Genomic DNA, 55496 nt, shown 5'->3' on the forward strand with positions numbered 1-55496 from the left:
GTTGTGCAGCGGCGCAAGCGGATTGAGGCGCTCGATGGCACGGGTGATCTCGTTGTCGATCAGCACCGGCTCGGCGAACCGCTCGCCGCCGTGGACCACACGGTGGCCCACCGCCGCCAGCTCGAGGTCCCCGAGCTCGGCATGGATCGCGGCATCTACCTGTACCAGCGCCTCGGCATGGTCCCGGGGGCCCTCGATTTCGCCGTCGCCATCACCGCCGTTCCCCATGCCGATCTTCTCGATCAGCCCCTCCGTCAGCACAATGCCGGCGGCCACGTCACGGACCTGGTACTTGAGCGAGGACGAGCCGGAATTAATGACAAGCACAAGCATGGGGCCTCCTGAAGCCTTGGTACCGCGTGCACAGCTGACGAGGTGGTGCTGGAGCCTGGCGCAGCGCCCCGGAATCCACTCTATAAGTTGCCCCTTGGATACTTCGATTGCAAATGATAATGATTCTCATTAGAGTGATCGGCATGCATATCACTGTCATCAGCTCCCTGGACGCCCTGTGCCGCCAGCAAGCCTGCCAAGACGCGGCTGCGGCCAATCCCGGCGCCGTGGTGGTCCTGCACGACCTGCTGGAGAACGGCGTGGTCATCCGCAGGATTTTCAGCCAGTCCAGGCTCCTGGTGAGCACCCAAACGCAGTTGGAACACGGTTGCTTAAGCTGCGCCGTGCGGCTGGACCTGGCGCCCACCATCCTCCTGGCGGGGGTGGACCTGTTTCCGGCCGACCCCGCCCTGAGGGTTCGCGGTGTGCAGCTTGTGCGGGAACGTCCGCTGCCCCCTGAGCGGTTCCGGCACGCCCTGGCATCCCTCGCGGAGGGCTGCTGCTGATTGCGGGGCCACCTGTGGATCGCCGCCGCACCGCAGTGCCGGATCGCCATCCAGGGCATCGGCCCGCGAGTCTGGCTCGAAAATACCGGACCGCGGCTGGCCGGTCTCACCGACCCTTTCCAGCTCGACCCCGCCCCGAACTGAACGGCCCGGCTACACGCTGCCCAACCGGTCAAATCGCCACCCACCAACCGCCACCAACAACAAGGAGCAAGCCCATGAAAGTCAGAAATTCCCTCCGCGCCCTGAAGGAGGTTCCCGGCGCCCAGATCGTCCGACGCCGGGGCCGGACCTTTGTGATCAACAAAAAGAACCCGCGGATGAAGGCCCGTCAGGGCTGAGGCTGCGGACCGGCTCACCCCGCTATTGCCGCTGCGCAGGCCACCCCGTTGCGCAAGCCGCGGCAGGCGCTTAGAGTCGGCGGACACGTTGCACTACGCAGAGAGGGACTTCCATGCCGAACGACACCACTCAGCCCGACAACACCGAACCCGACACCGCGGAATCTGACACGGCAGGCACCAAGGACCCCACCGGCGTCGAGGGTGCCAACCCGGCCCTCGACGACACCGGAAGCCCCAAAGCCGGCGAGGTGGGTGACGCTCCGGAGCAGCCCGAGGATCCGCAAAACCTGGACCTCACGCCCGAGGGCCTCTCCGATGAGCCGGCCAAGCAGGAAGACCCGGACAGCGTGGCCAAGCCGGAAAACAGCTAAGCCAGCGAGCTGGGACCGGCGACGGCGGCACCCAGCCCGGGTGCCGCCGTCGGGCGTTAACCCTGGGGCGTGGGCACCTGCGCCTGGATGGCCGTGATGGCCACTGTGTTCACGATGTCCTCCACGGTGCATCCGCGCGAGAGGTCGTTGACCGGCTTGCGCAGGCCCTGCAGGACGGGCCCGACGGCGACCGCCCCGGAGCTCTGTTGCACCGCCTTGTACGTGTTGTTGCCGGTGTTCAGATCCGGGAAGATGAACACGGTCGCCTGCCCTGCCACGGACGAGCCGGGCATCTTGGAGGCCGCGATGGAGGCGTCTACGGCGGCGTCGTATTGGATGGGGCCCTCGATGGCGAGATCCGGGCGGCGTGCACGCACCAGTTCGGTGGCCTGCCGGACTTCGTCCACGGCCTCGCCGGAGCCCGAGCCGCCGGTGGAATAGGACAGCATGGCCACCCGCGGCTCCACCCCGAACTGGACCGCCGTTTCGGCCGAGGCGAGGGCGATGTCCGCGAGCTGCTCCACGTTGGGAGCCGGGTTCACGGCACAGTCGCCGTAGACCAGTACCCGGTCCGGCATCAGCATCAGGAACACGGAGGACACGATCTTTACGCCGTCGCGCGTTTTCACGAACTCCAGCGCGGGGCGGATGGTGTGCGCCGTGGTGTGCGCGGCGCCGGATACCATGCCGTCCACCACGCCCAGCTGGACCATCATGGTGCCGAAGTAGCTGCCGTCCTGCATGATTTCCAGTGCCTTTGGCAGGTCCACGCCCTTGTGCGCGCGCAGCTCGGCGTACTTTTCCGCGAACCCCTGCCGCAGTTCCGAGGTGGCCGGGTCCACGATGTTGATCCCGGCGAGGTCGATGCCGTTGGCCGCCGCCAGCTCACGGACCTGCGAATCCGGTCCCAGCAGGGTGAGGTCGCAGACGTCGCGGCGGTGCAGGATTTCGGCGGCCTGCAGGATCCGGACGTCCGTTCCCTCCGGCAGCACCACGTGCCGGCGCTGCCCCCTGGCCCGTTCGATGAGGTCATGCAGGAACCGCAGCGGAGTCATCCGTTCCAGGCGCGGCAGGTGGAGGCGCTCCACGAGCTCAGCCTCATCCACCCGTCTGGACCACAGGCCCAGCGCGGAAGCCACCTTGCGGCGGTGCCCGGACCAGATCTCGCTGCGGACCTCGGAGACGCGCTTGGCCGTGGTGTAGGTGTCCTCGCTCGCCGCGAACACAGGGAACGGGGCCTGCGCCAGGAGCGGGTAGATGTTGGCGTCCGGGGACAGGCCGCCGGTCAGGATCAGCGCAGACGGCACCGGGAATTCCGGCGAGAACGACGACGCCAGGCAGGCCACCATCACGTCGGCGCGGTCGCCGGGAACGATCACCAGGGCGCCCTCGTCCAGCACGTTCAGGAAATTGCCCACGTTCATGGCGGCCACCTTGATGTCCCGGACGTCGCGTTCCATGTCCGCGAGGCCGGCAATCTGCCGCACGCCAAGGGCCGCCGCAACCTCGCCGGTGGTAGGCCGGGCGATCTCCTCCAGCTCCGGCAGGACGTACACGGGCCGGCTGGATGCACCGGGCTTGATCTCCGCGGCGATCTCCGCCACCAATTCAGGGTCCGCGCGGTTCACCATGATGGCCAGCAGCGTGCACTTTTCGGCCGCCAACTCCTTGCGGGCAACCTCGACGGCGGCCGCGGCCTCCGCGACGCTGAGCCCCTTGGCGCCCACCACGGCAACCACGGGCGCGGCCAGGTTGTTGGCCAGCCGGGCGTTGAGGTCAAACTCGACGGCGGCGTCCTGGCCGGTGAGGTCCGTCCCCTCCACGATCACTACGTCGCAATGCCTGGCGATCTCGGCGAAGATCTCCACGCAGCGCGCATCGATGTCGGCGCGTTTTCCGCCGGCCAGGAGGGCCCGCACCTCGGCAGACGTCAGCCCGCCCCGGCACCGATCGTCGTCAAGCGCGAAGCGTGATTTCATCAGGGCAACCATGGGGTCCTCGGCGGCATCCGGGCCGTGGACCACCGGTTTGAAGAACCCGATCCGGTCCGCGTGCCGGTGGAGTGTGTCCGCGAGGCCCAGAGCCACGAGCGATTTGCCCGATCCCGGGGTGGTCGCGCTGACGTAGATGCCTTTGGCCATGGTCCGCCCTTTGCTGTGCGTGGTGCCGGTATCTCCATCCTTGCACTTTCCGGGCCCGCCACAGGGCACCTGAAACCGCCGCGCCCTTGACATCGGACCTGCATCTGGGATTACCTAATGAACATTCGGTAAATAAAGCTGGAGGCAATGACGCATGGCTGAAGCAGCACTCTCTGGGGCCACCCACCCCATCTTGGAAAACGACTATGCCTCCGAATGGATGGGCATTGAAGTCCTCGCCGTCAGCGACGGGCACGCCACTATCCGCATGACACTCCGGCAGGAAATGCTCAACGGCTTCGGCATGGCGCACGGCGGAATGATCTTCGCCTTCGCCGATTCCGCCTTCGCCTTGGCCTGCAATCCGGTTAACCCGACGCCGGGAGAGATCAACAACATCACCGTTGCCGCCGGCGTGGACATCAACTTCCTGAAGCCCGCCTACCGCGGCCAGGTGATCACCGCCGTCGCGGACCGCCGGTCCAGCTCGGGCCGCAGCGGCCTGTACGACATCCAGATTTTCGCGGCCGACGGCGGTGCCCAGCCCGATTCGCTACCCAGTTCCGGCACGCCCGGGGAACTCATTGCCGAGTTCCGCGGACGCAGCCGCACCATCCCCAAGAAGTAGGAAAACCATGACCCTCCACGCCCCCGAAACTCCCGTACCGCAGGCACCTGCCAATGCCATCCTGGACCGCGAGGAAACCATCTCCCGCGATGAGCTCGAGGCCCTCCAGCTCACCCGCCTGCAGCACACGGTCGCCTACGCCTACAGCCGGGTGCCGCTGTACAAGCGCAAGTACGACGCCGCCGGCATTCACCCTACGGACCTGCGCGAACTGAGCGACCTCGGCAACTTCCCGTTCACCACGAAAGAAGACCTGCGCGCTGAGTACCCCTTCGGCATGTTCGCCGTCCCCCAGAGCGAAGTAGCCCGCGTGCACGCGAGCTCCGGCACCACGGGCCGGCCCACCGTCGTCGGCTACACCAAACAGGACCTGGCCGACTGGGCCAAACTCGTGGCCCGCTGCCTCCGGGCGTCCGGCGTCCGGCCCGGCATGAAGGTCCACAACGCCTACGGCTACGGCCTGTTCACCGGCGGACTGGGCGCGCACGCCGGCGCGGAAGCGCTGGGCTGCACCGTGATCCCGATGTCCGGCGGGCAGACCGAACGCCAGATCCAGCTCATCCAGGACTTCGCGCCGGACGCCATCCTGGCCACGCCCACCTACCTGCTCACCATCGCCGACGCGATGGCACACACGGGCATCGACCCGACGTCCACCTCCCTCAAGTACGCGGTCCTGGGCGCCGAGCCGTGGACGCAGGAGATGCGGCACGAACTCGAAGTGACCATGAACATCAAGGCGTGCGACATCTACGGTCTGTCCGAGGTGATGGGCCCGGGCGTCGCCGGGGAAGCTGTGGAAACCCAGGACGGCAGCCACATCTGGGAGGACCACTTCCGCCCCGAAATCATTGACGCGTTCAACCCCACGGTGGGCAAGGAAAACGTGCTGCGCGATGGCGAACACGGCGAACTGGTATTCACCTCGCTCACCAAGGAAGCCCTGCCGATCATCCGCTACCGCACCAAGGACCTCACCCGCCTCCTGCCCGGCACGGCCCGCCCCGCGCACCGCCGGATGGGCCGCATCACCGGCCGCAGCGATGACATGATTATCCTGCGCGGCGTGAACCTCTTCCCGTCCCAGATCGAGGAGATCGCGCTGCGCATCCCCGAACTCAGCCCGCACTTCCAGCTCGAACTCACCCGCCCCGAAGGCCAGCGGATGGACCAGCTCACAGTCAGGATCGAACGCCGGGACGCCGTCACCCCCGAGCAGAGCACGACGGCGGCGCGCGCCCTGCAGGAACAGATCAAGATCCATGTGGGTTCTTCGTGCGCCGTTGACGTGGTGGACCCCGGCTCGCTGGAGCGGTCAAACGGGAAGTTGCGCCGGATCTACGACCTCCGGCCCAAGGCATAGGGCCCGCCACCTTCCCGCGCGAGGGGGTCGCTTGGGGTCCCGGCCTGCGGGTCTGCTGCGCCGCTGCGGGAATTACCGAACGTTCATGGGAAAATAGCAGGTATGCCCACTACAGCAGCCCCCAACAAGCGCGGCCGTCCCGGTTACGACCAACAGTCGGTGCTGCTCATCGCCGTCGACGTCTTTAACCGGCACGGCTATGACGCCACGTCCATGGGAATCCTCGCCGAGAACCTGGGCATCTCGAAATCAGCCATTTACCACCACGTGCCGTCCAAGGGCGACCTCCTGAAGCTCGCGCTCGACCATGCGCTGGGCGGCCTGGAATCAATCCTCGAACAGCCCGGCGCGCAAAGCGGCGCGGCGGATGCGCGGCTGGAATTTGTCCTGCGGCAGACCGTGGCGGTACTCGTAGAGCGGCTGCCGTTCGTCACGCTGCTCCTGCGGTTGCGGGGCAATACTGACATTGAGCGCGACGCCCTGGAACGGCGTCGCGCGTTTGATCACGAGGTGGCCGCCCTCATTTCCGCAGCCCGCGACGAAGGATCGCTGCGCCAGGACATCGATCCGCGCACCGTCACGCGCCTGCTGTTCGGGACCATCAACTCAATTGTCGAATGGTACAAACCGGGCGGCTCCCTCACACCGGAGAAACTGGCCGACGACGTCATCACCATCGCGTTCGACGGGCTCCACGCGCAGCACTAGGGTTTCGACAAGCTCAACCACCGGGCGGTCAGAGCTGGTATTCGGCCTGCATACCCAACGTCTCGTGAACGCAGAGGATGTTGTGCTCCGTGTCCATGAACCAGGCGCATTTCTCGGAGTCCGTGGTGCAGATGTGGTTCTCGGTCTTGAGGTTGGGCAGGTCGTAGTCCTGGAACCGGACGCCCTTGGCCTCCATGTCCTGCACGATCCGCTCAATGTTTCGCACCTCGAAACTGAGGGCGGTGTGCTCGGAGTGCTTCCCGTCCGAGACCGGCAACAACTGCAGCATCGGGCCGCCGTCGCTACCGAGTAATTCGCTTCCATTGTCCGTCATTCCGCGGTGCGGGAGGCCCAGTTTTTCGGTGTAGAAACTGCGGGCGCGCGCTGCGTCATCGACGGGCAGGATGGTTGTGGCTGTGCTCATGGCTAGGTTCATTTCGCCACCTCCTACGGTGGAAAGTTTACGCCGCGGCAACCCGGAAAGATCCAAACGGGGGCTACTTTTCGACCAGGGTGAGGACGTCGTAGGTGGCTACAATCTCGTCGTTCTGGTTGGTCAGGAGCGCGTCCCAGGCCACCTCGCCGTATTCGTCCGTTTCGCGCGGCGTGATCTTCTTTGCCGTCAGGGTGACCCGGATGGAATCCCCGGCAGCCACGGGTGTGATGAAGCGGAGGTTCTCCAGGCCGTAGTTGGCTAGGACCGGGCCCGGCGCCGGTTCCACGAACAGTCCGGCGGCCCAGCTCAGCAGCAGGTATCCGTGCGCCACGATGCCCGGGAAGAACGGGTTGGCTTCGGCCGCTTCCTGGTTGGTGTGGGCATAGAAGGTGTCTCCGGTGGAGTTGGCGAACGCCGTAATGTCCGCCAGGGACACTTCACGCAGGCCGGACCGGACGGCGTCGCCGATCCGCAACGAAGCCAGCGGCTTCCGGAACGGGTGCGTCCCCTCGGTCTCCATAGTGAAGTTCCGGTCCGCCCCGGTGTGCCAGAGGCCGGTGACGGCGGTGAGCATGTTGGGCGAGCCTTGGATAGCGGTGCGCTGCATATGATGCATGACCGAGCGGATGCCGCCCAGTTCCTCGCCGCCGCCGGCGCGGCCGGGGCCGCCGTGGACCAGATGCGGGACAGGGGACCCGTGGCCGGTGGAGCTGCGGGCATCTTCACGGTTGAGCATCAGGACACGGCCGTGGTGCGCGGCGATCCCGGTGACCAGTTCGCGTGCTACGGCCGGATCGTTGGTGCACACCGATGCCACGAGGGAGCCGCCGCCCCGGGTGGCGAGCCAGACGGCGTCGGGCAGGTCCTTGTATCCGATCACGGAGGCTACCGGGCCGAACGCCTCCAGCGAGTGGATCGCGTCGGTCTCTGCGTCAGCCCAGCTCAGCACCACCGGCGACATAAAGGCACCGGCATCCACTACACCCGTGGTACCGCCGGCAGAGGTGACCGACGGCGAATCGAGCGTTCCGTACGCAAGCTCACCGCCGGCGTCGAGCATTGACTGCACCGCGGCGCGGACGTCGGCGAGCTGCTCAAGCGACGCCAAAGCGCCCATGGTGACACCGTCGGCGCGGGGATCCCCCAGCACTACACGCTCGTCCACCCGTTTTCCAATGGCGGTGATCACCGCCGGCACCAGCTCCTGCGGGACGATGGCGCGGCGGATGGACGTGCACTTCTGGCCCGCCTTGACCGTCATTTCGGTGACCACGGACTTAATAAAGGCATCGAATTCCGGCGTGCCCTCCACCGCGTCGGGCCCAAGGATGGCGGCGTTGAGGGAGTCCGTTTCGGACGTGAACCGGACGCCGCCCTGCACCACGTTGGGATGCGATTTCAGGGACAGCGCGGTGTACGCGGAGCCGGTGAAGGCCACCAGGTCGCGGTAGTCCAGCACGTCCAGGAGGCCGCGGACGGAACCGGAAATGAGCTGCAGCGAGCCCTTGGGCAGGATGTTGGATTCGATGATCGCCTTCACCACGGCCGCCGCCACGTACCCGGTGGGGGTGGCCGGCTTGACGATGGTGGGGACCCCTGCGAGGAAGGCCGGCGCGAGTTTCTCCAGCATGCCCCAGACCGGGAAGTTGAACGCGTTGATCTGCACCGCAACACCGGGAATGCGCGTGTAGATGTGCTCGGCCACGAATGAACCGTCCTTGGACAACACCTCCATGGGACCGTCCACCACCACGTGCGAATTTGGCAGCTCGCGCCGGCCCTTGGAGCCGAACGTGAAAAGGACGCCGATGCCGCCGTCAATATCGATCATCGAGTCGATCTTGGTGGCACCGGTCTGGGCCGAAAACGTGTAGAAATGCTCGCGCCGGGCATTCAGGTACTGCGCCAGCTCCTTAAGCTTGAGCGCGCGCTGGTGGAAGGTCAGCTTGCCCAGTTCAGCCTGTCCCGTGGTGCGGCCGTAATCCACGACGGCGGCAAGGTCCAGGCCGTCGGTGCTCACCTTGGCCAGGACTTCCCCGGTGCTCGCATCCCGTACGGGGACAGCCGAAGCTGCCGAACCGGGGTCGGGAGTCCACCAGGAATCCTGGACAAAACTGGGAACGGTCTGGGCTGTGTCGACTGTGGCTTCGGCAGTGGTGGTCATCGTTGACGGGTCCTTCCAACACGGGGACAAACGGGGCCACGGCTTTACTGACCGTCCGTTCGGTAATATGTCTACAGTACATGACTGTGCCGTACTGCACACTGGAAGTTCAGCCTCGACAAAGGAGACCCATGAGCGCCCTATCCCCCGACGCCGGTGCGCCGGACGCCACCGCCCATGGTGCTGCCCCGTGGAAGATCGTCCTCGGCGAACTCGACGAGAAGATGGGTGTGAAGATCCTGGAGGAATCGGTCCAGCGCGTGGTGGCCACGATGCCGGTGGAGGGCAACAGGCAGTCGTTCGGGTTGCTCCACGGCGGCGCGTCCTTGGCGGTGGGCGAGGCTGTGGGCTCCTGGGCGGCCGTGATCCACGCCAGTACGTTGGGAAAAACTGCCGTGGGCGTGGACGTCTCAGCGACGCATCACCTCTCGGCGCGCGAGGGGCAGATCACTATCACCGCGACGCCCATCCACCTCGGCGGCACCCTGACCACGCACGAGGTCCTGATCACCAACGACGCCGGTCAGCGCCTCTGCACGCTGCGCATCACCAACCTGCTGATGAAGCCAAAGGAATAACCCTCCCACCCCCGGTTGCCGTATCACTTAACGTCGCCATCTGACGCTGATGACGACGCTAAGTGATAGGTCAACTGCGGGTGGGGCGCTGCCGCTTCCGCCGCTTCACCAAGACCAGGAACACACCGCCGACGGCAAGCGCACCGGCCGCGAGCCCGGCGAACAGAACCAGCCCGGACGCTCCAGTATTGGCCAAGCTAGCCGCCCGGCTGTCACCCAGCGGACGTACGACGCCGGCGCTGTCACCTGCCGGGGGCGCCGCACCGTTCGCGGCTGGTACCTCGGCCGGCCCGGCGGCAGCAGGGACTACTACGGGGGTCGGGGCCGGCGGGGAGAGCTGGCTGACCGGGGTGAAGTCGAAGGCCACGGCTCCGGAGGTGCTGAATCCGTTGACCGTTTCGGCCGTGAAACGCAGCGGTCCGGCCACAGCAGGGGCAGTAAACGACCACGCACCGCCGGCATCCACGGGCACTTCAACAGGCGCCCGTCCACTGACGGTGATCCTGATCTTCGTACCGGCCGCGACAGTCGATGCCGGAGCCGCGGCCACCACTCCTGTGACGGTCTGGCCGGCGTCGAACGTTGCCCCCGGCGCGGGCGACGTCACCGTTGGCTTGTTGAGGAAAAGTTCCAGCTGGTAGCCGGGGAGCACGGCCATCGCGTCGTCGAGCGTGGCGGCGATGGCGAAGTTCTTGACGAAGCGGCCATTCTCATCGGGGGTATCCCCGGCCGAGTGTGTGCCCACTGCGTAGTTCCCGCTGACCCAGGGCCCGCCGGAATCTCCGCCGCTGGATTGGACGTCGAAGGACAGGAAACCGTTGAAGGCCCGCAGGTCTGCGGGGGCCGACGTGATGCCCCGGACCACGTAGATCCCCACCTCGTCGATGGTTCCGCAGGACCATGCTGACGTGCGGCCGGAGCGGCAGACCGGCTGGCCAACAACAGGGGCAGCCGTTCCGATGATCTTGACGTCCGGGCCCGGCTCTGACGGATCGCCCCACGTACTGGCGGCGGGCAATGGGTCCAGGTCCGCGCGGAGTTCCTCAATGACGGCGATATCCGTTCCGACGTTGCCGGGGTTGGCTGGGTCCAGCGGATGCAGGACGGTGGAGTTTCCAGGTCCGCCGAACTGGCTGAAGCCAAACTTTCCGAGTAACCCGGCAGGCACCCCTTGGAATTGGAGCGTGGCCGTCTCCGCATCGCCGTCAGCGCTGCAGTGGCCGGCCGTGAGGACTGCGGGGAGGCCAGCGGAGTCGAAGGCCGAGAAACCTGTGGAACAGATAATGCCGTTGTCAGCGGCGTAACCCAATCCTCCGGGGACGTCTGCCTCGGGCGCGAGCGGCGCGCCGGCGTCGAGCTCCACGTTGGCGTAGCGGGCCACGAACTCGGCGGCCGAGATCTTGCCGTCCGCGATGGGGCTGGTGCGGTTGGGGCCGGTAAGACTCGGATTTCCGGCGGCCACATCAGGAACCGTGGCCTCGGACCCGTTGATGCCGCCCGTACGGACTACGAACCTGCTGCCGGTGAACGCCACGGCCTGCAACCCCACCGCGCCCACGTCGCGGAGGTACGCCTGGTACAGGTCCTGGGTGCTCCGGGCCAGTTCGGTACCGGCTGCGGGAGAAGCAGCGTTCGACGGCGGCGCGGCGGACGGTGCGTCAAGGGCAACGGCCGGGATAGCCGCGCTGAGCCTGGCCACCTCAGCCTCCAGCTCGGCTCCGGAGCCGGCAACCAGAATGCTGCCCTCGCGGATCCGTGTTCCGAGGTAGCCGGGGATGTCCCGCAGGGCCCCGGCAACGTCCGCGGCCTGCTTGCCCAGCTGGCCCGCAGCAGCAAACTCCTCGGGGGTCAGGCCAAGATCGCGGAGGGCGGCTTTGTGAAGGCCGGCATCGCTGGGCTTCGCGTCGCTCGGCTGCACGGCACTCGACTGAACGTCACTGACCCCGGAACCACCCGCCGTCGGGCTTTCCGAAACCGCAGACGGCTCAACCGCCGGCTGCTCTACAGCCCAGGCCGGCACGGCCCCGAGCCCCACGGAAAGTGCCACTCCGGCAGCCGCTGCTGCTGCAAATACACGTTTCAAACTGGGTGCCGTCACTTTCGTTCTATTCATCTGTATCGCTCCGCCGTGCCATGTACGCGGCGACCACCGCGGCCAGGCACAAAACTGCCCCGCCCACCATGAGGACGATCTGGCCCGGGAGCCACTCGCCGCCGACCGTTCCGTCGCCGAGCCCGAAGTTCTCTTCCGTGGTCCCGAAATCTGACGCGAGGACGGCCCAGAACGGCCCGGGCACAAGCATCACCACTCCCGCCACTGCGAGCGACGCTGCCACATACGTCTCGGAATTCATGGCGCCACCCGGCTGCCGAGCAGGTTCAGGACGGCGCCGAGTTCGGCCTCGGACAGGCCGTTGCGCAGCAGGAAGGTTCGCGTGTCCAGCTCTCGGACAAACTCCACCGCGGCCCGGCCGCGCCGCTCAAGCAGGGGTGTCAGTTCAGCGTCGTCGATGTAGCGTTCGCCGGCATGGGGCGGGCCGTGGGTCCGGAAGCGTTCGTTGATGCCGCGGGCGGCTTTGGCGTAACCGTCGGCGATGCGGTCATCCGGGTCGCCGGCAAGGTCCTGCAGCATGGCTGCGACCATTCCGCTGCGGTCCCGGCCCGCCGCGCAATGAACGACGACGGCGCCGGCCTCGGCTGCCCCGATGGCGCGGAATATGTCCACGAACTTTGCCGGGTAGAGCCGGACATTGTGCAGATAGTGGGCGGGGTCGTTGAGGTACGGCCCGCAGACGGCGGTGAACCGCGGATCATCGGGTTCTTCTGTGGGTGCCGAGACGATCCTGATGCCAGACCAGGCCGATTCGGGCACGTCAGGGTCGGTGTCCCGGCGCCGCGCTTCACGGGAGTTACGGAGATCAATCACGGTGCGGACGCCGTCGTCGTACGCCTGCCGCCAACCTGCCGCGGTGAGCCATTCACGGCGGCCTATCCGGTAAACGCGGCCGGCAACGTGCCAGGCATTCACGGCTCCGTCCCAGCCCACGGCTCCCCCTGTCGTCTCCACCCGGACAGCTAACCACAAAGCCGTTGCCGCATGCACGCGCGGGGCAGTTACCGGGCAGGTACCGGGCGCGGAAAAGACGGGTACTCCGACCCGACGACGGACCTTTGCGCGAGGCGTACGTTGGCTGTTACACGCCCTGTGTCACTTGTCCAATTGATAGTCAAAAGGGGAAATTCGATGGCAACTTCAGCAGTACGACGGCGGCGCTCGGCTTTTGGGGCCGGCCTCGCCACCATGGCAATGGCTTTGGGCTTCGCAGCCATCCCGGCACAAGCGGCCCCGCCGCCCCAGGCGGACTATGTGGCGCTGGGCGATTCCTACGCCGCCGGGCAGGGCGCGGCACCGTACACGGACCCGACCTGCTACGTGAGCCGCAAGGGGTACCCGGCCATTGCGGACAACCTTAAGGACATACAGCTGAACATAAATGCCGGCTGCTCCGGGTATACAACCGGAGCGGTCGCCGCCAATCTCCCGGCCAGCGTCAGTGGCGCAGAGGTCATCACCATCACGGTCGGCGCGAACGACATCGGCACCACTGGCATACTCCTGGCCTGCCTGCCAGCCCCATCGTCAGCAGCGTGCGGAGGCGCCCTGGGTGCCGCGCAGGAAAAACTGACGGACGGGACGCTGGCCACTGCCCTGGCAACAACGGTCGGCGCCATCCGGTACCAAGCCCCCACCGCCAAGATCGTCCTGACGGGCTATCCGCGCCTCTTCGCTCCTAACCACCCGTTCGCCGCGGTGGCCAACCCCATGGTGGACGGGCTCAACGCTGTCATCGCAGGTGTCGCCGGCGTTACGGGCTCCTCGTTCGTCGACGTTACGGGTGCCTTTGCGGACCACGGCGTGGGTTCCGCGGCGCCATGGATCAACTTCAACGCCACCAACATCCTGGACCCCGCCAACTTCCATCCCACCGGGAAGGGCTACCGCCTTGGCTACTATGCAAGTCTGGTCAGCCAGGGCGCCTTCGTTCTGAACTAGCCCCTCCCGTCGGGGCGTTTCGGCGGTTGGGGCGCTAAGCGTGCCTGGCGAGCCTGTGTTCAAGCCCGTTCCGGACCATGGGCCATTCGTGCTCCAGGATCGAGAACACCACAGTGTCCCGCAGCACACCATCCGCGGTCCGGGAGTGGTTGCGCAGCACGCCGTCCTGCTTCGCACCAAGCCTGGAAATTGCTTCGCGTGACTGGTGGTTCAGCCAGTGCGTCCGGAACTCCACCGCCGGGCAGCCAAGGGTCTCGAACGCGTGGCGCAGGAGCAGCAGCTTGGAGTCCGGGTTGGTGCCGGTGCCCTGTACTGACGCGGCATTCCAGGTGGAGCCGATCTCCACGCGTGGAGTGCCGGCGTCGATATTCATGTACGTGGTCATTCCGATGATCCGGCCCGGGCCGCCCGTTGCCGGGTCGATGAGGCGCGTGGTGAACGGCAGCATGGACCCCGCCTCCTGCAGGGCCAGCCGGCGCTCGATCTCCGCGGCCATCCCCTCCGGCGCGGGAACAGAGGTGTACCAGAGCTGCCACAGCTCGCCATCCTGCGTGGCCGTCACCAGGCCATCATGGTGATCGCGGCGCAGCGGCTCGAGGATGACGTGCTTGCCGGTCAGGGTGAGGGGTTCAAAGAGGATCACCCGGAAATCCTACTCAGCCCAGTCGAAGAATCCCTTGCCGGTCTTCCGTCCAAGCTCTCCGCGGGCCACCTTGTCCTTGAGGATCTGCGGCGGGGCGAAGCGCTCCCCCAGCGTGGACTGCAGGTACTCGGCAATGCCGAGCCGCACGTCCAGGCCCACAATGTCAGTGGTCCGCAGCGGGCCGGTGGGGTGTTTGTAGCCCAGGACCATGGCGTTGTCGATGTCCGCCGGCGATGCCACGCCCTCCTCCACCATCCGCATGGCCTCCAGCGCGATCGCCACGCCCAGCCTCGAGGAGGCAAAGCCCGGTGCGTCATTGACGACGACGGCGGTCTTGCCGAGTGCGTCGACCCACCTTTTCGCCGCTGCAGCCAGGTCCGGGGACGTCCGCTCGCCAAGAACCACTTCAATAAGGGTGGAAGCGGGGACAGGGTTGAAGAAGTGCAGGCCGAGGAAGTTCTGCGGGCGCTTGAGCTCACGGGCCAGGCCATTCACGGACAGGGACGAGGTGTTGGACGCCAGGAACGCGTCAATGCTCAGTCGCTCCTCAATGCCGCGGAGCGAGGTGATCTTCAGGTCCCAGTCTTCGGGGACGGCTTCGACCACCAGCCGGCGGTCCTTGAAGTCGTCGTAATCCACGGTGACATTGAGCCGGGAGACCATCTCATCCAGGTTGCCGTCAACTGCTCCACGCTCGATGCTCCTGGCCGCCGCGGCTTCCACGCGTTCACGGGCGGCCTCGGCGGACGCTTCATCGCGCTCCACCACCAGGACGTTGGCCCCTTTGATCAGGAACGCGTGGGCGATTCCCGCGCCCATGCGGCCGCCGCCCAGGACGCCGACTGTGGAGGGAAGGTTCGGGTTCGTCATGATTGTTTCTTCTCTGATTTCTTGTCGAGGAACGCCTGCATGCGGTCAAACTTGGCCTGGGATTCAAAGAGGATCCCCTGCGCCAGCTGGTCGATCAGCGGGTGGGCCTCGGCCGGGGCGTGAAACACCGACTTGGTGATCCGGACGGCCAGCGGGTCCTGGCGGCCGATCCTGTCCGCCAGGCTGTGCGCGGCATCCAGCAGGTCCGGTGCCTCGTGGATTTCGGTGATGAGGCCGGCAGCCAGGGCCTCCTCAGCCCTGAGCACCAGGCCCGCGAGCAGAATCTGCTTGGCCAGAGGCTCCCCCACGAGCTCCTTCAACCGCCAACTGGCCCCGGCCGCGGCCAGGATCCCCAGCCCTGTTTCTGGGTTGCCGATCCGGACACTGGGCGTTCCGATCCGGAAATCCGCAGCATAGGCGAGCTCGGCGCCGCCGCCCAGGCAGTACCCGTCCAGGGCGGCAATGACCGGCATGGGCAGCTTCGCGATCCGCACAAAGATCGTGGAGTTAATGCCCTGCAGGGCATCATCGCGGCGCCGCTCGCGCAGCTGGGCGATGTCCGCACCCGAGGCAAAGACGCCGTCCACCCCTGAGATGATCAGGACTTTGGGATTCTGCTCCAGCGCAGCGCAGATCACGTGCAGTTCGTCCACCATTTGCTGGTCGATGGCATTCCGGACTTCCGGGCGGTTGAGGAGGACCACCACCCGGTCTTCCCGCTCCTCGACCAAGAGGGTGCCGAAGTCAACGGTGCTCAAGGGTCCGTTCGCGCTGTCTGGGGAGGGGCTCAAGTGCCCGTTCGCGCCTTCCGGGGCGGGCATCAGACACGCTCCAGCAGCATCGCGGTGCCCTGGCCCACGCCGACGCACATCGTGGCCAGACCAATCCTGGCATCCTCGCGTTCCATCCGGCCCAGCAGGGTGATGGCGAGCCGTGAACCGCTTGAACCGAGCGGATGCCCCAGACTGATGGCGCCGCCGTCGTTATTCACAATCTCCGGGTCCAGCCCGAGCCGGCGCATGCTCGCGAGCGACTGCGTGGCGAACGCTTCGTTAAGCTCGACGGCGCCCAGGTCACCAACGCTCAGGCCGCTCCGGGCGAGCACTTTCTGCGTCGCCGGGACCGGGCCGATGCCCATGATCTCGGGTTCGCAGCCGGCGGAGGCGCCGTCGATGATCCGGGCCCGCGGCGTCAGGCCAAGACGAGCGATGGCGGCCTCGGACGCGACGATGATGGCCGAAGCGCCGTCATTCAGCGTGGACGAGTTCCCGGCCGTGACCACGGAACCGCCCGGAACCACCGGGCGCAGCCCGGCAAGGACCTCCAGGGTGGTGCCGGCACGGGGGCCTTCATCGGTGTCCACCACCGTTTCGGACTTGCGGGACTTGACCGTCACCGGGACGATCTCTTCCCTGAACCGGCCCGCGGCGATGGCGGCGAGGGACCGCTCGTGGGAGCGGACCGCGAAGGCGTCGGCGTCCTCGCGGGTGATGCCGTCCACGCGGGCCACTTCTTCGGCGGTTTCCGGCATGGAGTAAGTCATCTTGCCGTCCCGCGCCAGGCCGCCCTTCTGGAAGAGGGGGTTGACGAAGCGCCAGCCGATGGAGGTATCGAAGATCTGGCCCGGCTTGGCGAACGCCGCGGCCGGCTTCTCCTGGGCCCACGGCGCACGGCTCATGGACTCCACGCCGCCGGCAATCACCACATCCGCGGCGCCGGACTTGATCATGTGGCTGGCCTGGATAATGGCGCTCAGCCCCGACGCGCACAGCCGGTTGACCGTGATGCCGGGGATGTGGACGGGAAGCCCGGCCAGCAGGGTGGCCATCCGGGCGACGTTGCGGTTTTCCTCACCCGCACCGTTGGCATTGCCCAGGATGACTTCCTCAACACTGTCCGGATCCAGGCCCGCTCGGGACACGGCCTCGCGGATCACCAGTGCAGCCAGATCATCCGGGCGGACCGCCGACAACGCACCGCCGTACCTGCCCACGGGAGTGCGGACACCGCCAACAAGAAAAGCCTCGACCATCAGAACATCCTTTACGCCAGGGAGCCGGAATATTCGGGACCGTCCAGTGACCGCCCTATTTACCGACCGTTCGTTCTATAAAGAGTACACTCACAGAACCACGAGGCCGAGATGCCCGGCCAGAAGCGGCGCCAGCAGGCTCAGCTGATAATGGTCGATCACCACACCAGCCAGGTTCCCGAGGCCGCTGATGGTGCGGAAATCCGTGCCACGAAGGTCAAAGTCCTTCAGCCGGGCGCCGGTGAGATCCAGGGTTCCGATGGTGCAGTTCTTCAGCGCCACACGCGTCCCGGAGGCGGAGCCGAGGTCCAGTTCGTTGATGATGCAGTCGCTGATGACGACGTCGGTCAGCTTGGACCCGCGCAAATTGAGGAAGTCCAGCTTGCCACCGTCGATCCGGACAGACTGCCAGCCGGTCTCATACAGTTCAGCCGATCCCAGCCGCGGATTGTTCAGCTGCACGTCCCGCCAGGTGGAGCGGGCGGCCCGGAACACCGGCGCGTACACCTCGGACAGAATGCAATCCCGGAAAGTGGCCCCGCGGAGCTGGGTGTCATTGAAGGAGACGCCCTGGAACTCACACTCGGCGAAATCCGTGCCGCTCAGCTCCAGACCGTCGGCCGCCGCACGGCTGTACCGGACGCCGTCGTACCTTTCACCACGCTGGAAGTGCGGGGCGGGATTATCCGTGACATCCTCCAGGCTGACCGGCGAGAGCCGGGGAGCCGTTACCTTGGGGGCCTTTGCCGCCACTAGAGCGACTCGGCTTTGGCCGCGATTTCCGCCAGGTCCTTGGCAAGCGCCTTGCGCGTCATGCTCATGCCCAGCTTCCCGAAGAGTGCCATGGTCACCTTGCTGACGAACGTGGGTTTGACCACGTCGGCGCCGAAGGTCAGCGTCAGGGCCGTCCCGCCGTCACGCTCGGCCAGGCTGAAGCGGGACGTGTAATCGGCCCCGCCCTGGAGCGCCTTGACCACGGTGCTGCGGGGAGGATCGGCCTGCGCCACCCACACCTCCACAGTCTCCGCACGGCCCATCATTGTGCGCGTTTCCTTCCAGCGCGTCCCTTCGCCGTAGGGCCCGTCACTGAGCATCTGCACAGCGTCGATGCCGGACAGGGTGGCTGCGGAGCCCGGGATGTCCGAGATGACCGCCCAAACCTTTTCCGGCGTGGCATGGATGTGCTGGGTCAGGCTTGTGCTGTGTACCATGCTTCGAGCCTAGCCGGGGGCACTGACATCCGTCAGGCAACCCGTCTTCGGATCCCTTGAAATAGTAAGCATGCTTTGTGTTATTCTGAAAAGGCATTGTCAGTTCAACGGGAAACGAAAGGCGGCCAGACACATGGGCCTCGGAGACAAGATCGGTAACGAAGCAGAGCACCTGGGCGGCAAGGCCAAGGAAGCGACCGGCAACGCCACGGATAACGACAAACTCAAAGCCGAAGGCCAGGCGGACCAGGTCAAGGCTGACGCCAAGAAGGTCGGCGAAAACGTCAAGGACACCTTCAAGGACTAGTCCTCGACATTCGAACGGCGGCGGATTCCCATCGGGATCCGCCGCCGTTCCTGTCTCTGCCCATCCCGTCGATGAAGATCGGCGGCTACCCTTGGCCCATGACGTACGTAGACCTGAGTACCCAGGGTGCCGCCGCCGGCGGTTCACCTTCCCTCGGCGGATATCTCGCCACACCTGCCGGACCCGGACCTTTTCCCGCGGTCCTGATGATCCACGAGGCTTTCGGCCTGAACGACCTGGTCCGCGGGCATGCCGACCGGATGGCCCGCGCCGGATACCTGACACTCGCGGTGGACCTGTTCAGCGACGGCGGCCCGCGCCGCTGCCTGGTCAGCACCATGAGGAGCATGGTCACGAGAAGCGGCCGGGCGTTCACCGACCTTGCCACCGCCCGCACCTGGCTGGCCAGTTCGCCGCTGTCCACCGGCAAAACCGGGGTGATCGGTTTCTGCATGGGCGGCGGATTCGCGCTGCTGGTGGCCCGCGACGGCTTCGACGCGGCCTCGGTCAACTACGGCCGCCTGCCCGGCAATCTCGAGGAATCCCTCCGGGGCGCCTGCCCCATCGTGGCCAACTTCGGCGGACGGGACCGCACTCTCAAAGGCGCGGCTGACAAGCTCCAGACCGCCCTGGACAACCTCGGCATCGAAAACAGCGTCAAGGAATTCCCCACCGCCGGGCACGCGTTCCTCAACGAAACCGACCTGGGCCCGGCAGTTTTCCGGCCGCTGATGCGGGTTATGGGCATCGGCCCGGACCCGGAATCCGCCCCCGAAGCCTGGCAGCGGATCGAAGACCACTTCGCCCGGCACCTCACGAGCACGGACGACGACGGCGGGCCGCCCCCGAAAGGGTGACCCGCCGTCGTCGGACTTCTTAGCGTCCGTCCGCTAAGCGGGCGGCTGCAGAGCGGCCGGCCGCAGAGGCGAACGTCCTAGCAGAACAGCTCGCTCTTGGGCTCGTTGTTCCGGACCTTCTGCCAGCCGAGCCACAGGACCAGGGCGAAGAACGGGATGGTGGCCAGGGTCCAGAGGCCAAGGTGGAAGACCTCGCCGGACTTGCTGGTCATGGTGTCAAAGCCGATGAGCACCGTGATGGCCAGCAGGGCAATCAGGCCGGCCCAGCTGCTCCAGGTTCCGCCGGGTGCGGGCAGGGAGGAAACCTTGCCCTTCTTCTTGCGCAACGCGATCTGGCTGGCGAAGATGGCTCCCCAGGTGAAGATCACGCCGATCGAAGCGGAGTTGAGCGCCAGGTCAAAGGCGTGTGAGCCGCCGAGCCAGATGTTGAGCAAAATGCCTACGAGGTACACGGCGCCGATGGCCAGGATGGCGGCATACGGCACGTGGCTCTTGGACATCTTGGTCAGCCACTCCGGAGCGTGTCCGTTGTTGGCCATGGTGCGGAAGATCCGGCCGATCGAGTACAGGCCAGAGTTGCAGGAGGACAGTGCGGCCGTGATGACGATCATGTTCATCACGTCGCCCATCCAGCCGAGGCCCATCTGCCCGAACACGGTGACGAACGGCGAGGTACCCGCCACGTACTGGTCCGAGGGCAACAGCATGGCCAGGAGGGTCACGGAACCGACATAGAACACCACGATGCGGAAGACGACGGCGCGGATGGCCTTGGGAACTTCCTTGGCGGGGTCCTGCATTTCACCGGCAGTGATGCCGACGAGCTCAATGCCGTTGTAGGCGAAGATCACGGCGTTCAGGACCAGGATCATCACCAGGGCGCCCTTGGGGAACATCCCGCCTTCGGCCGCGAAGAGGTTGTTCACGGAAGCGTTCCCGTCGCCCACCCGGGCGTTGGTGACCACCATGAAGGTGCCCACGGCAAGGAAGATCAAGATGGCGCCGACCTTGAGGCAGGAGGCCCAGAATTCGAATTCTCCGAACGCCTTGACGCTCAGGAGGTTGACGCCCACGAGCAGCAGCAGCGCTGCGATGGCGGACAGTTCAACAGGCACGTTGGGGAAGAAGAACTGGAAGTACAGTCCGATCGCAATGAGTTCGGCGATGCCGGTCATGGCCCAGTTGATGAAGTACATCCAGCCGGACAGGTACGCGCCCTTCTTGCCGAACATTTCACCGGCGTAGCTGACGAAGGAACCCGACGTCTGGCGGTACATGATCAGCTCGCCCAGGGCCCGCATCAGCAGGTAGGCGATGACGCCGGCAATGGCGTAGGAGAAGATGAGGGCGGGGCCCGTGGAGGCCAGGCGTCCGCCGGCACCCATAAAGAGGCCGACGCCGATGGCGCCACCCATGGCAATCATGGTCACCTGGCGGCCGCTCAGGGATTTTTTGTAGCCCTCGGCGCTGAGGGTGGAGTCGACAACGGCGGATTGCGCCGTGGGGCTCTCGAGTTCTGTGGGGGTACTTTGAGGCACAACAATTCCTTGTGGGTAGGGGATTGGCCGGAACCGGAAACCTCGAGTTTTTGTCCAGATAATTCGGGATAATCCCGCATCTGGGGTATTTATATGGACAAAAACTCTAAGGCGTCGAAGGTTCGCACGGCCTGTCCATCCTACAAGATCCGAACCGCAACAAGTGACGCGGGCTACACCCGAGCCCGGTTAAGGCAAACTTTTGCCACGTATATGGTGGCTTTGCAGAACAATGTTCTGTTCGGCATCCTCCTGGACGCTGAACGTGCGCAGAGGTTCGGCGCCGGTGCTGGAGCAGCCCGTTTCCAGACTGAACGCGTGCTGGTGCAGCGGGCATATCACCACCTGCAGGTCGATGGTTCCGTCCGCAATGGGACCGCCGCGGTGCGGACAGACGGCGGACAGTGCGCGCAGGGACCCATCCCTCAGCCGGAAGACCGCCACCTGCTCGCCGTCAACCCCGAAGGCGCGCCCTTCGCCAAACGGGATCTGGTCCACGGGCCCAAGGCTGTGGCTGTTGGTGCTGACGGGCACGGTGCTCATTGGACCGGCACCTGGGGCAGGACGGTGAGCGGAAGCGCCGTCCGGAACTGGCCAGGCGTAAGCGGATCGTCGCGTTCGCTCCACGGGTCCACGTAGCTGTCCACGGCGGCCTGCATCGCGGCGTCCAGTTGCGCGGCGATGCCTTCGGAATCGTCCACGATCACCGCACGGAGGTGTTCGATGCCCACCCGCGGCACGAAGGCGTAGGTCCGTTCCAGCCAGTTGGCCTGTTCCCGGTAGTACTGCATAAAGCGGCCGGTGAGGAGCTTGACCTTCCCCGGATCGTCCACGGTGGCCAACAGGTCGCCCTTGCGGATGTGCGCCCCCGCCGCTCCCCCGACGTAGAGTTCCCAGCGGCCGCCCTCCACAGCCACCACACCCACATCCTTGACCAGCGATTCCGCGCAGTTCCGCGGGCAGCCGGACACAGCCAGCTTCAGCTTGGCCGGCGACTCGATCCCCTGGAACCGGGACTCGATCTCGATGCCCAGCTTGGTGGAATCGCCGGTGCCGTAACGGCAGAAGTCCTTCCCCACGCAGGTCTTCACCGTGCGGAAGCTCTTGCCGTAGGCGTACCCGGAGGGCATGTCCAGGTCCGCCCACACCTGCGGCAGGGCTTCCTTGGGGATTCCCAGCAGGTCGATCCGCTGCCCGCCGGTCAGCTTGATCAGGGGTACCTTGTGCTTTTCGGCGACGTCGGCGATCCGGCGCAGCTGCTGCACGGACGTCACTCCGCCCTTCATCTGCGGGACCACGGAGAACGTGCCGTCGCGCTGGATGTTGGCGTGCACCCTGTCGTTGATGAAGCGGGCGTCGCGTTCGTCGATGTACCGGTCCGCGAGCATCATCTTCAGCAGTGAGGCCAGTCCCATTTTGGACTTCGCGTCCTCGGCCCTGCCGGGAGCCAGGGCCGTGAATACCTGGGACACGGAGCGCAGGCCCTGCTTGCGGATGGCGGCCATCAGGGCCGGCTTGTCCAGCGGGATCCCGGGAACGTAGTAGCTTGCGGCCGGGTCATCTTCAACTGCGCCGTCCGCCGCCCACTCCACCACTTGCTTGACCAGGAGTTTGCAGGAACCGCAGCCTTTGCCCGCCCGGGTGGCGTCCATAGCGCCGGAAACCGAGGTGCAGCCGCCCTTCACGGCGTCCACCAGGGCCTTCTTGCTGACGCCGCTGCAGTTGCAGACCTGGGCGCCGTCGTCGAGCTCGGCCACGCCCACGTCCTCCCCCGGCCCGCCGACGTCGAACATCAGGGCGATCCGCTCCTGCGGCAGGGGCAACCCGCGGTCGTAGGCCTGCGTCAGGTAGGCCACCTTCCGGCTGTCGCCCAGGAGCGTGGCGCCCACCATTTTGTTGTCGCGGACCACGATGGACTTGAACACCCCGCGGCTGGGCTCCGAGAAGACAATGTGTTCGTCGGTGTCGAGTTCGGGACCGTGCAGTCCCATGGATGCGACGTCGACGCCGGCCACCTTGAGCTTGGTGGCGGTCCGCGAGCCGAGGTAGGCCGCGGAGGTGTCGGCGCCGGTCACGTGGTTGGCGAGCACTACTGCCTGTTCCCACAGCGGCGCCACCAGGCCGTAGACCTCGCCGCGGTGCTGGACGCACTCCCCCACGGCGTAGATCTCGTCTTCGTCCTGGACCCGGAGCCGGTCATCCACCACGATGGCCCGCTCCACCGGCAGCCCGCTCAGTACCGCCATGTCCACGTTCGGACGGATCCCCGCAGCCACCACCACCATGTCGCAGGCGATGTCGTCCCGGTCCCTGAGGCTGACGCCGGTCACCCGGTCCGAACCGAGGACAGCAGCGGTACGGCTGGACGTGTGCACCCGGATACCGAAGGCCTCCACGCTCCTGCGCAGCACCGCGCCGCCGTCGGGCCCCATCTGAGCGTTCATGAGGTGCCCGCCGGAGTGGACCACCTCCACCTCGATCCCGTGGCTTTTCAGGCCGTAGGCCGCCTCGAGACCGAGCAGGCCGCCGCCGATCACCACCGCCCGTAGGTGCTGCTCCTGCTGCGCGTGCTGGACCATCCTCCGGGTGTCGTCGATGGTGCGGAACCCGAAGACACCGTTCTTCACGGACCCGCCAGGTGTGTAGAGCCCGTCCATCGGAGGCATGTGGGAGCGGCTGCCGGTGGCGATAATGAGGGTGTCGTAGGGGGTCACCCGGCCGTCGTTGGAGAAGACATGCTTGGTGAATTTGTCGATCCGGTCAACACGGACGCCGGCATGAAGGGTGATGCTGTTCTCGCGGTACCAGGACAGGGCGTTCAGGAAGATGTCGGCGTCGTTTTCCTCGCCGGAGAGGACGTGGCTGAGCATGATCCGGTTGTAGTTTCCGTAGGGCTCGTCGCCGAACATGGTGATGGTGAACTGGTCCGCGCCGCCGCGGGCCAGGATCTCCTCCATAGCCCGGGCACCGGCCATCCCGTTGCCCACCACCACCAGCCGACGGCGCGGCGCGGCGCCTGAGTGCCTGCCCTGCGGCCGGTCCAGCACGCTGGTCATCAGTGCTCCACCATGCCCAGGTCCACCACCACGGATCCCCCAACACCATCCGGGGCGGCGAGATAGAGCTCCACCACCGAGCCGCCGTCGATGTCCTCCACCACCCGCAGCGGCACATGGACTTCGCTCTTGGCGCCGATGGGGAAGTAACGCATGGGCACGCCGTTGCGCAACAGCACCACCGTGATGAGTTCGCTGCTCGAATTTCCGCCCCGGAAATACAGCGTCTGGTTGATGACACCGTCCGGAACGTAGTGCGACAGTTCACTGTGGATGGGTACGGGTTTTTCCAGCCCGGTACCCACAAACGGGAAAATGCCCTGCAGGAAAAGGTTCTTGGTGATCACGGACAGATCCTTTCGGCCGGCGGGAAGACTGGCATAGGCCTATCTTCCGCCGCCGATGTTTCCGCCGGCCGGTCTGTGCGTAACTTTTCCTTTGCGGAAACCTCACCGTTTTCCGGCCGCGCCGTGGCGGCGTCAGGCCGGGGCCAGGACGCCCTTGTCCATCGAATACCGGATCCAGCGCCCGGATTCGTCCGTGCGCGAGGTGTCGCTCCTTTTCGCGCAGCGGGCAAACCAGTCCCGGAGGGCGCGGTCGTGGCTGACCATAACCAGGGTCCCGGCGAAGCCGGCGAGAGCCTCTTCGAGCTGCTCCACGAGAACCGGCGCCAGGTGGTTGGTGGGTTCATCCACAATCAGCGTGCCGTAGCCGCCCAGCAGCAGCCTGGCCAGGGCGAGCCTGCGCTGCTGGCCCGCGGACAGGCTGCCCACCGGGACGTGGAACTCGCTGGTGCGGAACAGCCCCAGCCGCAGGAGAGCCTCGGCGTGCTCATCAATGTTTCCGCCGAGGCCGGCCGCGAATGCCGGCAGCAGGCGGAGCGCGGGCCGTTGCGGCAATTCGAGTTCCTGCTGCAGGTAGCCGATCCGGGCAGGCCTCTGAACGAGCCCTTCAACGGGCTCCAAGGTTCCTGCCAGCACGGAGAGCAGGGTGGATTTGCCGGCGCCGTTGGGGCCGGTGATGAGGATCTTCTCGCCGGCGCGGGCCGCGAAATCAGTGACGCCCAGGCGGCCCGGAACGGCGACGCCGCGGGCCACGAGGACCGCCGACGCCGGCAAGAGGGAGTCCCCGGCCAGGTCAGCTGCCCCGGACCTCACCGGTGCAACAGGCGCCGCAGAGAGAGCCTCCGGATCCACAGCCAGTTCCGCCGCAAGCCGCAACGGCACCGGCGGCCGGTCAATGGGGCTCGCTTCCAGCCGCCGGAGCCGTTCCTGCGCGTTGCGGACCTTGCTGCTCGCCGCCTTCTGCCAGGTGCCGGCCTTGAAATCGAAGCCCACTTTGTCATTGTCGCGCTGACGGGCGTAGCCCATCTTCCCGGTCACTGTTTCCGCCTGCCGCTGCTCGGCATCCATCGCATCGATCCACTCGTGGTACTGCTGGACCCAGCGCTGGCGTTCGGCGGCCTTCTCACGGAGGTAGCCGTCGTAGCCGTTGCCGTAACGGGTCACGGCCAGGCGCTCGGCATCGACCTCAATCACGGTGCTGGCCACTTTGCGGAGCAGGACACGGTCGTGGGACACCACCACCACCGTCCCGCGATGGGCGGCCAGCCGGTCCTCCAGCCAGGCGGTTCCGCGCGCATCGAGGTGGTTGGTGGGCTCGTCCAGGAGCAGGATGTCCGCCGGGTCGGCCAGGACACAGGCCAGCGCCACGCGTTCCTGCTCGCCGCCGGAGAGCGATCCCAGCGTCCGTTTCCGGTCCAGGCCACCCAGACCCAGCCTGTCCAGCGCAGCCTCAACACGAGATTCCGCGGCATAGCCCTCGCGCAGCTGATACTCGGTCTGCAGCCGGCCGTACGTTTCCAGCTCGTCGTCCTCGGCATCGGCGAGGCCGGCCTCCAGCCGGTCAAGCTCGGCTTCGAGGGCGCGCAGCGAGGCCAGGGAAGAGTCGACGGCGGCCCCCACGGTGAAGGATTCCGGCAGGCCATGCGTCTGGGCGAGGTAGCCCACGCGGCCGTGGCTGACAGCAGTTCCCTCGTCGGGCGCTTCCAGCCCGGCCAGGATCCGGAGCAGCGTGGATTTGCCGGCGCCGTTTTCGCCGACGATGGCAACATGCTCCCCGGCCGTAATGACCAGGCCGATTCCGTCCAGCAACTGCCGGTCGCCATAGCCATGGGAGATGCCGGAAAGGTTCAGGTGTTCAGTCAAGACAAGTCCTCGCAAGATTCCGCAGTGTGGCCGCCGGAACTGGTGCTCGACGGCGGCCCTGGATTCGGGAAAACAACCCGGCGTGGCCGGACTGCTGCTCAGGACTTCATCGCTCCAGCTTCCCCGCCGGAAGCCGCAGCGTCAAGCCAGGACACCACCGGCGCCACCATAATCTGCCAGCAACGCGGGGTCACTTAACGCCCATGTTTCCCCTCGGGATGGGCCGTAAGTGACCCCGCGTTGGCACACGCCCCGCGGAACCCCGAAATAAATGTTTTCGGCTTGCCTAAATTAGGCTATCTTGGTGGTATCAGTTTGCCCCCGACGATGAGGACCATGATGGCCATTCCCACACTCCAGGCGCGGCCAGCAACGGGGCGGCGGTGGTCACGTCTACTGCTGATGGGGCCCGCGTTCGTTGCGGCCATTGCCTACGTGGATCCCGGAAACGTTGCCGCTAACCTGACGGCCGGTGCCAGCTACGGGTACTTGCTGGTCTGGGTTCTGGTGGCCGCGAACGCCATGGCCGTTCTGGTGCAGTATCAGTCTGCGAAGCTAGGTTTGGCAACGGGTCTGAGCCTTCCCGAGATTATGGGTAAGCGCCTAGGCAACGGGCGCCGGCGGTTGTATTGGGCCCAGGCTGAAGTTGTGGCAGTGGCAACGGACATGGCCGAAGTTATCGGCGGTGCAGTGGCGCTGAACCTGCTGTTCGGACTGCCGTTGTTGGCCGGTGGCATCATCATCGGTCTTGCGTCGATGCTGCTGCTGGCTCTGCAGTCCGCTCGCGGCCAAAAGTCTTTCGAGTACGCGATACTTGTCCTTCTGGGGGTGATCGCTGTGGGCTTTGTGTCGGGGCTTTTCGTGAACCCACCGGATGCCGGAAGTGCCTTAGATGGCCTGATTCCCCGCTTTGAGGGTACGGATACGGTCCTCTTGGCGGCCAGCATGCTCGGGGCAACAGTGATGCCGCACGCCATCTACCTGCATTCAGCGCTGGCCAGGGACAGGCATGGCTTCTCGGAGGATCCTGCCGTCCGGACACGACTCATAAGGGCTACCCGATTTGACGTTGCCGGGGCCCTGATGCTGGCCGGCGTAGTCAATATCGCGATGCTCCTACTGGCCGCGTCAAGCCTTCGGGGCATCGAAGGAACAGATACCATTGCCGGTGCCCACGCCGCTGTCAGTTCTGCCCTCGGTCCGGTGATTGGTGTGGTATTCGCAATCGGGCTGCTGGCTTCCGGCCTTGCCTCAACCTCTGTCGGCTGCTACGCAGGTGCCACCATCATGGGCGGGCTACTGAAGGTCCGGGTGCCGCTGTTGACCCGCCGGGTGATCACCCTGATCCCGGCCCTGGTGGTTCTCGGCGCCGGGATCGAGCCGACGCTGGCCCTGGTTCTGAGCCAGGTCCTGCTCAGCTTCGGTATCCCATTCGCCCTGATCCCGCTGATTCGACTCACCGGTAGGCGCGACGTAATGGGCATCCACGCGGACTCAATGCCGCTGAAGATTGCAGGCTGGACCAGCGCGGCGTTGATCGTTGTCCTGAACTGTGTCCTGATCGCCCTCACCATCACGGGCCAAGCCTGACGGAACCCGCACACGGGGGCCTACGGGCCGCCCGCCCCCGTTGAAACGGGGAGCTAGGCTGAAGACATGGCCACCACACACCGGAAACCACCCGCGCCGCAGCCCGACCTGTACCGGTTTTCCAGCCTTGATCTCCCCACCGTCGGCCTCTACGTGGCCGTGGCCGGACTCTTCGCCATCGCCGGGGAACTGCTGGCCCCGTTCATCCGCCAGCTTGCCCCCAGTCCGGCCGCGGCATCGTACGCCGTGAACCTCATCTTTTATGGCACCATCGGGATCCTGGCCCTGGCAGCCGCGCGCCGGGTAGTAGCCCGGGACCTGCGCGTGCTGGCCACCCGTCCGTGGTTCACCGTACTGATGGTGCCCGCCGCGGTGGTGGCCATGATGATCCTCACGGCCGTTGTGGTGGCGGCCGGCGGCGGAGTGGAGACCTCGGCAAACCAAGCCGGGCTGCATGCACTGATGCAGCAGGTGCCCGCCTGGCTTATAGTGCCTGTCCTGGTGGTGGTGGGCCCGTTTGTGGAGGAGTACATCTTCAGGCACCTTCTGATCGGCAAGCTCAGCCGCCGGCTCAACATCTGGTTCTGCTGCGCCCCGTCTATGGTCCTCTTCGCCGGCATCCACATCGCGGGCCAGGAAACCATCACCCTCAGTGCATTGCTCCCCTATCTGGCCATGGGCGCCACACTGGTCTTTGTCTACGTGTGGACCGGGAAGAACGTGATGTTCTCCTACTTTGTGCACGCGGCCAAGAACCTGCTGGCGGTCATCTTCATCTACGCCATCCCGCCCGAACTCTTTGAGCAGCTACAGCAGGTCCAGCCCTAACCCAACCAACGCGGGGTCAGATACAGCCGGTGCCTGGCCGCCAGATGGGCCGTATCTGACCCCGCGTTGCAATGCCGGGGGGAGCATCGCCCAGCCGCCCCCTACCCAGCAGCCACCCGCCGTCGTATTTTGGTGGGATGGGACTGAACATCCAGATCGTCGTGGACAGCAAGAACCCGCATAAGCTCGCCGACTGGTGGGCGGAAACCTTGGACTGGGCCGTTGAGCCACAGGACGAGGGCTTCATCCGTTCCATGATCAGCCAGGGCTACGCCACGGACGCCGAGACGTTGGTCCATAGGGGCAAACTCGTGTGGAGGACAGGACAGGCCATCCGCCCGGTCGAAGAACTCAAGGCCAAGGCACCTGCCCGCCGCATCCTGTTCCAGACGGTGCCGGAAGGAAAGACCGTCAAGAACCGCGTCCACTGGGACGTGCGCCTGGATGGCCGGGACAAGGATGACGTCCGGAAGGAACTCGAAGCCCGCGGCGCCAGCTTCCTGTGGACGGCTGGCCAGGGCCCGCTCGAATGGCACACCATGGCCGATCCGGAGGGCAACGAGTTCTGCATCAGCTGAGCCGATTACTAGACTTGTCCGGTGAGCAACCAACTTCCCGCCAAGGTGTCCGATGTCTTTGACCCCACCCGCTGGCGCACCGTGTCCGGTTTCGACGGCTTCCAGGACATGACGTACCACCGGCAGGTAGAACGCTCCGAAGACGGCACCGTCATCCGAGACCTGCCCACCGTCCGGATCGCCTTCAACCGCCCGGAAGTCCGCAACGCCTTCCGCCCCGGCACCGTGGACGAGCTCTACCGCGCCATGGACCACGCCCGGATGAGCCCGGACGTCGCCACCGTGCTACTCACCGGCAACGGCCCCTCCCCCAAGGACAGCGGGCACAGCTTCTGCTCCGGCGGGGACCAGCGCATCCGTGGCCGCGACGGGTACAGGTATGCCGACGGCGAGACGCAGGAAACCATCGACCCCGCCCGCGCCGGCCGCCTCCACATCCTCGAGGTCCAGCGGCTGATGCGGACCATGCCCAAGGTGGTCATCGCCGTGGTGAACGGCTGGGCTGCCGGCGGCGGGCACTCCCTGCATGTGGTCTCGGACCTCACCATCGCCTCCCGCGAGCACGGCAAGTTCAAGCAGACGGACGCCACCGTGGGAAGCTTCGACGCCGGGTACGGCTCTGCCCTGCTGGCCCGCCAGATCGGCCAGAAGTCTGCCCGCGAAATCTTCTTCCTGGCCCGAGAGTACTCGGCGGATGACATGGTCCGGATGGGCGCCGTCAACGAGGCCGTGGACCACGAGCGCCTCGAAGAGGTGGCCCTGGAATACGCCGCGGACATCGCACGCCAGTCACCCCAGGCCATCCGTATGCTGAAATTCGCGTTCAACCTTGCCGACGACGGCCTGGCCGGCCAGCAGGTCTTTGCCGGCGAAGCCACCCGCCTGGCCTACATGACGGACGAGGCCGTGGAAGGAAAGGAAGCCTTCCTGGAAAAACGGGATCCGGACTGGTCCCGCTTCCCGCACTACTTCTAGGCACCTTCGAGGCACCTCCTCGGTACAAAACTTCCAAGCCGGCCGGCCTCCAGGCTTCCGGCTGACTTCACAAGGCAGGACGGCACATGAATCTCGGAACCCAGACCATCGGTCCCACGGACATCGACCCGGTGCTTAAAGCCCTGGCCGCCGCCCTCCACGGTGAGGGACCCGCCGTCGAACTTTCCGTGAGCCCCAACGGCGAACTGGTAGTGGGACACACCGAGACGCCCGGCTGCGATGACGCCGTGGCGGTGGTCCGCACGTCCGGCTCGACGGGCGCGCCGAAGGCCACGATCCTCACGGTCGAGGCGCTGGCGGCCTCATCCATGGCCACCGCCCTGGCGCTCAAGGGCGAGGGCCAGTGGCTCCTGGCGCTGCCGGTGCAGTACGTGGCCGGCGTGCAGGTGCTGGTGCGCTCGCTGTTCGCCGGCACCCGGCCGTGGGTCATGGACATGTCCGGCGGCTTCACCCCCGAGGCCTTCACGGCAGGCGCCCTGGAACTGACCGACAAGCTCCGCTTCACCTCGCTGGTGCCCACTCAGCTCCAACGCCTCCTGGAGGCGCCGTCGCCGGAGACCCTGGCCGTGCTGCGCCGCTTCAACGGCATCCTGCTGGGCGGCGCACCGGCGTCGGCCGGACTGCTGGACGCAGCCCGCGAGGCCGGCGTCAGGGTGGTCACCACATATGGGTCCGCGGAAACCTGCGGCGGCTGCGTGTACGACGGCGTGCCGCTGGAAGGCGTCCAGGTTCGGGTGGCCGAGGACGGCCGCATCCTGCTCGGCGGCGACACAGTGGCCGCCGGGTACATGGATGCGCCCGAAGCGACGGACACGTTCTTCGAGGAGGACGGCGTCCGCTGGTACCGCACCAATGACCTCGGCACGCTGGACGCGGACGGCCGGCTCACCGTGCTGGGCCGCGCCGACGACGTCATCATCAGCGGCGGGGTCAAGGTCTCTGCCGCGCATGTGCAGGAAGAGCTGGAAAAGTTCGACGGCGTCGCGGCGGCTTTTGTGGCCGGCGTCCCGTCCACGGAATGGGGCCAGGCCGTGGCCGCCTTTGTTGCCCTCGATGGAAGTAACTCTGGCGCCGGTGCCACGGGCACCCCTACCGGGGATCACGCCGTCGTACTCAAAGAGGAATGGCACCGGCGGCTGGGCCGCCTGGCACCGAAAACCGTGCTGGCCGGCCCGGAGCTGCTGATGCTTCCCAACGGCAAGCCGGACCGCCTGGCGATGATCGACCGGCTCAACGCGCTGCATCAGGGAAAGTAGAGTAGAGCTGCACCGGCGGCCCGTTCGCGGCCGCCACCACCGTTTCACCGTTCTCCCGACCCAACACGAGGTACTGACCGTGGCCACAGCCGCACAATGGATCCAAGGCGCCCGCCTCCGCACGTTGCCGGCCGCCATCGCCCCGGTACTGATCGGCACCGCCGCGGCCTACGAGCTGGATTCTTTCCGCCCCGTTAATGCCGTGCTGGCCGCCCTGGTGGCACTGCTGCTGCAGATCGGCGTGAACTACGCCAATGATTATTCGGACGGAATCCGCGGCACCGACGAGGACAGGGTGGGGCCGCTGCGGCTGGTCGGATCCGGGACGGCCCGCCCGGAGCACGTCAAATATGTGGCCTTCGGAACGTTCGCGCTGGCCATGATGTTGGGCCTGGTTCTGGTAATCATCACCCAGAGCTGGTGGCTGATCCTGGTGGGTATCGGCTGCGTCATGGCCGCCTGGGGCTATACCGGCGGCAAGAACCCCTATGGCTACATGGGCCTGGGCGACGTTTTCGTGTTTGTCTTCTTCGGCCTGGTGGCAACCCTCGGCACCACCTACACCCAGGCCGGCCAGGTCAGTCTGCCATCCGTGGTCGGTGCGATCGGCACCGGGCTGATCGCCTCGGCCCTGCTGATGGCCAACAACGTCCGCGACATCCCCACCGACATCCAGGCCGGCAAAAAGACCCTGGCCGTGCGTCTGGGTGACAAGCACGCCCGCGAAAGCTATGTGCTGATGCTGGCCGTGGCCATCCTCCTGGTGGTCATCCTGGCTCCCGGACGTCCGTGGATGCTGATTGTGCTGCTGCTCATCCCGGCCTGCTTGATGCCCGCCTGGCTGATGATCAACGGCCGCAAGCGCAAGAGCCTCATCCCCGTACTCAAGCAGACCGGCCTGATTAACCTGGGCTACAGCCTGCTGTTCTCACTGGGGCTGGTGCTCAGCCACGGATTCTAAGCCGGCTCCAGGCCGGCTAGGCCTCGGGGGACTTTGTTTCGGGCGCCTTCGGGCCGCTGTTCCGGATGGTGATGTCCGGGTTGGCGTCCAGGAGGCTGTCTTCGGCTTCGGCATCGGCCACCTCGCCTTCGCTGCGCAGCGGCTTGGCCTTGCCGGAGAGCCGGCCGTGAATGGCGGCAGCGGCGTCGTCGCGCTGTTTCTGGAAGAAAAGGTAGCTGACCGCAAACGCGATCAGCGCTGCGCAGATGACTGACAGCACCGCCCCCAGCTTCAGGAACATAAAGAGCACAAAGAGCGGCGCAAACAGCGCCAGCCGGATCAGGGAGTATTTTAGAAAAGCCACGGTGCAAGTTTAGCCGCCCTGCCTGAACGCCCCCGGCCTGCGGACGATAGACTTAATGGCATGCTCTTCCGTGTGGTTCTCGCCGTCGCCGTTCTCGTCATCTTTGTGTATGGCCTGGTGGACGTGATCCGCACTGACGGCCGCCTCACCCGCGGGATTTCCAAGCCGGCCTGGATCGTGGTGATGATTGTCCTTCCGGTGCTCGGCGCCATCCTGTGGCTGCTGATCGGCCGTCCCCGCGACTCAGCTCCGGTCCGCCAACCACGCAGCCACCCCACCGCGCCGGATGATGATCCCGATTTCCTCCGCAACCTGGAAATGCGCCGCCGGAACCAGGCTGAGGCCGCCCGCCTCAAGAAACTCAAAGATGACCTTGAGGCGAAGGCCAAATCCGACGGCGGTCCGGCGGGCACCGGGCAGGACAGCACCGGCAAACGGGGCAACGGTGGGATCGGCCACGACGAAGCCGACGATGCCAGCACGGGAGACGCGGACAGCCACGATACCGGCGACATAAAGTAGGAAAATATGGCGCAGCACCCCGACGGAGAATCCCAACAGCCTCTTGCACCCGCCGCGGCCGCCAGCCCGCCGCCGCCGCGGCCCGGGCTGTCCTACGCCGCTCCTGCGCCCATCGTGGTCATTCCGCCGACACCGCGGAGTGTCCGCTTGGGGGGGGCATTCTGGCTGTTCAGCTTCGTGGCAGGCGTGGCCGTGCTTATCGGTTCGTTCCTGACCCGCGACTCACACCTGGAGCGGCTCCGCACTGTGGTGGACCAGATGTCCCCCGGCGGCGGACCTGACGCTGTGACCACATCCGCGACCATTGTTTTCTGGGGCAGCCTGGGCGCCCTGCTGCTGGTGATCCTGCTCGAAGCGGCGGCGCTGGCAATTTTCTCAGCGCGCCGCGGCTGGTCCCGCTGGCTCATGATCCCGCTGCTGGCCGGGCAGGTGGTGTGCATGGTGGTGGCCTCAGCTTTCCTCGTCCCCGACGGCGACGCCGGCAGCTACGTTGTGATGCTCTGGGGAGCCCAGCTACTCCTTGCGTTCCTCGGCCTGGTGGCGGTTTTCGTGCCCTCGGCCGGCGGGTGGCTCAAGGCAGCGCGGATCCAGTCGGCGCAGTTCAGGCCGGCGCGGACGCGGCAATAAGGGCTGAGCTCAGGCGGACTGCGCGTGCAGCTGCAGCGCCGAGCATTCAGCCACGACACCCTCACAGCTGCGCATCACCACCCGGCAGGCCTCCACGGCTGAGCGGTCCGTCAACGGGTTTTCCGATACTGTCCGCCAGCGGTCCACGCAGCGGCGGGCTTCGGCCAGGACTTCGTCCGGTCCGGCATCCGGCGCCAGCCCCATCCTCAGGGCAGACGCCGCTCCCCAGCCGCCGACCAGCCTTTCGGCTTCCGCCGCCAACTCATCGTTGAGGGATACACCGGTGGTACGGATCGTGGCGAGCAAGCGGAGCTCACGGAACTCATGGGCGTTGGCCTGAAGGCGTTCCAGGGCAGCGGCCAGGTGGCCGGCACCCTCCCGGGGCACAGTGCGCAGCAGGCCTTCCACTCCCACCAAGGCAGTGCGGGCTTTGAGGGCATCCCCGCGGGCCTGGAACTGTCGCGCCACAAGATGCAGCAACGGGTCCAGGCCGCTGCGCCGGGCCAGTTCATGCGCCAGTGGCGTGGGCTCGGTGAAGCCGCTCCGGATCAGCACCACGCCCAACCGAATCCCGAACAGGCCGAACCGCTCCAGGAGCGAGGCACGGGCTTCAGCGCCCAGGCCTTCCGGGACAGAGGCCCTGATGAACCTGTCCGCCGAGAGCAGCATCCGCTCCCGGGCGGACCGCTCCATGCCGGCCAGGACCTGCAGGGACTCGAAGTCCGACTGGCGCATGCTGCGTGCGCTCTGCGCCAGCAGCCCGGCCACCGGGACCACCCCCAACGCCAGCTTGCGCAGGCTGTGGTCCCGGCGGTACCGGTCAGCGATGTCACCCGCGGAGAGCAACGAATCAATGCGGCCCGCACCGATCTCATCGGCCCGGGACAGCACGGCAAGGGCGTTCACGGTTCCCGACCTACCCGCCTCGGTATCCCTGAAGGATTCGAGGAACCGCAGGTCCGAGGCGTGCATGTGGCGCATCAGGTAAATGATGGCATCAGCCTCGGAGGGCGCGTCCACGGGGATGAGGAAATCGGTGGACCGGGCAGAGACGTTTTCGGACAACGAGGCAATTCCCGGGGTGTCTATCAGCGTGAGCTCGCGCAGGGCCGGCGAGGGCCACTCCACCACCAGCCGTTCCATGTCCTCGGCGCGGGCGTTGCCCAGGACAAACACCAGGCGGCCGTCCACGCGCTTCAGCGGCAGGATGTGCGGTTCACCGGCAATGGGGTAGGCCGTAATCCGGGGTGTGTGCCCGTAGCGGTACCAGGTCACAATCTTTGTGCATTCCCCGGTGTCGGTCGGGGCGATCTCCTCGCCGATAATGGCGTTCAGCAGCGTGGATTTTCCCGCCTTGGCCATGCCTGCCACAGCGATCCTGAGGGGCTCGGACAGCCGCCTGGCGAAGGCTTCCAAGGCCGCAGCCGCAGCGGGGTCGTCCGCATACAGAAGCAGGGCGTCCTGGATCAGGTCCCCCACTCCCGTGCTGATGGACTCCTTCATCTGGCCTCCGCAACCACCGGCGCCGTGCCCACCGACGGCCCGCCCGCCGTCGGGCTTCCCGGCGCCGGGGATTGCGACACTTCGGCGGCCAGCAGGGAAGCCGCATGGTGCAGGGCGTCCACCTTCTTGAGCTCGGCCTTGATCTCGCGGATGCGGATGTCCTTTTCCAGCGTGTACGTGGTGGCTGCCTTCTGGGCTGCGGATACCGAGTCCGCCAGGGAGCGGTGGTGTTCGTCGGCGATTTCCGTGAAGTGGTCCCGGGTGGAGCGCTGCACCAGGCGGAGGCGGTCCTTGAGCTGCTTGCCCACCTGGAAGGTGACATCGTCCAGCTGGCGGCGGACCAGCGCTTTCGCTTCGGCCTGCCGGCGCTTCAGCCGGGCTTCCTTGTCCTCCCGGTACGCCTTGCGGCCCAGCAGCAGGCCCGCGCCCACGGACAGGGGATTGATCAGGGCCATACCGAAAATTCCGGTCAGGAGCCCGAACATCAGCACGCCGCCGTAGGATCCGCGCATGCCGATCAGGACCTTCTGCAGGGGGTTCACGTGCCCGTCGTCGAGGGTTGGCATATTGTCCACGGGGTCCAGGGCATCGCCGGTGTCCGAGACGTGCAGCACGGGCAGGGCCACTTCGTCCTCCGAAAAATGCTCCGCCACCTGTGCGGCCAGCCACTGCGCGCGTTCGCTGGTCCAGACAAACGTGTCCGAGATCGCGGCGGCGGCGCACTCCTCGAGCCACGCGGAAAACTGGGTCCAGGTGGGGCCGGGGTCGCCCTGGTCAATAGCGGCCTCGGCTTCGCGCTGTATGCGCCGCAGCCGGTCGCGCAAGTCGTACTCCATGTCCGCGATCAGGTCCCCGATGCCGTCGTTGAGCGTGATTTGCCACCTGGCAGACCGTTTGCGGAGCTCATCGGCCTGCGACTTCGCCTCCTCCAGCCCGGCAATCATCTGCGGCGTCCCCTCAGGATCCTCAAGAGCTCCCAACTCGGACCGCAAGGACAGGCGCAGGTTCTCGGTCACGGAGAGCAGATCCTGGCTGACGGAGCGCCGTTGCAGGCGTTCCGCTTTCCCCACAATTTCATTGCGGAGATGGCCTATCAGCCCGGGGAAACCTGACTCCACATTGAGCTCGCTGTCCTGCAGGCGGGCGGCCTCCAGCCGGAGGTCTGAGGAAACCGCGAACAATGGGATGTCCGGCGCCACCTGCGCGAGCTGGGCCCGGTCCATGGCCTCCACACGCCGCCAGTCCGGATACAGGTCCGTTTTGGACAGGATGCCCGCAACGCTCGGGGTAATCCGCATGGCCTGGCGCAGGAACCGCATTTCGGGCTCGGTGTACTCCTGGGAGGCATCTGACACGAGCAGCATGGCGTCCGCGGTGGGCAAGGCCGTCAGGGTGGTCAAGGTGTGCGAGGAGCCCAGTCCTCCCACACCCGGGGAATCGATGACTGTGAGTCCACCGCCCAGGACCTTACGGGGCAGGAACACCTCGGCCGCTACCAGCTTCTTGACGTTCCCGGGGTTGCCCCGCTCGGAAACGTAAGCCGCCAGGTCGGCTATGTTGATGGGCTGCCGCTCCAGTCCGGCTTCGTCGCCGGGCTCTGTGCCGGCTGTGGGCAGCAGGATGGCGGCGGACGCGGGGTCCCCGTGGCGCACCAGGGTGGGCACCGAGGTGGCGATGTCGTCGTCGACCGGGCACACGGGGGCGTTCACCAGGGCGTTGATAAGTTTGCTTTTGCCTTGCTTAAATTCCCCCACCACGATCACGCGGATACTGGGATCCTTCAGTCGGCGCAGGGTATGGTCCAGGCGTTTGTGCAGGTCCGCGCGGTCCCCGGTCCCCACCAGTTCGATGCCCTGCTCCACCAGCGACGCCAGCTGGCCGGAGTTCATCGGAACCGACGTCCGTCCAGGGACTCCCGGTCGTTGCGATTCAGCCATAATTTGTCCTTTGCAGCTGGGGTGCGGGTGGGACGGGGGATAATCCGCGAAGAGCCCGGCAGGAGGCTGGTGGCCTCTGCCGGGCGCTCCCGGTACCCGGAACTGATGCCTAGAGAACGATCGTCGAATCCTCGACTGCGACGTCTGTTTCGACGTCCAGATCGGTGTTGGTGGAGTTGTCCGAGTTGTCCTGGAAAGAGTCCTCGACCTCAACCGGGTTGAAGGAATCAACAACCTCCACCTCGGTGGTCTCGGTCTGCGAGTTGTCGTTGAAGGAGTCCGCCAGGTCCACGGCCACGTCGGTGTTGGTGGAGCTGTCCACGGAGGAGTTGTCCTGGAAGGAATCCTCGATCTCGACGGCAACATCTGTGTTGGTGGAGTTATCCGAGTTATCGGAGTTGTCCTGGAAGGAATCCTCGATCTGCACCGAGTTGTCCATGGAGTTGTCGGAGTTGTCGTTGAACGAATCAGCGACATCAACGTCAACGTCGGTGTTGAACGAATCGTCCACATCCAGCTGGCTGTTGCCGATGTTGACATTGCCGCCGGCGGTGATCGAGTTGTCCGTGGAGTTATCCGTGGTGTTGTCCGTGTTGTAGGAGTCACTGGTGTTGTAGGAATCCCGGACGTTGTTGTCGTCCCCGGCAGCCAGGGCCTGGTCGCCGGAAGCGATGACAGCCTCGTTGTCGAACCACTGGTTCACATCGCCGTCGGCCCAGATGTTCTGGTTGACGGACTGGTCCGTGACCGTGTCGCGATCATCCACCGTTGACGTGTAGGAGTAGTTGTTCACTACGTGGTTCAGCTGCTGGACGGCGTGGGCGTGGTCGTCGTGATCGTGGTGACCGCCGCCGGCAGGAGGCGGGGTGTGACCCGCACCGCCGCCTCCAGGAGGCGGGGTGTGGCCGGCGCCGCCGTTGCCGCCGGTCCACGAGGTGTTCCCGCCGGTGTTGTACTCCCGGTCGAAGGAAGAAGCGTTAACACTGATGGGTGCGTAGTCCAGGACAACCGGCATGGCGGCGTCAACGTCCGCGGAGCAGACTTCGCGCAGGCCGGCATCCTCGAGCGATCGCTCCGGATCGTTCAGGAACTCCTCGGCAGCGGCGGGGTTGTTGAACAGGCCCATCAGGAACTGGACGAGCTGGTTTGCGAGTGTAGGCATTGGATGGGCCTCAAATCTTCTCGGAGTTGTGGATCGCCGGGCCTCGGTGCCGGGCTTAAATCAAACCTAAGGTCCTTCGTAGGGGCCGGGCATCGGGTTGTGTCCCCGTACCCGGATGCCCCGCATTAGGGGTTTGCCTGTTTCGTGGCTAGGGGCAGCACGGCTCAGTCCGGGCCCGGATGATCTGCCCTTAGCGCCAGCCTCAGGCGCACCAGCAGATCGGAGCGGTTTTCGGCCCCAAGCCTCCGCCGCATCCTGGCAATGTGATGTTCAGCGGTCCGGGGGGAAATGTAGATGGCTTCGCCGATTTCCCGGTAGGTCTTCCCTTCCAGGACCAACCGCGCCACTTCCTTTTCGCGTTCGCTGAGCCCCGAGGCGTCAGGATGCGCGCCATGATTGTTCTCGGCTGCGCTGCGGCGCACTTCCGGTGACAGCCCGTCGGGCGGCCCGGTGGTTCTGCCCTGCGGGTGGAGGTCCCTGGCGCAGGCAAGGAGCCGCATCATGTCCCTGCGCTCGTCTACCTGCGCGGCAGCATGTCCTGCCAGCCGGGCCCCTTCCCACGGCATGCCCACCACTTTCAGTCCCCGGGCAGCGTTCTCCACATCCGTCGTCTGGAACCGGCCGGCCAGGACGCTGACCCAGGCCTTGCCTGCGGCGGCGAGCACAGCGGCCATGTGACTGTAGTCCGCGGCCCGCACCAGCGCTGCCGCATGCGGGGCAAGGTCGGCCGGGCTCTGGTTCAGCAGGGCAGCCTGGACGGCCGCCCAGTGAAGCGGAACGGCCCACAGGGGTGGCTCCCCCAGCTTGGTCAGCAGAGCCCACGCTTCATCCAGATAATCCGCGACGCGCCGTGTCTCCCGCAACCGGGCGGCAGCAATCATCAGTTCGCCCCACGGCAGCAGGCTGTAAAGGTCGACGGCGGAGTGCAGCATCGCTTCGCGGGCGCGCTCCCAGGCCATCACCAAGTCATGGACGTCGCCGCTACGCCGCGCAAGGCCCACTTCCAGGGCCGCGCACAGGAACTCGTCCCTGGGAACCAGCGGCCAGTGGTTGGCTTTGGAGGCTTCGTTGATGGCCAGCCGTGCTTCGCCAGCATCGTCCTGCTGCATGGCCGACCACGCCTGCAAGAGGTGGAGCCGTGGCTTGGCGGCGTCACCGCCCTGCCTCGCGGCGACGGCGGAGCGGATGATGGTGTCCGCTACGTGGGATTCACCGCTGTGGAGGGCCAGTAACGCGGCCAACGCTCCAGGCGTGTCCGGAAGGGGCAGCGCCGAACCGGACGCGTTGAGCATGTCCGAAGCATGGATCAGCAGGGGGAGGCCCTTGTGTGGATCCCGCTCCATCGACTCCATCACGCCCTTGCCCGTTTGCGAAAGCGCTACCGCCAGTAGGGTGGGCGACACCGGTGCCGACCCGGCGGGAAAGACCTCTTCCGCGCCCGCCCGGTCGCCGCTGCCGATCATGGCCACCGCGGCAAGCGGGGCGGACCGGCCCATGTTCGCCGGACCAAGCCAGGCATAGAGGTCGGCACTGCGGACCAGCAGCCCTCGCTGTGCCCAGACGGAAGCAGCAACATCGACGCCAAGCCTGACATCCGGCGGATCGGAGCTCACCAGGAGCCCGTCAATAATCCGGCCGGCGGCGTCGAGGTCGCCCGTGGCGGCTGCGGCCTGGGCGCGGCGGGCAGCGATGCGCAGTTCGTCCGCCCCTGCCAGCAGCGCTTCGCTGTACAGCTGGGCGGCCAGACCGGGGTTGTGCTCCAGTGCTTTGTCCGCTGCGGTTTCGAGTTCGGCGGCGACCCTCGGGTCCGCCAGTCCGCCCCTCGCCAGCTCGCGGGCAAGGTCGCCGAAGGGCCGGCGCTCGGCCGAAACAAAACCGACGAGTTCCCGCTGCAATGCATGCACCCGGGCTGTGGGCGTGCCGTTCAGGAGCGCGTGCTGCGCGGGGCCGACGACGGTCCCGTCGGCAAGCAGCAGACCCGAGGCCTCGGCGCGGTGTACCACGGCGTCCAGGCCCGGACTGTCAGGGCTTTCCAGCTTGTGCGCCAGCGCACCGGGCAGCGGACCGGGCAAGGTGAAGCCCACGGACAACGCCAGCACGAGTTCCCGGACTGCCGCGTTCTCGCCCCGCAACTGCTGTGCCATGTCAGTGGCTCCGCCGGGCGCCGACGTCCCTGCCTCGTGCAGTTCCCGTTCGTGCTGCGTTTGATCGGCGGCCATGCCTCAGACCGCCGCTTCGGTGGTTGGCGCGGGATCCATGGTGGGTGACGGCTCGGCAACCGGGTCAGGTACCGGTGCAGGGTCCGTCGTCGGGTCAGGCACCGCCTCCAGGACCGTCGTTGGCTCGGGGGCCGGCGCCGCGGAGGTGGTCGGATCCGGTGCAGGCTCCGTCGTCGGGTCGGGTGCGGGAGTCGTCGGGTCCGGAGCCGACTCGGTGGTCGGGTCCGGCGCGGGATCCGTCGTCGGGCCGGGAGCCGGGTCAGTTATAGGAGCCGGGGCAGGGTCAGTTGTAGGAGCCGGGGCCGGGTCAGTGGTCGGATCGGGCACAGGAACGACGGGCACCGTGCCCGCGTCCGTTGTCGGGTAGGTCACCGGACCTGGAAGGGAACCTCCGGAACCCGGTGCGGGCTCACCCGAGGTACCCGTTCCGGCAGCGGCCCCGCCGGCGACCGGTTGGCCGGCTACGGTTGGTGGCCTGCTGGTGGGCGACGCAGCGATGTCCAGTCCCGCAGCACTGGCCGCCACATTGCTGTTCTCCGGCCTGGCGCTGGCTTCAATCCCCTGCACCGGGGCCTGCGCCGCGCCTGCTCCCGCCGCGGCACCCCCGGCCCCGGAACCGCCCGCCGCCGAACCACCGGCGCCGGTTCCCGGAACCGCGGCATCTCCGGCGGCGGCATTCGCCGCGTCTGCTCCCGCCGGGACGAACATCGCCGTGAGGCTGCCGAGTCCGTCGGGGCTTTGGGCTGCCGTCGCCGTAAGCCCCGTGAAGAGGGCCGCTACCGCTGCTACCGCCGTCAGCCGCACGGTGGAACGGGGCCCGTGTGCACCGGCCTTGCGCCCGGGGGCATGGGCACCGCCGGCACGGGCTCCAACGGAGTGTGCGGCAGCACCGGCGTCGGCAGGCCGGGACCAGCTGGCACGTCGGCCCGCTGCTCCAGGATGCCCCTCAGCCAGTGTGAGGACGACGACGGCTGCCGGCTGAGCGGTCAAGGCAGCAGGCTGCGCGGTCGCCTCCGGCTGTGCGCGGAGGGCGGCAACCGCGGCGCCGAGGCAGATGGATGACTTGGGATCGGCATCCACGGCGATGGGCCGGTCCAGCTGCTCCGAAATCAGCTGCGCGACCAGGGGAATGCGCGACGAGCCGCCGATGAGAAGCACCGCGGACAGGTCAGCCGGGGTGAGCCCCAGGTCCTGGAGCGAACGCTCCAAGGCATCCACTGTCTCCCGGATGGGCTCGCTGATCATTGCCTCGAACTCGGAACGGACCAGCCGCACCTGCTGCTGGAACCCCGGCAGCAGCACCCAAATGCTGGCCTCGCTGTCCGCGGACAGTGCCTCCTTGGCTTCAACACACTCCCGCCGCAGGCGCGACAGGGCCGCCAGGGCGCCGGGCGCCGACGGGTCAAGATTGGCCAGGCCCTGCCCGGCGTGATCGGCAACGTACCGCAGGACCGCCGCGTCGAAGTCGGCGCCACCCAGCCCCTCGATCCCTTCGGGACGGCCCAGGAGTTCAAAGTGTCCGGCGTCTGTTTTCTTCAGGACGGCGGTGTCGAAGGTCCCGCCACCGAGGTCGTAGACGGCGATGGTGCTGCCGTCCTCCACGCGCATCTGGGCGGCGTAGTGCAGCGCCGCCGCTTCCGGTTCGCTGATCAGGGTGACGTTGGCCAGGTCTTTTGCCGCCAGGGCAGCGAGGATGCGCTGGGTCCGGTGCGCGCCCCAGGAGACAGGGTGGGAAAGGATAATGTCCGACGGCGGCGCGCCCTCGCGCTCTTCCGCCCGGTCAGCGACCCAGCGCGCCATCGTGGCGAAAACGTCCTCAGCGGGAAGGGAAAGCGTGCCTACCGCAATGGGGACGTCGTCCCCCACCCGCCTTTTGAATTCCCGCACCACCCGCTCCGGAGAGTCGAGGCCGCGGCGTTCGGCAGCCTCCCCCACCAGGACGGGGCCTTCCTCGGGGTAGTACACCACAGATGGCACGGCCGCTCCGCGGAGGCCCAGCGGCAGGCTCTCCGCAACACGCGAAGCATTCTGATCAATCCGGACTATGGCGGCGGCGGTGAAACTGGTCCCGACATCAACGGCCAGAACATAGTTCATGGGCACCTCGGCAAAACGCAGCTAGTTGCCTGCGAGCTTCATCACTGACAACTCCCACCAAGGTAGCATCACCGTCTGCGGGGCAACACCCTTATTCATACATCGATTGGCGTATTGACTGGCCGCTTCCGGGGACGCCCGGAGAAACCCCAGTTCAGAGGCCCGAGTAGGAGTGCAGACCGTTAAAGAACTGGTTGACGATGGTGAAATTGAAGACCACGCAGAGGTAGCCGACGATCGAGAGCCAGGCCGCGCGGGTGCCGGTCCAGCCACGCGTGGCGCGGGCGTGCAGGTAGCCCGCGTAGACCACCCAGATCACAAACGTCCAGACTTCCTTGGTGTCCCAGCCCCAGAACCGGCCCCAGGCCTTTTCGGCCCAGATGGCGCCGAACATCAGCGTGAAGGTCCAGCCGATGAACGCGATGGCGTTGATCCGGTAGGACAGGTTTTCCAGGCTCAGGGCCGAGGGAACCAGGCGCATAAAGCCAAGCTTGTCCGCGCCCCCGGCGGCCACCGTCTTTTGCCGGTGCGTCTGCACCAGCTGCAGGGCGGACATCGCGAACGTGAGGGTGAAGAGGGACGATGACATCACGGCGATGGAAACGTGGATGACCAGCCAGTAGCTCTGCAGCGCCGGAACCAGGTGGCCCACGGGCGTCCAGAACGCCACCGAGGCGGCCACGAGCATGATGATTACCAGGCCCACCACGAAGGTGCCCAGGAAGCGAAGGTCGCGGCGGATCAGCACCAGCAGGAACACGGCCGTGACAACGAACGCCCCCGTGGTGAGGAACTCATACATGTTGCCCCAGGGCACGCGGCCGGACCCGATGGCACGCGTGATCACGCCGGCGCCGTGGATCAAGACACCGAGGACCGTGAGGGCGACGGCGACCCGCGCCGGAACGCGCCGTTCCGCCGCGTAGCGCATGTCGGCGTCGGCGGTCTGCCCTGCCCCGGAAGCCGGCCCGCCCTGCTTGGCAACGGACGACGACGGCCGCTCGGCCCGTCCCACGGGTCCGGCCAGGTGTGAGTCCACCCTGTCCGCTACCGCGGCTGAGCCAGCCAACGCTCCAACAGACGCACCGGCGCCGGCCATCGCGGGTACCCTGGCCCCGGCAGCCTCGGCCGCTTTCAGGTCAATGGCGCGCAACGCTTTGCTGCTCTTCGCGAGGTCCCAGGCGAAGGCGATGAAGGCCACGGTGTAGGTGCCGGCGGCGAGCAGCATAAACAGCTCGCTGTACTGGCCCATTGTTTCGTTGATGGCGAACGGCATTACTTGTCCTTTTTCGGCCCGGTGGGGCCAGCTGGGGAGGTGAGCGAGACTGCGCCATTATCGCCCTGGCGGCTGGGAGTTTGCTGGGTGACGCTGGAAGCAGAGTCGGAATCGGGATCCTCGAGCTGCCACTCTTCGGACAGCAGCTTCCGGATGACGGCCACCTCCGCGGCGAGCCGGTGGTCCTCACCGCGGGCAAGCAGGCCATACTCCACCATGGTCCGGCCATCCTCGTGGGTTCCGGTCCGGATCCAGACGCGGCGCCGGTTGACGTAGAGCGAGACGATCAGGCCGCCCACGGCCAGCAGCGCGAATATGAGCGCGTAGAGCTGGCCCGGGTTGTGGTGGATGTCTACGCCCACGTATCGCTTCACGCCGTCGAAGCTGATGCTCCCCTTGCCGTCCGGCAGGGTGTAGCTCATGCCGGGCGCCAGGGTGATGCCGCCGGCCTCCAGGTTGCGGGCGTTCAGCGGGGTCAGGTCCTTGACGTCGATTTCGAAGACGTTCTGCGGCGAGCCGCTGTCCAGTCCAAGGTCGCCGTAATACGAGTTCAGGGACAGCCGCGGGTTGAAAAGATCGGGGTCGCCGCTGAAGGACACGCCCTTATCGTTGACGAACGCCGTCGGGAGGAAGAACCCCTGGAACCCGAGCTGCTCCGGCTTGGCGTCCGGGACCTTGATCACCAGGGACGAGTAGTAGTTGTCACCCTGGAGTTTGGCCACCACGGGACCCTGCATGGCCACGTTGCCGGCGCCGTCGCGGATTGTTACCACCGGCGCGTAGCCGTTGCCGGTCAGGTAGATGCTGGTGCCGCCCAGGGTCACGGGATCGTTGACCTTCAGGACTTCCTGCCTGGCAGGCGAGTCCGGGGTTTCCCGGGTGGTGACTTCGGCGTTGAAGTCGATGGGCTGACCGATTTTGCCTGGTGATTCGCGGTCAAACAAGACGTCGAATTTGTCCAGCTGGATGGAATACGGCTGCAGCTGGCTGGACTGGAAGTTGGTGCCGGGGGTGAATTGGTCGTAGCCCACCAGCGTGTTCACGAAGGTGTCGCCCTCCACCAGGATGCGCTGGCCGCTGTAGCCGAACAGGCCGCCCACGGCCACGGACACCAGCACGCCGATCAGCGACGTATGGAACACCAGGTTCCCCACTTCCTTGGCGAAGCCGCGCTCGGCGCCCAAAGACGGCCGCGCACCGTCGTCGTCCCTCACGTCAACGCGGTAGCCGCGCTTCTTCAGCACTCCGGCGGCACTGCGGATGGCGTCCGACGCCGGGAGGCCGGCGTCGGCGGGAACCACCAGGGTGCCGTACTCGGGGAGGCGGGAGAGACGTTTGGGGGTCCGCGGCGGCTGGGAGCGCATGGCCCTGTAGTGGGCGATGGCACGCGGGACCACGCAGCCGATCAGCGAGATGAACAGCAGGATGTAGATGGCCGAGAACCAGGCCGACGAATAGACGTCGTAGAGCTGCAGGGTATCCAGCAGCTTCCCGTAGTCCGGGTTGCCCTTGATGTACTGCGTCACGATGGACGGGTTGGCCGGGCGCTGCGGGAACAGGGACCCGGGCACCGCGGCAACGGCCAAGAGGAGCAGCAGGAACAGCGCCGTGCGCATGCTGGTCAGCTGGGTCCAGGCCCACCGCAGCATCTCCACCGGCCCCAGGACCGGCAGCGCCGCCTCAGTTTTGGCTGCGCCAACGGGGGCCGGAGACTTTTTGTTTGCTTTCACGCGCTCGCTCATCAGATTGGCAACTTCACATCGGTTTGGAACCAGTACTGCAATTCGGTGACCCAGGTGCCCCAGACGCCGCTGGCCATCAGCAGGCCCAGCACCACCAGGATCCCGCCGCCGATCCGCTGAATGGCCACGCGGTGCGTGCGGAAGAAGGACATCACGCCCATACCGCGCCGGACCGCCAGTGCGATCAGCAGGAACGGGATGCCCAGGCCCAGGCTGTAGACAAACGCCAGGAAAGCACCCTTGGCTGCTGATGAACCGCCGGACAGGCTCAGGAGCTGGACGGCGGAGTAAGTGGGGCCGATGCACGGGGCCCAGCCGAGTCCAAACGTGAGGCCCAGCAACGGTGCGCCCCACAGGCCGGCCGGCGGCTTGGCGTGGATCTTCGCATCGCGCTGCAGCCAGCCGAACCCGCCCATAAACACCACGCCCATGAGGATGACCAGGACCCCCAGCAGTTGGGTGATCCAGGCATTCTGCGAGCCGGTGATCAGCGTGCCCAGCTGGCCGAACGCGCCGCCCAGCAGGACGAAAATTACCGAGAATCCCAGCACAAAAAGCCCGATGCCCGCAAGCATCCGGCCACGTTTCTGCTTCTCCAGGTCTACGCCGCTCAGTCCGGTGACGTATCCGAGGTAGCCGGGCACCAGGGGCAGCACGCACGGCGACAGGAAGGACACCAGGCCGGCGAGCAGCGCCACCGGGATGGCAAGCAGGAGCGAGCCACTAAGGATAGTTTCGGCGAAGGGGCTGTTCACGGTCCGGGGCCGCCGTTACTCTGCCACGGCGGCGGTGATGAGGGCTTTGAGGGTGCCCTTCTGGACTTCGCCCAGCACGCGCGAGGCCACGCGGCCCTGCTTGTCCAGGACCAGCGTTGTGGGGACCGCTCCCGGTGGGACCAGGCCGGAGACCGCAAGAAGCACGCCGCCGCTCTTGTCATCAAAGCTGGGGTAGGTCAGGTTGAACGTTTTGTCGAAGGCCTCTGCGGTGGCTTTTTCGTCGCGGAGGTTGACGCCGAAGAACCGCACGCCTTGGTCCTTGAACTCCTGGTGCAGCTCTTCCAGGATGGGTGCCTCCACCCGGCAGGGTGCGCAGGCGGCGAACCAGAAGTTCAGGACCGTCACCTTGCCCTGGAAGTCCGCGGGGGCTATCTGGGTGCCGTTGAACAGCGTGCCGTTAATGGCGACGGCGGCCTTGCGGTCCGCCGCCGTGAACTCGGTCACCGAGCCGTCCCCGGCCACGTAGTTCTTGTTGTCGCCGGCTTTGGCCTGCTTTGCGAGGGCGTCTTCCTGCGCACAGGCGGACAGGCCCAGGGTCAGGGCGGTCAGGGCGGCGCCGCCGGCAGCGAGCACTGCGCGGCGGGATGCGGTGCCAGCCGTTGTGCGGGATGTTGTCCGGTTGTCCATCACGTCAGGCTCCGGGGGTGCTGGCGGCGCCGGGAAGGAGCGCGGCAGCGGGCTCACTGTACTCAACACGCAGGAGCGAGCCGTCGTCGTCGAACACCAGGGAGGTGATGGACGTCAGAGTGCACTCGCGTTTGCGCGGGTCATGCCACAGCGGCTTGCCTTCGGCGCTGAGACGGGTGGCCCAGATGGGGAGCTGGTGGCTGACCATGACGGCTTCCGGACCGCCTGTGCCGTAGTCTCCGGCGGCCAGTTCGATGGCTCGGAGCCGGGCGTCCTCAACAGCTGCCCTGACGCGCGCGGCCTGTGCCTTATAAGGTTCGCCCCAGGAGGGCCGGAACGGGTTGACCAGGTGCAGCCAGTGCTTGGGCTTCCGGAGCTCGGCTTTGGTTACCTTTATGCCCTGGAAGTAGTTTTCCGCTTCGATGATGCGGCCCTCCGTGTGGATTTCCAGGCCCAACGCCTCAGCAGTGGGAGCGGCCGTTTCCTGCGCCCTGACCAGCGGCGACGCCGCGAGATAGACGATCCTGGCCCCGCGCGCGGCACGCTCGGCGAAGTGGTCGGCGAGCATCTGCGCCATTTCCCGGCCCAGCTCGGAGAGGTGGAATTCGGGCAGCCTGCCGTACAGAACGCGGTCAGGATTGTGGACCTCGCCGTGGCGGAGCAGATGGACAGTGGATTGGGGCATGTCTACCAGTTTCTCAAAGATGGCGTGCGATCCGAAATCTTCTACATCCAGTAGAACTCAATTTTTTGGAAATATGTTCCGAAACCGGGAACAGAACATGCAAATGCATGTTTATACTGGATGCAGCGGATAGTTGAGGATTCAACAGATGAAGCGTCAAGCTATCCGGATATACCACCTGACAAACCCTAAGGAGAAACATCATGGCTCTTCCCGCAGACGTCACCACCGGCACCTGGACCCTCGACAACTCGCACAGCGAGATCGCCTTCACCGTCCGGCACGCAGGCATCAGCAAGGTCCGCGGCCAGTTCAAGGATGCCGCGGCAACACTGGACCTCGCCGACAACGTGGCCGATTCCAAGGTCAGCGCCATCATCCAGACCGCCAGCTTCGACTCCGGCGATGTCAACCGCGACGGCCACGTCCGCGGCGAAGACTTCTTCGACGTCGAGACGTTCCCGGAAATCTCCTTCGTCTCCAACGGACTCGTGGCCAAAGGCAACAGCTACGAGCTGACCGGGGACCTCACCATCAAGGGGGTCACCCGCGCGGTTGCTTTCGAGACCGAGTTCAACGGCGTGGCTGTGGACCCGTTCGGCATGACCCGCGCCGGCGTCTCCGCGGAAACCACCATCAGCCGCAAGGATTTTGGCCTGACCTGGAACGCCGTACTGGAAGCCGGCGGCGTGCTGGTCAGCGACAAGGTTGCCATCAACCTGGAGCTCGCGTTCATCGCACCCGCAGCATAGTTTTCATCCTGAAGCACCCCGGCCGCCCTACCCCGGAATCTGGCGGCGGGGGTGCTTTGTTTTGTCCCCTAGGTACCGGCGAACCCGCGGTCTACAGTGAGACCCATGAGCAACAATGAAGTGCCACAGCCCCAGCAGCCTCAGCAGCCCGGTGCCGAGCAGCCTGGTCCCCAGCCGTACAGTCAGCCGGGCCCGGCCTACAACCAGCCGGGCCAACCGGGCGGCTTCCAATTTGCGATGCCTACCGACGGCCCTCACAGCCTTAATGACGTTATGCCCAAGGGCGGTTTCTCCGGCATGTTCAGCGTGACCGGGCTGCCCACCGAGCTCAAGATCTCGTACTGGATCTGGCTCATCGGCGGCATGTTGGGAGTCCTTGGCGGCCTGTTGGCAGTGCTGGGCTCGCTGGCGTTGTTCGTTGTGGCACCCGGGCTGGCTGCTGTGTTCCTCCTACTCATCCTGGTGGCCCTCGCCCTGGCCGCGGCCCAGATTGTCCTGGTCCTGAAGATGAAGGAGGGCAAGGAGTGGGCCCGACTGGCCCTCACGATCGTCGCAGGCGTTTCACTGGTGCTCGCCGTGATCGGCGGCAGTGTGGGCGGCGGCAGCGGGATCGGCAACAACTGGCTGGGCTTCCTCATCTCCGCCGCGGCAACCGTCCTGATGTGGCTGCCGAACTCGCAGGCCTGGTTCAACTCCGTCAAGGGACGCGCGTAGACGCATCTCACCCGGCGGGGATGTTAGCCGGGCTGATATGCGCGTTGACGAAGCTGGATAGACAGCTTGTGCGCACGAATATCCGCTGAAAACAGGGCCGTGGACGAACCGGGCTGACTTCCGCCCGAATACCTCTCTGGAATGATCCCCCGCGGCATGCGCCGGGGGTACGGTGGGAACTAAGCCGTACTGGGGGCAGGCCAGTTGGACTGCACCCAGCAGCCGAACTGACATCCGACCTGCAAAGGACCGCTCATGAGCACGCCTGTCCCGCCTCCTGTCCCGAACGAGCCTGAGCCCGGCAACCAACCGCCAGCCCCCCGATACGGCGAGAACAGCCCGCCGTTCGGGCAGCCCACGCCACCTGCGCCGCAGTACGGGCAGAACGCCCCGCAGTATGGCCAGCAGACTCCCCCGGCGCCGCAGTACGGGCAGAACGCCCCGCAGTATGGCCAGCAGACTCCCCCGGCGCCACAGTATGGGCAGAACACCCCGCCGTACGGACAGTCCCCTTACGCGCAGTACCCGTCAGAACAGCCGCAGGCTACTGAATCGAACGGAGTGCCCCGGCTGGTCAATATCTCGTTCTGGCTGCTGATCGGCGCGGGTGTTGTGTACGTCATCAGCCTGCTGATGGGCATCGGCATGCTTGATGATCCTCAGATCCGGAATGCGTTCGACGACGCCATGCTCAGCAGCGGCGCCACTCCTGCTGACTTCAACTACGAAAACTTTAAGGGCATCCTTGCCGGATCGCTCGTAGTCTTCGCGATTATCGGTGCGGGGTTGTACGCACTCGTGGCGTTCTTCGTCCGGAAGGGCAAGAACTGGGCCCGCATCCTCGGCACCGTTTTCGCGGCACTGTCCATTTTTGGCCTCTTTGGCGTACCGAGCTTCGGAACCCTGGGGACTCTGGCGGGGATCGCGGCCATCGTGCTGCTCTACCTGCCGGCGGCGGCCCCGTACTTCCGCAAGCCGCAGCCGTTCGCCAGCCCCTACGGCGCCCCGGGCAGCACGCCTGGCAACCCGTACGGCCAGTAGCAACACAAGGCCAAACCACACCCAAATGGGCGTGGACCCAACCAACGGCCAACGAAACTAGGCGGACTGGTCCGGGGTCTGCGCCCGTTGGGCGTGATAGGCGAGGATCTGCAGCTCGGTGGCCATGTCCACCTTGCGCAGGTTCACGCCCTCGGGGACCTGGAGCATGACGGGGGCGAAGCTGAGGATGCTGTGGACGCCGGCAGCCACCACGCGGTCGCACACGGCCTGCGCCACGGTGGCCGGAAGCGCAAGGACCACCATGTTGGCGCCCGTCCGCTGTAGCACCGCCTCCATGTCCGCGGCGTCGCTGACCCGCAGCCAGCCCACCTCATTGCCCACCACCATCTGGTCGGCGTCGAAAATGGCCACCACGTCAAACCCGCGGGACTCGAAACCGCCGTAACGGGCCAGTGCTTTGCCGAGGTTACCCGCGCCAACAATGGCGACCTTCCAGTCGTGGGTCAGCCCCAGGGCGGCGGAGATGTGACGGCTCAGGTACTGCACTTCGTAGCCCACGCCACGCGTGCCGTAGGAGCCCACGTAAGAGAGATCCTTGCGAAGGGTTGACGAGCTCACGCCCGATGCTTCCGCCAGGGACTCCGAAGATACCCGTTCGACGCCGTCGGACAGCAGCGTGTTAAGGGCGCGCAGGTAGATGGTCAGCCGTGCCACTGCTGCGGGCGGGATCTGCTTGGCCGCCTCTGTACCGTGGGCAGGCTGCGGACCGTGGCCAGGCGGTGTCCCCTGGACGTTCTCTGCACCTTGGACAGCCTGGGGAGATGAATCCAGTGATGTCACTATCCCCTCCATCCCATCGCGTCGTGACTCCACTCTAGAGCCCCGCCGCTAGTGCCAACAAAGCCGGCGTCATTCCGCGAGGCCGCTTTCCTATCAGGCCATGGCGCGTTGGAGGACGCGCTCCAGCCGGGCTTCGTCGATCTTCCAGAAATCGCGCTGGATTCCATCCACCAGAACCACGGGGATTTCCTCCGCGTACCGCTCACGCAGTTCCGGCAGCTCATCCACTAACTGTTCCGTCCACCCAAGTCCCAGCAACGCAGTAACGCGTCCGACGGCGTCGCGCGCGGCTGCGCACAGGTGACAGTCTGCTTTGGTGATGAGGACTACCTCGGGTTTTGCCATGCATTAACCGTAACGCCCCACTGGCACTGGCACTGAAATCCTGGCCGCCGAGTATTGACTAGACTCGTGGACATGCCCGAGGAGAAATACGTCGCTGTGGTGACCCAGCCGGATGCGTTGATGCAGACCGGCGAAGCCGCCTTCTTCGACGTCGATAACACCCTCATGAAGGGCGCCAGCCTTTTCCACGTTGCGCGCAAGATGCACCAACGCGGTGCCTTTACGCTGACGCAGGCTGCAGGGTTTGCGTGGAAGCAGTTTAAATTTGTGACGCGTGGCGAGAACATGGACGACGTGCACGCTGTCCGCGATTCTGCCCTCACCCTCGTTGCCGGCATCACGGTGGAAGACGTCAAGGCCTTGGGCGAAGAGGTCTACGACGAAATGATCGCGTCCAGGATCTGGCCCGGCGCCAAGGCACTGGCGCAGCAGCACCTCCGCGTGGGCCGGCGGGTCTGGCTGGTCACCGGCACCCCCATTGAGGTCGCCACCGTCATTTCCACCAGGCTGGGCCTGACAGGAGCCTTGGGCACGGTTGGCGAGGTTGCCGACGGCATGTACACCGGCCGCCTGGTGGGCGACATCCTGCATGGTGCAGCGAAGGCTGTGGCCGTCCGGGAACTGGCAGGCGCCGAAGGCCTTGACCTGAAGCGATGCTGGGCCTACAGCGACTCATACAACGACATCCCACTGCTGACCTTGGTAGGGCACCCGGTAGCCATCAACCCCGATGCCAGGCTCCGCCGCCACGCACGGGACAATAACTGGCCGGTCTACGACTTCCGATCCGGCCGACGCGCTGCCACCTTGGGCCTCAAGGCAGCAACGGCCGGTGGCGTAATTTACGGACTTTGGAAAGGCTTCGCCCGCATCCGCGGTCCCCGGGCATAACCGCCGCCGCAACTGTCGCCGTCGACGTTTCACGTAGGAGCGCATCGCGGCCGCTCACACGCAAAAAAATGCCCGCTGCCGGATAGGCAACGGGCATTTCACGCTTGTTGAAGTATCTCTACTTCTTATTACGGCGCTGGTGACGGGTCTTACGAAGCAACTTGCGGTGCTTCTTCTTGGCCATACGCTTGCGACGCTTCTTAATAACTGAACCCACGAAAGTTCCTCACAAACTAGATGCAGTACCTGTCTGATGGAAAAGGTCCGTGGACAGAGCTACAGAACTGAAACAACTGACAGATTCTTACAATGACGTAAAACGTTCCTTAACAGGGTACCGCTTCTTGAGCATGCCCACTGACCGCAGGTAATGCTCAGGCGGTTTCGGTGTGTCCGTCCACCACAGCACCCTTAAGGTACTGCTCGACGGCGTTTTCCGGCACCCGGTACGACCGGCCGAAACGCACAGCGGGCATTTCGCCTGAATGGACCAACCGGTAAACGGTCATCTTAGAGACGCGCATGACCTCGGCCACTTCGGCGACGGTCAGGAACTTCGCGTTCGAGAAGTTCTGTTCTGCGGACATTTCGCTATTCCTTTGCTGATGGATGACGACAGTAACCCCAGCTGTGTTTCATTGCGGTGTGCCGATGCTGAGCCATCCACCAACCATGTGTTAGATACTCTAGAGGTTCATGGGGCTGTAGTGAAAGTCATCCGGGCAATCATTATGAGGTCCGCCGCTTCCGGGAGGACGCCGCGAGCTGATCAAGGACCGAAACGGATACGTCCCAATCCATGCACGCGTCCGTGACACTCTGGCCGTAGACCAGTTCCGCCCGGGCCGCCGCGTGCTCGGTGACATCCAGGTTCTGGGCACCGCCCACCAGGAAGCTTTCCAGCATGACGCCCGCGATGGCCTGTGCCGCCTCGCCGCCGTCTTCCAACTGCGCGCCGATTTCCAAGGCCACTTCCGCCTGCCGGTGGTGGCTCTTAGCACTGTTGGCATGGCTGGCGTCCACGATCAGCCGGGGGTTGAGTCCCTTCCCGGCGAGCTTGCCGGAGGCGCTTTCGACGTCGGCCGCTGAGTAATTGGGGCCCTTCCGTCCGCCGCGGAGGATGACGTGGGTGTCCGGATTCCCCGCGGTGGCAACCAGCGCGGCCCGGCCGTCACCATCGATCCCCAGGAAGGCCTGGGCGGCAGCGGCGGCGCCGCACGCGTCGAGCGCGACCTGGAGGTCGCCGTCGGTCCCGTTCTTGAATCCGATGGGCATGGAGAGCCCGGAGGCTAGCTGGCGGTGGATCTGGCTTTCGGTGGTGCGGGCCCCGATGGCTCCCCAGGAGATCAGATCCGCCATGTACTGGGGGCTGATGGGTTCCAGGAATTCGGTGGCGGTGGGCAGTCCCAGTGCGGTGACCTGCTGCAGGAATTCCCTGGCGGTCCGGAGCCCCGTGACCATGTCGTGGCTGCCGTCCAGGCGAGGATCGTTGATCAGGCCCTTCCAGCCCACCGTTGTGCGGGGCTTCTCGAAGTAGGTGCGCATCACGATCAGGAGGTCGTCACGGTGCTTTTCTGCCTGGCTGACCAGCCGGCGGGCGTATTCCAGTCCAGCCTTGGGATCGTGAATGGAGCAGGGGCCTACGATGACCAGCAGCCTGTCGTCCACGCCGTCCATGATGGCCCGGACTTCGTCGCGGCCACGCTCGACGACGTCCGTCACCCGGGCGTCCATGGGCAGCTCGGCGATAAGCTCCTGGGGCGTGGGGAGCGGCGTGAATTCGCTGACGCGCAGATTGGACGTGGATTTTGCGGGAGTGGCTGTCGCGGTGCTCATGTTCGGGTCCTGTTCCAGATAGGAAAGCGGGCCCAGATCAGAACCCGCCGGAGAAATGGCGAAGGGCAGAGAATGATCTCTGCCCTGTTGGCTCTGAAGGAAGATGCATACGTGTCAGTTAGACGCGGGCTCCTCCAGAGCCAACGAAAAATACGCATACCAACGGTTTGTCATAGGCAAACCATAACCGTGTGCTGCGACGGCCGCAAAATCGAGGCCGTAACGTTGCGTGAACTGGCGATAACCCCCAGATCCCTCTGGAAACGTCCTACCTGCCAGTTCGCACGGCGTCAGGCCAGGAGCCTGTGGAGGTACTGCAGCTGCCTGATCCAGTGGTGCTCCTGGCCGCCTTCGTGGTTGTTGAACCGGTAGACCTCGATCTGCTTTTGCGCCGCGGATAGTGCCGTGGAGTCGCCGCCGTAGGCATTGAAGCTGGCGAACACCGTGGACGGCGGGCACACATCGTCCATCTGCGCCACCGAGTAAAGGGCAGGCACGGTGGCTGCCCTGCCCAGGTTAACGCCATCAAAATAGTTCAGGACCGCGAGCATCGGCTCATACCGGTCCCGGTGCCTGCCCAGGAAAGCCGCAATTTCCGGATAGGGGCCGCGGGCCGCGATATCGATGGACCTGGGGAAGTCCTGCAAAAAGGGGACGTCGGGCAGCGCGGCGATGACGCCGTCGAGCCTTCCCGCCACCAGCCCGGCAACGGCTACCACGATGCCGCCGCCCTGGCTGACGCCGGCCAGGACCACGCGCGACGGGTCCACCTCCGGGTGGGATTGCGCCGCTTCCACCGCGCGGAAAGCGTCCACGTACACGCGGCGGTAGTAGTAGTCCTCGCGGCTGCCTGCACCCCTGGTCATGAGGCCCGCGTAGGCCACTTCGCCTGCTGACGGGTGCGGATCCGCCGTCTCGCCGAGGATCCCGCCGTAGCCCTGGCCTCGGGTGTCCATGATGAAATGCGCGTAACCGGCCTGCGCCCATTTGGTGTCCTGGTTGACCAGGCCGCGGCCGCCCGAATAGCCGATGTACTGCACAACG

General features: G+C 66.0%; 57 protein-coding genes (2 of these 57 only partly in view). 22 read left to right on the forward strand and 35 right to left on the reverse strand.

The genetic code is table 11. The features are described 5' to 3' along the window. Nucleotides 1-333: the start of an acetate kinase gene (locus ACQCSV_RS16670; protein WP_354155244.1), read on the reverse strand. 834 nt of this gene lie to the left of the window's left edge; the window shows 333 of its 1167 coding nt (coding positions 1-333); it begins with the start codon at nt 331-333; its stop codon lies off the left edge, out of view. Between the two features lie 143 nt (nt 334-476). On the opposite strand from ACQCSV_RS16670, the gene ACQCSV_RS16675 reads away from it, so the two are divergent. The 3 genes from ACQCSV_RS16675 to ACQCSV_RS16685 all read left to right on the forward strand — a co-directional run bounded on the left by ACQCSV_RS16675 (nt 477) and on the right by ACQCSV_RS16685 (nt 1554). After that, a complete protein-coding gene (locus tag ACQCSV_RS16675; protein WP_426938848.1) occupies nt 477-839 on the forward strand; it encodes a hypothetical protein in 363 nt (120 codons plus the stop codon). Between the two features lie 218 nt (nt 840-1057). Further along, nucleotides 1058-1180 carry a type B 50S ribosomal protein L36 gene (gene ykgO, locus ACQCSV_RS16680; RefSeq protein ID WP_354155315.1) on the forward strand — a complete coding sequence of 41 codons (123 nt, stop codon included), beginning with the start codon at nt 1058-1060 and terminating at the stop codon, nt 1178-1180. A 113-nt stretch (nt 1181-1293) separates the two neighbouring features. After that, nucleotides 1294-1554 carry a hypothetical protein gene (locus tag ACQCSV_RS16685; RefSeq protein ID WP_354155243.1) on the forward strand — a complete coding sequence of 87 codons (261 nt, stop codon included), beginning with the start codon at nt 1294-1296 and terminating at the stop codon, nt 1552-1554. 56 nt (nt 1555-1610) lie between these two features. Here ACQCSV_RS16685 and pta read toward each other — a convergent pair whose 3' ends face one another. Further along, nucleotides 1611-3695, reverse strand: coding sequence for a phosphate acetyltransferase (gene pta / locus ACQCSV_RS16690; RefSeq protein WP_354155242.1), 2085 nt, complete (start codon nt 3693-3695; stop codon nt 1611-1613). Between the two features lie 154 nt (nt 3696-3849). On the opposite strand from pta, the gene ACQCSV_RS16695 reads away from it, so the two are divergent. The 3 genes from ACQCSV_RS16695 (at nt 3850) to ACQCSV_RS16705 (ending at nt 6394) form a co-directional block, all read left to right on the forward strand. Further along, nucleotides 3850-4323, forward strand: a complete 474-nt coding sequence (locus tag ACQCSV_RS16695; RefSeq protein WP_354155241.1) for a hotdog fold thioesterase — start codon at nt 3850-3852, stop codon at nt 4321-4323. A 7-nt stretch (nt 4324-4330) separates the two neighbouring features. Beyond that, nucleotides 4331-5686 carry an AMP-binding protein gene (locus ACQCSV_RS16700; RefSeq protein ID WP_426938849.1) on the forward strand — a complete coding sequence of 452 codons (1356 nt, stop codon included), beginning with the start codon at nt 4331-4333 and terminating at the stop codon, nt 5684-5686. Nucleotides 5687-5788: 102 nt separating this feature from the next. Beyond that, nucleotides 5789-6394, forward strand: coding sequence for a TetR/AcrR family transcriptional regulator (locus ACQCSV_RS16705; protein ID WP_160673990.1), 606 nt, complete (start codon nt 5789-5791; stop codon nt 6392-6394). Between the two features lie 28 nt (nt 6395-6422). Here ACQCSV_RS16705 and ACQCSV_RS16710 read toward each other — a convergent pair whose 3' ends face one another. Both ACQCSV_RS16710 and paaZ read right to left on the reverse strand, forming a co-directional pair. After that, nucleotides 6423-6818 (reverse strand): VOC family protein, encoded by a 396-nt coding sequence (locus ACQCSV_RS16710; RefSeq protein WP_426938850.1) that lies wholly within the window; start codon nt 6816-6818, stop codon nt 6423-6425. Nucleotides 6819-6891: 73 nt separating this feature from the next. Next, nucleotides 6892-8994: a phenylacetic acid degradation bifunctional protein PaaZ gene (gene paaZ, locus ACQCSV_RS16715; protein WP_426938851.1), complete on the reverse strand. Its 2103-nt coding sequence runs from the start codon at nt 8992-8994 to the stop codon at nt 6892-6894. Nucleotides 8995-9125: 131 nt separating this feature from the next. On the opposite strand from paaZ, the gene ACQCSV_RS16720 reads away from it, so the two are divergent. Next, entirely contained in the window at nt 9126-9572 is a 447-nt protein-coding gene (locus tag ACQCSV_RS16720; protein ID WP_426938852.1) for a PaaI family thioesterase, read from the forward strand. A 70-nt stretch (nt 9573-9642) separates the two neighbouring features. Here the strand turns inward: ACQCSV_RS16720 and ACQCSV_RS16725 are convergent, their stop codons facing one another. Genes ACQCSV_RS16725 through ACQCSV_RS16735 form a run of 3 tightly spaced genes read right to left on the reverse strand, consistent with a single transcriptional unit; the run spans nt 9643 to nt 12618 of the window. Continuing rightward, the gene (locus tag ACQCSV_RS16725; RefSeq protein WP_426938853.1) at nt 9643-11655 is read right to left on the reverse strand and encodes a S1 family peptidase; all 2013 of its coding nucleotides are present in this window, start codon (nt 11653-11655) and stop codon (nt 9643-9645) included. 22 nt (nt 11656-11677) lie between these two features. Further along, nucleotides 11678-11926, reverse strand: a complete 249-nt coding sequence (locus ACQCSV_RS16730; protein ID WP_426938854.1) for a hypothetical protein — start codon at nt 11924-11926, stop codon at nt 11678-11680. Beyond that, complete coding sequence (locus ACQCSV_RS16735) at nt 11923-12618, reverse strand: tyrosine-protein phosphatase (RefSeq protein ID WP_354155234.1); 696 nt, start codon at nt 12616-12618, stop codon at nt 11923-11925. The genes ACQCSV_RS16730 and ACQCSV_RS16735 overlap by 4 nt, the downstream gene beginning before the upstream one ends. Before the next feature lie 198 nt (nt 12619-12816). Between ACQCSV_RS16735 and ACQCSV_RS16740 the strand changes: the two genes are divergently transcribed. Continuing rightward, nucleotides 12817-13626 carry an SGNH/GDSL hydrolase family protein gene (locus tag ACQCSV_RS16740; protein WP_354155233.1) on the forward strand — a complete coding sequence of 270 codons (810 nt, stop codon included), beginning with the start codon at nt 12817-12819 and terminating at the stop codon, nt 13624-13626. A 34-nt stretch (nt 13627-13660) separates the two neighbouring features. Here the strand turns inward: ACQCSV_RS16740 and ACQCSV_RS16745 are convergent, their stop codons facing one another. From ACQCSV_RS16745 to ACQCSV_RS16770, 6 genes are all read right to left on the reverse strand, one after another. Beyond that, the gene (locus ACQCSV_RS16745) at nt 13661-14269 is read right to left on the reverse strand and encodes a GNAT family protein (protein WP_354155232.1); all 609 of its coding nucleotides are present in this window, start codon (nt 14267-14269) and stop codon (nt 13661-13663) included. A 9-nt stretch (nt 14270-14278) separates the two neighbouring features. After that, a complete protein-coding gene (locus ACQCSV_RS16750) occupies nt 14279-15139 on the reverse strand; it encodes a 3-hydroxyacyl-CoA dehydrogenase family protein (RefSeq protein ID WP_354155231.1) in 861 nt (286 codons plus the stop codon). Beyond that, entirely contained in the window at nt 15136-15960 is an 825-nt protein-coding gene (locus ACQCSV_RS16755; protein WP_426938855.1) for an enoyl-CoA hydratase/isomerase family protein, read from the reverse strand. The genes ACQCSV_RS16750 and ACQCSV_RS16755 overlap by 4 nt, the downstream gene beginning before the upstream one ends. Next, nucleotides 15960-17171, reverse strand: a complete 1212-nt coding sequence (locus tag ACQCSV_RS16760) for an acetyl-CoA C-acyltransferase (RefSeq protein WP_354155229.1) — start codon at nt 17169-17171, stop codon at nt 15960-15962. The genes ACQCSV_RS16755 and ACQCSV_RS16760 overlap by 1 nt, the downstream gene beginning before the upstream one ends. A gap of 90 nt (nt 17172-17261) precedes the next feature. Then, the gene (locus ACQCSV_RS16765; RefSeq protein WP_354155228.1) at nt 17262-17924 is read right to left on the reverse strand and encodes a pentapeptide repeat-containing protein; all 663 of its coding nucleotides are present in this window, start codon (nt 17922-17924) and stop codon (nt 17262-17264) included. Further along, nucleotides 17924-18382, reverse strand: coding sequence for an SRPBCC family protein (locus ACQCSV_RS16770; RefSeq protein WP_354155227.1), 459 nt, complete (start codon nt 18380-18382; stop codon nt 17924-17926). Before ACQCSV_RS16770 ends, ACQCSV_RS16765 begins: the two co-directional genes overlap by 1 nt. 133 nt (nt 18383-18515) lie before the next feature. Here ACQCSV_RS16770 and ACQCSV_RS16775 point away from each other — a divergent pair, with 133 nt between their 5' ends. Both ACQCSV_RS16775 and ACQCSV_RS16780 read left to right on the forward strand, forming a co-directional pair. Next, entirely contained in the window at nt 18516-18689 is a 174-nt protein-coding gene (locus tag ACQCSV_RS16775; protein ID WP_282330097.1) for a CsbD family protein, read from the forward strand. A gap of 98 nt (nt 18690-18787) precedes the next feature. Further along, the gene (locus ACQCSV_RS16780; protein ID WP_354155226.1) at nt 18788-19546 is read left to right on the forward strand and encodes a dienelactone hydrolase family protein; all 759 of its coding nucleotides are present in this window, start codon (nt 18788-18790) and stop codon (nt 19544-19546) included. Between the two features lie 77 nt (nt 19547-19623). On the opposite strand, the gene ACQCSV_RS16785 is transcribed toward ACQCSV_RS16780, so the two are convergent. The 5 genes from ACQCSV_RS16785 to ACQCSV_RS16805 form a co-directional block, all read right to left on the reverse strand. Further along, nucleotides 19624-21084, reverse strand: a complete 1461-nt coding sequence (locus ACQCSV_RS16785) for an amino acid permease (RefSeq protein ID WP_354155225.1) — start codon at nt 21082-21084, stop codon at nt 19624-19626. A gap of 189 nt (nt 21085-21273) precedes the next feature. Further along, complete coding sequence (locus tag ACQCSV_RS16790; protein WP_354155224.1) at nt 21274-21627, reverse strand: Rieske (2Fe-2S) protein; 354 nt, start codon at nt 21625-21627, stop codon at nt 21274-21276. Further along, nucleotides 21624-24140 (reverse strand): nitrite reductase large subunit NirB, encoded by a 2517-nt coding sequence (nirB, locus tag ACQCSV_RS16795; RefSeq protein ID WP_426938856.1) that lies wholly within the window; start codon nt 24138-24140, stop codon nt 21624-21626. The genes ACQCSV_RS16790 and nirB overlap by 4 nt, the downstream gene beginning before the upstream one ends. Further along, entirely contained in the window at nt 24140-24487 is a 348-nt protein-coding gene (locus tag ACQCSV_RS16800) for a molybdopterin oxidoreductase (protein WP_354155222.1), read from the reverse strand. The genes nirB and ACQCSV_RS16800 overlap by 1 nt, the downstream gene beginning before the upstream one ends. A 132-nt stretch (nt 24488-24619) precedes the next feature. After that, complete coding sequence (locus tag ACQCSV_RS16805; protein ID WP_426938857.1) at nt 24620-26347, reverse strand: ABC-F family ATP-binding cassette domain-containing protein; 1728 nt, start codon at nt 26345-26347, stop codon at nt 24620-24622. A gap of 339 nt (nt 26348-26686) precedes the next feature. Between ACQCSV_RS16805 and ACQCSV_RS16810 the strand changes: the two genes are divergently transcribed. The 6 genes from ACQCSV_RS16810 (at nt 26687) to ACQCSV_RS16835 (ending at nt 32556) form a co-directional block, all read left to right on the forward strand. Continuing rightward, complete coding sequence (locus tag ACQCSV_RS16810) at nt 26687-27937, forward strand: Nramp family divalent metal transporter (RefSeq protein WP_354155314.1); 1251 nt, start codon at nt 26687-26689, stop codon at nt 27935-27937. Between the two features lie 66 nt (nt 27938-28003). Beyond that, on the forward strand, nt 28004-28765 hold the full coding sequence (locus ACQCSV_RS16815) for a lysostaphin resistance A-like protein (RefSeq protein WP_354155220.1): 762 nt from the start codon (nt 28004-28006) through the stop codon (nt 28763-28765). A gap of 137 nt (nt 28766-28902) precedes the next feature. Then, a complete protein-coding gene (locus tag ACQCSV_RS16820; RefSeq protein WP_354155219.1) occupies nt 28903-29343 on the forward strand; it encodes a VOC family protein in 441 nt (146 codons plus the stop codon). 21 nt (nt 29344-29364) lie between these two features. After that, complete coding sequence (locus ACQCSV_RS16825) at nt 29365-30318, forward strand: 1,4-dihydroxy-2-naphthoyl-CoA synthase (protein WP_354155218.1); 954 nt, start codon at nt 29365-29367, stop codon at nt 30316-30318. 86 nt (nt 30319-30404) lie between these two features. After that, the gene (locus tag ACQCSV_RS16830; protein WP_354155217.1) at nt 30405-31595 is read left to right on the forward strand and encodes an AMP-binding protein; all 1191 of its coding nucleotides are present in this window, start codon (nt 30405-30407) and stop codon (nt 31593-31595) included. A 79-nt stretch (nt 31596-31674) separates the two neighbouring features. Further along, nucleotides 31675-32556 carry a 1,4-dihydroxy-2-naphthoate polyprenyltransferase gene (locus tag ACQCSV_RS16835; protein ID WP_426938858.1) on the forward strand — a complete coding sequence of 294 codons (882 nt, stop codon included), beginning with the start codon at nt 31675-31677 and terminating at the stop codon, nt 32554-32556. A gap of 16 nt (nt 32557-32572) precedes the next feature. Here ACQCSV_RS16835 and ACQCSV_RS16840 read toward each other — a convergent pair whose 3' ends face one another. Next, nucleotides 32573-32899, reverse strand: coding sequence for a DUF4229 domain-containing protein (locus ACQCSV_RS16840; RefSeq protein ID WP_354155215.1), 327 nt, complete (start codon nt 32897-32899; stop codon nt 32573-32575). Between the two features lie 60 nt (nt 32900-32959). Here ACQCSV_RS16840 and ACQCSV_RS16845 point away from each other — a divergent pair, with 60 nt between their 5' ends. Next, on the forward strand, nt 32960-33421 hold the full coding sequence (locus tag ACQCSV_RS16845) for a PLDc N-terminal domain-containing protein (protein ID WP_426938859.1): 462 nt from the start codon (nt 32960-32962) through the stop codon (nt 33419-33421). A 6-nt stretch (nt 33422-33427) separates the two neighbouring features. Next, a complete protein-coding gene (locus ACQCSV_RS16850; RefSeq protein ID WP_426938860.1) occupies nt 33428-34048 on the forward strand; it encodes a hypothetical protein in 621 nt (206 codons plus the stop codon). Nucleotides 34049-34057: 9 nt separating this feature from the next. Here ACQCSV_RS16850 and ACQCSV_RS16855 read toward each other — a convergent pair whose 3' ends face one another. From ACQCSV_RS16855 to ACQCSV_RS16900, 10 genes are all read right to left on the reverse strand, one after another. Continuing rightward, nucleotides 34058-35551 (reverse strand): dynamin family protein, encoded by a 1494-nt coding sequence (locus ACQCSV_RS16855; RefSeq protein WP_354155212.1) that lies wholly within the window; start codon nt 35549-35551, stop codon nt 34058-34060. Then, nucleotides 35548-37440 carry a dynamin family protein gene (locus tag ACQCSV_RS16860; RefSeq protein ID WP_426939579.1) on the reverse strand — a complete coding sequence of 631 codons (1893 nt, stop codon included), beginning with the start codon at nt 37438-37440 and terminating at the stop codon, nt 35548-35550. Before ACQCSV_RS16860 ends, ACQCSV_RS16855 begins: the two co-directional genes overlap by 4 nt. 157 nt (nt 37441-37597) lie before the next feature. Then, a complete protein-coding gene (locus ACQCSV_RS16865) occupies nt 37598-38650 on the reverse strand; it encodes an IniB N-terminal domain-containing protein (protein ID WP_426938861.1) in 1053 nt (350 codons plus the stop codon). A gap of 164 nt (nt 38651-38814) precedes the next feature. Continuing rightward, a complete protein-coding gene (locus ACQCSV_RS16870) occupies nt 38815-40869 on the reverse strand; it encodes a LuxR C-terminal-related transcriptional regulator (protein ID WP_354155209.1) in 2055 nt (684 codons plus the stop codon). A 3-nt stretch (nt 40870-40872) separates the two neighbouring features. Then, nucleotides 40873-42966 carry an Hsp70 family protein gene (locus ACQCSV_RS16875; RefSeq protein ID WP_426938862.1) on the reverse strand — a complete coding sequence of 698 codons (2094 nt, stop codon included), beginning with the start codon at nt 42964-42966 and terminating at the stop codon, nt 40873-40875. Between the two features lie 154 nt (nt 42967-43120). Beyond that, the gene (ccsB, locus tag ACQCSV_RS16880) at nt 43121-44242 is read right to left on the reverse strand and encodes a c-type cytochrome biogenesis protein CcsB (RefSeq protein ID WP_354155207.1); all 1122 of its coding nucleotides are present in this window, start codon (nt 44240-44242) and stop codon (nt 43121-43123) included. After that, nucleotides 44242-45984 carry a cytochrome c biogenesis protein ResB gene (gene resB / locus ACQCSV_RS16885; protein WP_354155206.1) on the reverse strand — a complete coding sequence of 581 codons (1743 nt, stop codon included), beginning with the start codon at nt 45982-45984 and terminating at the stop codon, nt 44242-44244. The genes ccsB and resB overlap by 1 nt, the downstream gene beginning before the upstream one ends. After that, nucleotides 45984-46739 (reverse strand): cytochrome c biogenesis protein CcdA, encoded by a 756-nt coding sequence (locus ACQCSV_RS16890; RefSeq protein WP_354155205.1) that lies wholly within the window; start codon nt 46737-46739, stop codon nt 45984-45986. The genes resB and ACQCSV_RS16890 overlap by 1 nt, the downstream gene beginning before the upstream one ends. Nucleotides 46740-46754: 15 nt before the next feature. Beyond that, on the reverse strand, nt 46755-47387 hold the full coding sequence (locus ACQCSV_RS16895) for a TlpA disulfide reductase family protein (protein WP_354155204.1): 633 nt from the start codon (nt 47385-47387) through the stop codon (nt 46755-46757). A gap of 4 nt (nt 47388-47391) precedes the next feature. Next, a complete protein-coding gene (locus tag ACQCSV_RS16900) occupies nt 47392-48072 on the reverse strand; it encodes a histidine phosphatase family protein (protein ID WP_354155203.1) in 681 nt (226 codons plus the stop codon). 203 nt (nt 48073-48275) lie between these two features. Here ACQCSV_RS16900 and ACQCSV_RS16905 point away from each other — a divergent pair, with 203 nt between their 5' ends. The 3 genes from ACQCSV_RS16905 to ACQCSV_RS16915 all read left to right on the forward strand — a co-directional run bounded on the left by ACQCSV_RS16905 (nt 48276) and on the right by ACQCSV_RS16915 (nt 50579). Continuing rightward, nucleotides 48276-48824 carry a YceI family protein gene (locus tag ACQCSV_RS16905; RefSeq protein ID WP_354155202.1) on the forward strand — a complete coding sequence of 183 codons (549 nt, stop codon included), beginning with the start codon at nt 48276-48278 and terminating at the stop codon, nt 48822-48824. Between the two features lie 105 nt (nt 48825-48929). Continuing rightward, nucleotides 48930-49538, forward strand: coding sequence for a hypothetical protein (locus ACQCSV_RS16910; RefSeq protein WP_354222400.1), 609 nt, complete (start codon nt 48930-48932; stop codon nt 49536-49538). 255 nt (nt 49539-49793) lie between these two features. Continuing rightward, the gene (locus ACQCSV_RS16915) at nt 49794-50579 is read left to right on the forward strand and encodes a hypothetical protein (RefSeq protein ID WP_354155200.1); all 786 of its coding nucleotides are present in this window, start codon (nt 49794-49796) and stop codon (nt 50577-50579) included. A gap of 57 nt (nt 50580-50636) precedes the next feature. Here the strand turns inward: ACQCSV_RS16915 and ACQCSV_RS16920 are convergent, their stop codons facing one another. Next, nucleotides 50637-51380: a redox-sensing transcriptional repressor Rex gene (locus ACQCSV_RS16920; RefSeq protein WP_426938863.1), complete on the reverse strand. Its 744-nt coding sequence runs from the start codon at nt 51378-51380 to the stop codon at nt 50637-50639. 93 nt (nt 51381-51473) lie between these two features. Then, entirely contained in the window at nt 51474-51725 is a 252-nt protein-coding gene (locus ACQCSV_RS16925) for a glutaredoxin family protein (protein WP_282330126.1), read from the reverse strand. A gap of 72 nt (nt 51726-51797) precedes the next feature. On the opposite strand from ACQCSV_RS16925, the gene ACQCSV_RS16930 reads away from it, so the two are divergent. Further along, complete coding sequence (locus ACQCSV_RS16930) at nt 51798-52616, forward strand: HAD-IB family hydrolase (protein ID WP_354155198.1); 819 nt, start codon at nt 51798-51800, stop codon at nt 52614-52616. Nucleotides 52617-52734: 118 nt separating this feature from the next. On the opposite strand, the gene ACQCSV_RS16935 is transcribed toward ACQCSV_RS16930, so the two are convergent. From ACQCSV_RS16935 to ACQCSV_RS16950, 4 genes are all read right to left on the reverse strand, one after another. Next, nucleotides 52735-52833 (reverse strand): 30S ribosomal protein bS22, encoded by a 99-nt coding sequence (locus ACQCSV_RS16935; protein WP_003792170.1) that lies wholly within the window; start codon nt 52831-52833, stop codon nt 52735-52737. A 157-nt stretch (nt 52834-52990) separates the two neighbouring features. Next, a complete protein-coding gene (locus tag ACQCSV_RS16940) occupies nt 52991-53203 on the reverse strand; it encodes a helix-turn-helix domain-containing protein (RefSeq protein ID WP_043452394.1) in 213 nt (70 codons plus the stop codon). A 142-nt stretch (nt 53204-53345) separates the two neighbouring features. Beyond that, nucleotides 53346-54452, reverse strand: coding sequence for a 3-deoxy-7-phosphoheptulonate synthase (locus ACQCSV_RS16945; RefSeq protein WP_354222402.1), 1107 nt, complete (start codon nt 54450-54452; stop codon nt 53346-53348). Between the two features lie 290 nt (nt 54453-54742). Then, a protein-coding gene (locus tag ACQCSV_RS16950; RefSeq protein WP_354155196.1) for an acetylxylan esterase crosses the window boundary here: on the reverse strand, nt 54743-55496 show its 3' portion. Its footprint extends 260 nt past the window's final position; the window shows 754 of its 1014 coding nt (coding positions 261-1014); its start codon lies off the right edge, out of view; it ends in the stop codon at nt 54743-54745.

It is taken from the genome of Pseudarthrobacter sp. S3 (assembly GCF_050156905.1).
GTDB lineage: Bacteria > Actinomycetota > Actinomycetes > Actinomycetales > Micrococcaceae > Arthrobacter.

What these genes read in the sequence shown, in the direction of transcription:
- ACQCSV_RS16675 (WP_426938848.1), top strand. Translation starts at nt 477, where the DNA reads ATGCATATCACTGTCATCAGCTCCCTGGACGCCCTGTGCCGCCAGCAA.
- ykgO (WP_354155315.1), top strand. Translation starts at nt 1,058, where the DNA reads ATGAAAGTCAGAAATTCCCTCCGCGCCCTGAAGGAGGTTCCCGGCGCC.
- ACQCSV_RS16685 (WP_354155243.1), top strand. Translation starts at nt 1,294, where the DNA reads ATGCCGAACGACACCACTCAGCCCGACAACACCGAACCCGACACCGCG.
- pta (WP_354155242.1), bottom strand. Translation starts at nt 3,695, where the DNA reads ATGGCCAAAGGCATCTACGTCAGCGCGACCACCCCGGGATCGGGCAAA.
- ACQCSV_RS16695 (WP_354155241.1), top strand. Translation starts at nt 3,850, where the DNA reads ATGGCTGAAGCAGCACTCTCTGGGGCCACCCACCCCATCTTGGAAAAC.
- ACQCSV_RS16700 (WP_426938849.1), top strand. Translation starts at nt 4,331, where the DNA reads ATGACCCTCCACGCCCCCGAAACTCCCGTACCGCAGGCACCTGCCAAT.
- ACQCSV_RS16705 (WP_160673990.1), top strand. Translation starts at nt 5,789, where the DNA reads ATGCCCACTACAGCAGCCCCCAACAAGCGCGGCCGTCCCGGTTACGAC.
- ACQCSV_RS16710 (WP_426938850.1), bottom strand. Translation starts at nt 6,818, where the DNA reads ATGAGCACAGCCACAACCATCCTGCCCGTCGATGACGCAGCGCGCGCC.
- paaZ (WP_426938851.1), bottom strand. Translation starts at nt 8,994, where the DNA reads ATGACCACCACTGCCGAAGCCACAGTCGACACAGCCCAGACCGTTCCC.
- ACQCSV_RS16720 (WP_426938852.1), top strand. Translation starts at nt 9,126, where the DNA reads ATGAGCGCCCTATCCCCCGACGCCGGTGCGCCGGACGCCACCGCCCAT.
- ACQCSV_RS16730 (WP_426938854.1), bottom strand. Translation starts at nt 11,926, where the DNA reads ATGAATTCCGAGACGTATGTGGCAGCGTCGCTCGCAGTGGCGGGAGTG.
- ACQCSV_RS16740 (WP_354155233.1), top strand. Translation starts at nt 12,817, where the DNA reads ATGGCAACTTCAGCAGTACGACGGCGGCGCTCGGCTTTTGGGGCCGGC.
- ACQCSV_RS16750 (WP_354155231.1), bottom strand. Translation starts at nt 15,139, where the DNA reads ATGACGAACCCGAACCTTCCCTCCACAGTCGGCGTCCTGGGCGGCGGC.
- ACQCSV_RS16755 (WP_426938855.1), bottom strand. Translation starts at nt 15,960, where the DNA reads ATGCCCGCCCCGGAAGGCGCGAACGGGCACTTGAGCCCCTCCCCAGAC.
- ACQCSV_RS16760 (WP_354155229.1), bottom strand. Translation starts at nt 17,171, where the DNA reads ATGGTCGAGGCTTTTCTTGTTGGCGGTGTCCGCACTCCCGTGGGCAGG.
- ACQCSV_RS16770 (WP_354155227.1), bottom strand. Translation starts at nt 18,382, where the DNA reads ATGGTACACAGCACAAGCCTGACCCAGCACATCCATGCCACGCCGGAA.
- ACQCSV_RS16775 (WP_282330097.1), top strand. Translation starts at nt 18,516, where the DNA reads ATGGGCCTCGGAGACAAGATCGGTAACGAAGCAGAGCACCTGGGCGGC.
- ACQCSV_RS16780 (WP_354155226.1), top strand. Translation starts at nt 18,788, where the DNA reads ATGACGTACGTAGACCTGAGTACCCAGGGTGCCGCCGCCGGCGGTTCA.
- ACQCSV_RS16790 (WP_354155224.1), bottom strand. Translation starts at nt 21,627, where the DNA reads ATGAGCACCGTGCCCGTCAGCACCAACAGCCACAGCCTTGGGCCCGTG.
- nirB (WP_426938856.1), bottom strand. Translation starts at nt 24,140, where the DNA reads ATGACCAGCGTGCTGGACCGGCCGCAGGGCAGGCACTCAGGCGCCGCG.
- ACQCSV_RS16810 (WP_354155314.1), top strand. Translation starts at nt 26,687, where the DNA reads ATGGCCATTCCCACACTCCAGGCGCGGCCAGCAACGGGGCGGCGGTGG.
- ACQCSV_RS16815 (WP_354155220.1), top strand. Translation starts at nt 28,004, where the DNA reads ATGGCCACCACACACCGGAAACCACCCGCGCCGCAGCCCGACCTGTAC.
- ACQCSV_RS16820 (WP_354155219.1), top strand. Translation starts at nt 28,903, where the DNA reads ATGGGACTGAACATCCAGATCGTCGTGGACAGCAAGAACCCGCATAAG.
- ACQCSV_RS16830 (WP_354155217.1), top strand. Translation starts at nt 30,405, where the DNA reads ATGAATCTCGGAACCCAGACCATCGGTCCCACGGACATCGACCCGGTG.
- ACQCSV_RS16845 (WP_426938859.1), top strand. Translation starts at nt 32,960, where the DNA reads ATGCTCTTCCGTGTGGTTCTCGCCGTCGCCGTTCTCGTCATCTTTGTG.
- ACQCSV_RS16850 (WP_426938860.1), top strand. Translation starts at nt 33,428, where the DNA reads ATGGCGCAGCACCCCGACGGAGAATCCCAACAGCCTCTTGCACCCGCC.
- ACQCSV_RS16855 (WP_354155212.1), bottom strand. Translation starts at nt 35,551, where the DNA reads ATGAAGGAGTCCATCAGCACGGGAGTGGGGGACCTGATCCAGGACGCC.
- ACQCSV_RS16860 (WP_426939579.1), bottom strand. Translation starts at nt 37,440, where the DNA reads ATGAACTCCGGCCAGCTGGCGTCGCTGGTGGAGCAGGGCATCGAACTG.
- ACQCSV_RS16865 (WP_426938861.1), bottom strand. Translation starts at nt 38,650, where the DNA reads ATGCCTACACTCGCAAACCAGCTCGTCCAGTTCCTGATGGGCCTGTTC.
- ACQCSV_RS16870 (WP_354155209.1), bottom strand. Translation starts at nt 40,869, where the DNA reads ATGGCCGCCGATCAAACGCAGCACGAACGGGAACTGCACGAGGCAGGG.
- ACQCSV_RS16875 (WP_426938862.1), bottom strand. Translation starts at nt 42,966, where the DNA reads ATGAACTATGTTCTGGCCGTTGATGTCGGGACCAGTTTCACCGCCGCC.
- ccsB (WP_354155207.1), bottom strand. Translation starts at nt 44,242, where the DNA reads ATGCCGTTCGCCATCAACGAAACAATGGGCCAGTACAGCGAGCTGTTT.
- resB (WP_354155206.1), bottom strand. Translation starts at nt 45,984, where the DNA reads ATGAGCGAGCGCGTGAAAGCAAACAAAAAGTCTCCGGCCCCCGTTGGC.
- ACQCSV_RS16895 (WP_354155204.1), bottom strand. Translation starts at nt 47,387, where the DNA reads ATGGACAACCGGACAACATCCCGCACAACGGCTGGCACCGCATCCCGC.
- ACQCSV_RS16900 (WP_354155203.1), bottom strand. Translation starts at nt 48,072, where the DNA reads ATGCCCCAATCCACTGTCCATCTGCTCCGCCACGGCGAGGTCCACAAT.
- ACQCSV_RS16905 (WP_354155202.1), top strand. Translation starts at nt 48,276, where the DNA reads ATGGCTCTTCCCGCAGACGTCACCACCGGCACCTGGACCCTCGACAAC.
- ACQCSV_RS16910 (WP_354222400.1), top strand. Translation starts at nt 48,930, where the DNA reads ATGAGCAACAATGAAGTGCCACAGCCCCAGCAGCCTCAGCAGCCCGGT.
- ACQCSV_RS16915 (WP_354155200.1), top strand. Translation starts at nt 49,794, where the DNA reads ATGAGCACGCCTGTCCCGCCTCCTGTCCCGAACGAGCCTGAGCCCGGC.
- ACQCSV_RS16925 (WP_282330126.1), bottom strand. Translation starts at nt 51,725, where the DNA reads ATGGCAAAACCCGAGGTAGTCCTCATCACCAAAGCAGACTGTCACCTG.
- ACQCSV_RS16930 (WP_354155198.1), top strand. Translation starts at nt 51,798, where the DNA reads ATGCCCGAGGAGAAATACGTCGCTGTGGTGACCCAGCCGGATGCGTTG.
- ACQCSV_RS16940 (WP_043452394.1), bottom strand. Translation starts at nt 53,203, where the DNA reads ATGTCCGCAGAACAGAACTTCTCGAACGCGAAGTTCCTGACCGTCGCC.
- ACQCSV_RS16945 (WP_354222402.1), bottom strand. Translation starts at nt 54,452, where the DNA reads ATGAGCACCGCGACAGCCACTCCCGCAAAATCCACGTCCAATCTGCGC.